Below are 57,671 nucleotides of genomic sequence, written 5' to 3' on the forward strand. Positions count from 1 at the left end.
CACCCTGGGCCTTCTGCGGGCGTGGCCGCTGGCGCGCTGCGCGGAGCTGGCCAACTGGTTCGGCGCGCAGGCAGTGACGCAGGTGGGCGTGCCCAAGCTGGATGTGACTCGGCTGCCCGTCGAACTGCGCTGATTTCCAGGAACTTTCAGCTCGCGCTGTTCGCAGGTTCGCGCCACCTGCTCGGGTTCAAATACTGCTCATGGATGTCTGGGGTTCGCACCGCGACCTGATGGATAGTGCGCCGCCCACGGAACCATCCGGAGCCAGACATGCACCACGGTCCACGAAGTGCCGTCACTCTCTCGATGCTGGTTGTCGTTGTGCTCACAGCTTGCGGCGAAGATGGGCGCGAACAGCCTCCCTCCGTCGAGGGAGAGCTGGCCCGCTCGGAGCAGCCATTGCTGACGCTCGTCGAGTGCCTTGTCGGCTCGGCGGCCATCAACTACTCACCGCCCCTCAAGAACGTGGAGCAGGACGTCACCGTCGTCACCACGACTGTCTACTCCAACTGCATCTCCTTGCTGGGAGGAGCGGTGACCTCCGGCACCAACACCATCCGCAGCTTCAGGCCCGGCTTCTCCTGCATGGACCTGTTGAGCATCGGTTCCTCGACCTCCGTCATCACCTGGAACACGGGAGAGACCTCGACGCTCATCCAGACGCGCGTGTCGTCGCAAATCAATGGCAACCTCGCCGTCCTGACGAACGTGGGAACGGTGGAATCGGGCAAGTTCGCGGGCGCCACCGTCACGAGGACCACGACCTACCTCTCCACGGACCTGGCCGCCTGTGACAGCCCCGAAGGACTGTCTCGGCTGAGCGGTCTGGCGACCCTCTCCCTCACCGGTCTGCTCTAGCCACGGCGGCCCACATGAAAAGCCCCTCCCTCCCAATGGGAGAGAGGGGCTGAAACAGCTCGACTCAATCCAACGTCAGGCCTGCGGCTCCTCGGAGCCACCACCCTCGTCGGCGGGAGGCGCCTCGGCGGACTCCTCCGTCGGGGCGTCGGGCTCGGACGCGGCGGGCTCGGCGGCCACGTCCGTGGCGCCAGCGACCTCGGCGGGAGGCGTCGTCTCCTCCTCGGACTCCTCGCCCTCGGGCAGCTTGGAGAGGGCCATCACCTTCTCCTGGTCGTTCTCCAGCGCAATCAGCCGCACGCCCTGCGTGTTGCGGCCGATGACGGAGATTTCCCGCACCTTCATGCGGATGAGCATGCCGCCGTTGGTGACGAGCATCACCTCGTCGGACTCCTTCACCTGGAGGAGGCCCACCACCTTGCCGTTCCGCTCGGTGGCCTTGATGTCGATGATGCCCTTGCCGCCACGGCCCTGCTGCCGGTACTCGGACTCCTCCGTCCGCTTGCCGTAGCCGTTCTCCGTCACGGTGAGGATGGCGGAGTCGTTCTCCACCACGTCCGCGCCCACCACCTCGTCGGTCTCATCGAGCGTGATTCCCTTCACGCCGAAGGCCTGGCGGCCCATGGAGCGGACCTCCGTCTCCGGGAAGCGGATGCTCATGCCCGACGCCGTCGACAACAGGATGTCCTTGGTGCCGTCGGTAATCATCACCGCCACCAGCTCGTCCCCCTCGTCGATGCCCAGCGCGATGATGCCGCTGGAGCGGACGTTGTCGAACGCGCTCAGGTCCGTGCGCTTCACCACGCCCTTCTTCGTGACGAAGAAGACGTACCGGTTCTCCGGGAAGTCGCGCGTCACCAGCACCTGCGCCAGCCGCTCGCCCTCGCCGAACTGCACCAGGTTCACCATCGCCTTGCCGCGAGAGGTGCGGCTGGCCTGCGGAATCTGGTGCACCTTGAGCGAGTACAGCTTGCCCTTGGTCGTAATCGGCATCAGGTACGCGTGGGTGCTGGCCACGAACAGCTTGCTGACGAAGTCGTCCTCCTTCGTCGCGGCGCCCGTCTTGCCACGCCCACCGCGCTTCTGCGCCCGGTACTCCGACAGCGGCGAGCGCTTCACGTAGCCCGTATGCGACAGCGTGACGACCATCGTCTCCTCGGCGATGAGGTCCTCGCTGGTCATGTCATCCACCGCGCCGATGATTTCGGTGCGGCGCTTGTCGCCGAAGCGCTCGCGAATCTCCAACAGCTCCGTCTTGATGACGGTGAGCAGGGAGAGCTCGTTGGCGAGGATGTCCTGCAGGCGCGCCACGTCGCGCACCAGGGCAATCAGCTCGCGGAACAGCTCCTCGCGCTGCAGGCCGGTGAGGCGCTGCAGGCGCATCTCCAGGATGTTCTGCGACTGCTCCTGGCTGAAGCCCGCGCCCTCGTACTTGTGCGCCAGGCCCTGGTAGGCGGGCTCCTCGTTGCGCGCGCGAGAGACGAGCAGCTCCATCTGCGCCTTCGCCTTCGCGTGGTCGATGCGCTGGAGGTTGGCGAAGCGCTCGTGCTCGTAGAGGTTGGGCGACAGGATGTTCATCAGGCCCCAGCGCGCTTCATCCGGGTCCCTGGACGCGCGGATGAGGCTCACCACGAGGTCGATGAGGTCCTGGGCCACCAGCAGGCCCTCGACGATGTGCATGCGCGCCATCGCCTTGCGCAGCTCGTAGCGGCTGCGGCGCGTCACCACGTCGCGGCGGTGCGCCACGAAGCGGTCCAGCATCTCCTTCAGGTTCAGCGTGCGCGGCTGCCCACCGTCGATGGCCAGCATCACCGCGCCGAACGTCGTCTCCAGCGCCGTGGAGGTGTACAGGTTGTTGAGCACCACCTGCGAAATCGCGTCGCGCTTCAGCTCGATGACGATGCGCATGCCCTGACGGTCGCTCTCGTCACGGATGTCGCTGATGCCCTCCAGCTTCTTCTCGCGCACCAGCTCGGCGATCTTCTCGATGAGCCGCGCCTTGTTCACCTGGTACGGAATCTCCGTGAAGATGATGGCCTCGCGGTCACCCTTCTTCGACGTCTCGATTTCCGACCGGGCGCGCACCGTGATTTGCCCGCGGCCCGTCTCGTAGGCGCGGTGGATGCCCTCGCGACCGGTGATGAACGCGCCGGTGGGGAAGTCCGGGCCGGTGATGAACTCCATCAAGTCCCGGACGGTGCACGTCGGGTGGTCGATGAGGTGCAACGTCCCGTTGATGACCTCCGTCATGTTGTGCGGCGGGATGTTGGTGGTCATGCCCACCGCGATGCCGCTGCTTCCATTGACGAGCAGGTTGGGGAAGCGCGCCGGCAACACGAGCGGCTCTTCCAACGAGTCGTCGTAGTTGGGGCCGAACGCGACGGTCTCCTTGTCGATGTCCGCCAGCAGCTCCTCGGCCAGGCGGTCCATGCGCGCTTCGGTGTAGCGCATGGCGGCCGGCATATCGCCGTCCACCGAGCCGAAGTTGCCCTGGCCGTCCACCAGCAGGTAGCGAAGGCTCCACGGCTGCGCCAGGCGCACCATGGCGTCGTAGACGGACGAGTCGCCGTGCGGGTGGTACTTACCGATGACGTCACCGACCACGCGCGCGCTCTTCTTGTAGGGGCGGTTGTGGTAGTTCGCCAGGTCGTTCATCGCGAACAACACGCGGCGATGCACGGGCTTGAGGCCGTCGCGAACGTCGGGCAGCGCGCGACCGATGATGACGGACATCGAGTAGTCGAGATACGAGCGGCGCATCTCGTCTTCGATGTTGACGGGAATGAGCTCGCCGGCGCCGTTGGGAGGCGGAGGCGAGGAGGGCGGTGCCGGCTTGTCGGTGGTGTCGTCGGCCATGGGCTCTGGGAGTGGTCGCGGAGGGACCCCGCGAGGGGCCGCCATCCAGTGTGGGAGCGTTCGTAACCCCTGGATTTCCCTACGTCAACAGGGGAAACGAAGGGGTGATGACTCGAGCGTCGAAGGGGTTCGAAAACAGGTCGATGGGGCGAAAAAAAGCGCCCCCTACTGAACGCTCGAACCGCCCTGTTTCAGCCCGCTTTTCGCGAGAAAATCAGGCCCTCTGGAGGCCTCAAGAGGGGCGTGGGGTCCCCGCGGGGCGCAGGGGGGCTGCCAGGCGCTCGGCCTCGGCGCCCAGGGGACCCTCGGCGTCCTTCGCCTTGGCCTTCTCGAAGGCGGCGAGCGCCCCCTCACGGTCTCCCTTCAGCTTGAGGGCCACGCCCACATTGAGGTGCGCCGCGGCGGAATCCCGGTCCATGGACACGGCCTCGCGGAACAGTGTCAGCGCCTGGTCCACGTCACCCGACAGCAGCGCCTCCTTGCCGGCCTGGACGCGCTTCTCCGCGTCGTTCACCAGCTCCACCTGGAAGACGCTGCGGCCCACCACGTTGGCGATGAGCACGCGCAGGATGCCGCCCCAGTAGAAGGTGAGGCCCTCCGCCGCGACGACGGCCGCCAGCGGGAGGTCGGGGAGCAACTGCTTGCCCCGGAACTTGAAGCGCACGCGGGTGTAGCGGCCCTTGTTGGCCCAGTGGACGACTTCGCCCTGGAGCTTGCGCAGCCCTTCCTCCATCCGCTTGGGGTCGATTTCGAAGGGCAGCACGCGGCCCATGCCCTCCTGGCCAGAAGGCAGGGCCTTGGGGGCGTCGATTCCGGGCTCGTCGGTGAAGACGGGCTCGGCCTCGAGGACGATGGGTGGCGCCTCCTTGGAGATGGGCGCCGGAGCGCGCGCGGCGGCGGGCTTCGCCTGCTTCGTCGCCCTGCCCTTCCTGGGAGCAGCGGCACGGGCGGCGGGCTTCTTCACCTTCACCTTCGTGGCGGACTTGCGGGAGGAGCTCTTGGCCATGGTCATCACCTTAAACGAGCCACGGCGCGGACGCTTGCGCACGCGGGTTTGTCTGGACTGCCAGAGAGCTTCTTCACGAGGGCTCGATAGGACTTCACACCGGGGCGGTCCTCGGCGCGGACGAGGTCGGGGATGATGGCCGCGCCTTCCCCCGAAAGGATTTCCGACGCATGAAGCGCGCCCGGCACGCCCTCCTCTCCGCCCTGCTCCTCTCCGCTCCCCTGGCGGGCGCGGCCGGGAATGACCCCGTCGTCACTGGCGACATCTGGCCGCGCATCCGCAAGGAGCGCATCCAGAAGCTGCTGCCCCAGGCCATGGCCCGCGCCAACGTGGACGCCTGGGTGGTGTTCTGCCGGGAGAACGACAATGACCCGCTGGCCATCCATGTCGGCGGGGAGAACGCGGGAGGCACCGCGGCCTTCCTGTTCCTGCGCCAGGGCGAAGCGGTGCGCGCGGTGGCGCTGTCTCCCGCGGGCGAGGCCACGGCGCTGCGCGAGGTGGGGCCACTGGACGAAGTGGTGCCCTTGGAGCGCGGCGTGGACCTCTACGCGCAGGTGGCCTTGAAGCTCGCCGCCGCGAAGCCCGCGCGCATCGCCATCAACGCCTCCACCGCCGTGACGGTGGCGGACGGGCTGTCCTCCTCGCAGCGCGCGGCATTGGAGAAGGCGCTGTCACCGGCGCTGCGCAAGAAGCTGGTGTCGTCCGAGGACGTCGTCTCCGAGTGGCTCTCCGTGAAGCTGCCCGAGGAGGTGGACATCCTGCGCAAGGCCGCCGCGCTCACCTCGCAGTTGGAAGTCGAGGCATACCGGACGGTGGTGCCGGGCAAGACGCGCGACGTGGACGTGGCGCGCTTCCTCAAGAAGCGCATGGCGGAGTTGGGCGTGGGGGACGCGTGGGCGCCGGACCAGAACCCCAACGTCAACAGCGGGCCCACGCGTGGCCACTCGCACGCCACCGAGCGCGTCATCCAGCCCGGTGACTTCATCCAGACGGACTTCGGCATCCGCGTGGGCGGCATGTGGGTGACGGACATCCAGCGCTTCGCCTACGTGCTGGCCCCGGGCGAGACACAACCGTCACAAGCCGCGCTGGAGAAGTGGGAGAAGGGCAAGAAGGGCAGCCGCATCGCCCTGGCGGCCCTCAAGCCCGGCGCCAGCGGGTGGGACGTGGACAAGGCCCAGCGCGACTGGATGCGCGAAGCCGGCTCCGAGCCCGTCATGTGGGGCACCGGCCATCCCGTCGGGTACTGGGCCCATGACGTGGGCCCGGCCCTCTCTGGCGGCGCGAAGCCCAAGCCCGACAAGGGCCAGGCCCTGCGCATCGTCCGTCCCGGGCAGGTGTTCGCCTTCGACGGCTTCTTCGCCTGGCAGGACGGCGCCCCGGATGCCCAGCGCATCGTCTCCGTGGAGGAGATGGCCGTCGTCACCGAGACGGGCGCCGAGTACCTGATTCCGCCTCAGGAGGACCTCGTGCTCATTCCCTCCACGCCCGTGCCGGGGCAATCGGGACCCATGGCTCCCAAGCCTCGCTGACGAGTTGCGTCGCGCGCCCTACCCTCCAGGCCGGCTCGGCTCATAGGATGAGCCGGGCTTACCGGGAGAGCGCGATGCAGACCGTGCTGGTCATCGATGATGATTTGTTCGTGCTCTCGCTGGTGTCAGACATCGTCCAGAGCGCGGGTTATCACGTGGTGACGGTGCAGTCGCCGGAGGCGGCCTTCCAGCAGGACCTGGGGACCATCTCCGCCATCCTCTGCGACTACAACATGCCGGGGATGAACGGCGCGGACGTGCTCATCGCCATGCGAGAGCTGAAGGAGTGCCACGCGCCCTTCATCTTCCTCACCGGACACGAGCAGCTCGACGACCTCATCCCCGTCGCCATCCGCTACGGGGCGGAGCTGCTGCCCAAACCCATCCATCCGGTGGAGTTGATTCGGCTGCTGATGAAACAGCTCGCCAACGTCGCGGCTTGAGGCACCCAGGCCCGAGGCGAGACATCGCCCCGGGCACTGTTTCAACGGGCCTGTGTCAGGCCAGCGCCTGGATGAGTCGCTCGGCCTGCTCGCGCCACTCGGGCGCCAGACGGGGCAGCGCCAGCAGCTCGCGAGCCAGTGCCTTCGCCTGGTCCTTCTGCCCCAGGCGCGCGTGCACCACCGCCAGGTTGAGCCGGGGCTCGGGACGCTCTGGCGCGCGGCGATGCGCCTCTTCCAGCACCTCCAGCGCCTGCTGTCCGGCGCCCGGGAGTTCATCCTCCGGGATGCGCATCAGGAGGTTGCCCAGGTTGTTTGCGGGGGCCCAGTCGTCCGGGGACAGCTTCACGGCCTCGCGCCACGCGGTCAGCGCGGCGGGGATGTCCACCGGCTCCGTGGCCTCCAGCGCCATGCCCTCCACCATGCGGCTCTGCGCGGTGGCCTGGCCTCGCGACGCCAGCTTGCGGCACAGCTCCAGCGCCTCCGGTAGCCGCCCCTGCGCAAGCCGCAGCCGCGCCAGGTTCCCCTGCGCCGCCGGGCTGTCCGGCTCCACGCGCGCCAGCGTCTCCGCGGCCTTCACCGCGCCCGGCAGGTTGCCCCGCGCCAGCAGCACGTTGCACAGGCCGTTGAGCAGGTACGGGTCGTCCGTGAGGACCTTCAGGCCCGTGGTGAGCAGCTCCTCGGCGGCTTCCAGCTCGCCACCCGCCTGGAGCGCCACCGCGAGCACCAGGTAGCTGGGCCCGTGCCTCGGGTTGAGGCGCAGGGACTCCTGGAGGTGGTGGAAGCCGTCCTTCAGCTTCTCCTGCGCGAAGAGCACGCGCCCCAGGTGGAAGTGGTGGATACCCGCGTCCGGCGCCAGCTTCACCGCGCGCTCCAGCGCCGACTGCGCCGCGGCGTTGTCGCCGGCCTCCGCCAGCAGGTAGCCCTGGCCGAACCACGCCTCGGCGCGATTGGGTTCTGCCTTCGCGACCTTCCGGTAGAGCGCCAGCGCGCCGGCCGCATCGCCGCGTCGGGTGAGGAGCGCGGCGCGGACGAGTTGCACGCCCGGCGCTTCCGCGCTCAAGCCCAGCAGCCACGACTCGGCCTGGGCCTCGTTGCCATCGAATGCCGCGAGCCGGGCGAGCGCGACCCGGGCCGCCGGGTCCGAGGCATCGCGCTTGAGCGCGGCTTCGGCCTCACGGCGTGCCTGGTCCAGCTCCCCGGCTGCGAGAAGTGCGTCGTACCTGGCGGTCTCCGCCATCAGCCAAACAGCCCCTTGAAGAAGTTGCCGACGGACTTCACCACATTCTTGACCACTTCGACGGGCTTCTCGATGACGCTCTTCACCGCGTCGGCGATCTTGCCGAAGTTGATGTCGACGTCGAAGCCCAGCTTGAAGCCGATGCCCAGGGCCGCGCCGAAGTCCACGCGGGCCTTGAAGCGGCCGTTGTCCCAGCTCGCCTCGGCACGGGCAGACACACCGACACCGGCCCACGCCTCCGCACGACCCGTGACGCCGCCGTAGTCGCCCAGCTTGACGTTGCCCGTCACACCGGCGCGGGCGCCGATGAAGGCGTCACCACCGACGCGGGCCGCGTACTTGCCATTGATGGGGTCCAGCGTCACTTCGCCGTGGAGACCGGCCTTGGCGCCCACCCAGGCCTTGCCCTGGAGCTCCGCCTGAATCGGGCCGACGCCCGCGCGCAGGGTGCCTTCCGCGTCAATCAGCGTGGCCTTCGCGTCCAGGTCGCCCCGGGCGAACAGCTTGCCGCCCTCGATGCCGACCTCGCCGGAGCCCTTCAGCTCCGCCTCGAGGACGCTCATCTTGCCGTAGCCCTGGGCCACGCTGTTGGCGTCGCCGAAGCCGCCCTCGAACTTCTTGACCGCCGCGCCCTTGGTGAACTGGCCGTCGATGCCGACCTTCGGAATCTGACCCAGCAGGCCCGCCATGGCGCCCGTCACGCGACCGGTGCCCTCGTGCTGGGACTCGGTGCTGTAGCTGGTGTTCCAGTTCTGCGTGGTGCTCTTCTCACGCTCGAAGTGGCTCTGGAGGCGGCCGTCCTTGAAGGAGGTCTGGACGCCCGTGTTGGTGTCCTTGACCACCTTCTCCGTGGTCGTGTTCTTCGCCACCGGGGTGTTCTGGGCGGTCTGCGAGGACGACCGGACCTGGGGCTGCTGACCGCGACGGATGGAGGAGCGATCGCTCATGAAAGACCTCGGAACGGGGACGACCGAAAGAGAATGTGAGGGGATTCTCGGACCCGACGCGGATCAGTTGCGTCCTGGACGGAGATTTTCCTACACCCGCGCCAGGAACCAGCGGGCAATGAGGGGAATGCAGGCCCCCACGGCCACCAGTCCCAGCCCCACGACGAGCCGGACGAAGCTGGGCGCATGCGCACCGGGCTCCAGCACCGCGTCCGTCGGGTCTTGTGGGTTGTAGGCGACCCGGACCGCCTGTCCCGGAGGATAGCGACGCAAGGTGGCCTGGGCGTCGTCGGGGTTGGTGCGCGCGGTGGGGTCCACGCGCAAGGTCGCGGTGCCGACGAGGACGCGGCCCACGGAGTACTCGTACTGGACGCGGGCCTCGTAGTGGACGCGGGGCTCCGTCTGCCCGGGCACCGGGAGGCGGTGCTCCACTTCCTCGGCGGCCAGGACGGTGCCGGGCACGGTGGGCCAGCGGCGGGAGCGCAGGGCTCGAAGGACGTCCTTGAGCCCGGCGAGGACGAAGACGACGCCCACCGCCGCGAGCAGCGCACAGATGATGGTGATGACGCCCCAGAGCACGCGCACGGCGAGGACACTACCAGAAGGCCGCGGGTGAGCAGGGGCCCCGCGGCCCGCGCCTCAGCCCATCACCGCGAAGAGCTGCCGGCACTGGGCCAGGAGCTGTCCGTCCTGGGTCCAGAGCTGCTGGAAGTCCTCCGAGTACCCGCCCCCCGCCTGGAGGGAGCGGCCGGTGCGCAGGAACTGGGCGTCCGGCTTCAGGCCCGCCTGGGGCAGCACCTGGAAGAAGTGCATGGTGAAGTCCACGGTGGCGGCCGGGCGGAACCCCTCCACGCGCGACAGCACCGCGGGCGGGTACGCGTCCATCAACCCCACACACAGGGGCGCGTCCAGCACCGTGGGCTCGCGCGGGCGCAGCCAGCCACCCGTCTCCGCGACGGCGGCCCCGGCGTACGGCGCCGAGCCGATGCAGAAGCGGAACTCGAAGAAGCGACAGAAGTCCGGCATGGGCACGTCGTCCGGCGTCATCGGCACCTCGTGCGGAGGCGGGACTTTCGGGGGCGTCATCTCCATGTATTCGATGGCGCCGCCCCGCGTCGCGCCGAACGTCGCGCTGCCCATGGCCACCACGCCCGCGTCATTCTCCACGCGCACGGTGGCCTGCGTGACGAGCTTTCCGGCCCGCTCGATTCGCGTCGTCACCCACGCGTCGCCCTCCACCGCCGGCGCGCAGAAGTGCATGGTGAAGGAGCGCACTGGCCGGGCCGCGTCCCCCACCGTGTGCTCCAACGCGCGCAGCGCCGTGCCCGCGACCAGCCCTCCGTACGCGCCCCGGCCCTGGTACCAGGGCGAGGTGAAGCGGATGCGGTAGCGGTTCGGCCCGACGGACTCGGGCGTGGAGGCGGCGAGGAAGGCGGCGGTCATGTCGCGACGCACCGTATCAAGCCACCACCCGCCGCGAAGGGACTGTCAGCGCGAGGCGCGACTCACCGCGACAAGCGCCAGTCGATGGGCGGCCGGCCCTTCGACTCCAGGGCCTTGTTCACCGCGCTGAAGGGCTTGCTGCCGAAGAAGCCGCTGCTGGCCGACAGCGGGGACGGGTGCGTGCCCTCGATGACGACGTGGCGACTGGCGTCGATGAGCTTCTTCTTCTTCTGCGCGTACTTGCCCCAGAGCAGGAAGACCACCGGCTCCGTCTTTTCGCTCACCGCGCGGATGACCGCGTCCGTGAAGTCCTCCCAGCCGTGGCCCGCGTGGCTGTTGGGCTTCGCCTGTTGCACCGTCAGCACCGCGTTGAGCAGCAGCACGCCCTGCTCCGCCCAGGCAATCAGCGAGCCGTCCTTGGGACGCGGCACCTTCACGTCCGCCTCCAGCTCCTTGAAGATGTTCACCAGCGAGGGCGGCGAGGGCACCCCGGGCTTCACCGAGAACGCCAGCCCATGCGCCTGCCCAGGCCCGTGGTACGGGTCCTGGCCCAGCAGCAGCACGCGCACGTCCGCATAGGGCGTCAGCCGGAAGGCGGAGAACAGGTCCTCCTCCGAGGGGAAGACGGTGGCCTCCTCGCGCTCCTTCGCCACGAAGCGCTCCAGCTCCTGGAACGAGGGCGAATCCAGAGAGGCCTTCAGCGCCTTCCTCCAGTCCTCCGGCAGCTTGTCCTTCAGCATGTGCGTTCCTCCCCGACCCGCGCGCGGCGGGGCATTGAAACATCCCCGTCCCACGGGGCCCATCCCTTTCGTGCCGGCGTCGGAGGGCCGACAGCTCCCCAGGGAGCAGGCGGGCGGGGACGGCGGGTTCTTGGGGGTTGGCACCAGCCGCGCTAGCCTGGGGGGCGCCATGACGATGTACACCGAGTCACTCCGCGCCTTCCTCAAGCCCGTCCTGCCCTATCTGGACGACGAGGCGGTGTCGGAGATCATGATCAACGGCCCCACCGACGTGTGGATTGAGAAGAAGGGCCGACTGACGCGCACGGATGCCTTCTTCACCGAGGAAGGTCTCATCGGCGCGGCGCGCAACATGGCCCAGTTCGTCGGCCGCATGCTCACCGAGGAGCGGCCCCGCCTGGACGCGCGCCTTCCGGATGGAAGCCGCATCCACGTGGTGATTCCGCCCATTGCCCGCAAGGGCACCACCATCTCCATCCGCAAGTTCTTCAAGGAAAAGCTCACCATCAATTCCTTGTTGAAGTTCGGCTCGCTGACGCCGCAGATGGCGCGGCTCATCGAGGCGGGCATCGCCACCAAGCTCAACATGCTGGTGGCCGGCGGCACGGGCTCCGGCAAGACGACGCTGCTCAACATCGTCTCCTCCCTCATCCCCGACGACGAGCGCATCCTCACCATCGAGGACTCGGCGGAGCTCCAGCTCAACCAGACGCACGTCGTCCCCTTCGAGAGCCGTCCGCCGGACAAGTTCGGCAAGGGCGGCGTGGACATGGGAGACCTGCTCCACTCGGCGCTGCGTCTGCGTCCCGACCGAATCGTCGTCGGCGAGGTGCGCGGCGGCGAGGCGTTCCACCTCATGCAGGCGATGAACACGGGCCACGGCGGCTCGCTGGCCACCACCCACGCCAACACGCCCACGGACACGCTGCGCCGCGTGGAGTCGCTGTGCCTCATGTCCGGCATCGAGCTGCCCATGGTCGCCGTCCGCGCCCAGGTGGCCAGCGCCATCAACTTCATCATCTGCTGCGAGCGCTTCCACGACGGCAGCCGCAAGACGAGCGCCCTGGCGGAGGTGCTGCCCCTCACGGAGAAGGGCGACTACCGCACCCAGGACATCTTCGTCTTCACGCCCGTCACCAAGGACGAGGAAGGCCACATCCTCGGCTACCACGCGCCCACGGGCATCATCCCCAACTTCGTCGCCAAGGCGAAGGCGTACGGCTTCAACGATTTGGACGAGTCCTTCTTCGACCCGATGACGTACGGAATCCCCCCTCCGCCCGTCTTCCACGCCGGTGAGTCGTACACCGTGCGCTGGGCCCCCTCGCTCAAGCACCGCGAGGAGGGACGTCCTGACCCCGAACACTTCAAGAAGGAGTGGTCCGACTTCGAGGAGAAGTTGAGGCAGGACGCCCGCGACGCCAAGGTCGCCAAGCCCGCGCCCGCCGCGCCCGCCGTGCAGGTGCAGGTGCCCGCGAGCCTCCCCGCGTCGATGTCCAAGCCCGCCACGCCCGCGCCCCGGCCCGCCACCGCCACGCCGCCCGCCGGCCACGCCGCCGCCACTCCAGCGGCTGGAACCCCCGCCGTCAGGCCCGCCGCCTCCGCGCCGCGTCCTCCGCCTCCGCCCGACATGGGAGATGACGACCGGACGCCGCCGCCCACCCGGAGCCCCTTCGCGTCGGAGGCCAAGGTGGAGGTGGACGAGGAGCTGCTCACCGACGCGGGCCGTCCTCCTCCGCCGCGCCGCCCCGGCACGCCGCCGCCCAGGCCTCCGCCGCCCTCCAGCAGCGCCCGCCCCGCGGTCCCCGCGCGCAGGCCGCCGCCGTCCATCCCCTCCCGCCCCGCCGACGAGGACGACGAGGACACCAAGGCACCCTCTTCCGAGCTGAAGACCTCGGAGAAGACCCAGATTCGTCCCGCCCCGCCCGAGCGGCCCCGTCGCTGAGGGCCGGAGGACGGTGTCTGGCCGCTCCCGCCGTCCTACCTGGACGGTGGGGTCAGCTCCCACCGCACGCACCGGGAGCGCGCGTGATGCCACCCGAGGCGAGCAGCCCCTGATTCCCGGCCTTGCGAGGAGGTCGTGTCGGGGGGAAAGTGATCCTGTGTTGATTACCCTCGTCGCCGTTCTCTCCGTGGTCGCCCAGGCACCCGCAGCGCTTCCGCCGCAGGGGCCCGTGAGTGTGCTGATCGCCCCACCGGACGCGACGGGAGCCCCTTCCCACATCGTCGAGTTCGCGCAGGAGCACCTGGCCGAGCAGCTCGAGTCGCGCGGGATGCGCGTCATCCGCATCGAGAATGTCACCCGCAAGCTCCCCGTCTCGCGACGCCGCACGCTGCTGCGCTGCAAGCGCACGGAGGCGCCGTGCCTGCAGTGGCTCGGCACGGTCAGCAAGGCGGAAGTCGTCCTCGTTGCGGAGCTGGTCCTGGGGACGAGCGGCTACCGCGCTGGCGTGCGCGCCTACGCCGCCAAGGACGGCGCGCTCATCTCCAAGAACCTCGTCGCCGACGTGCCCGAGGACAAGCTGCTGGATACGCTCACCCAGACCCTGGACGTGGTGGCGCCCGACACGCAGCGCGCGCTGCGCGGCCTGCCTCCCGCGCCGCCCATCGACGACGTGCCCCCACCCACGCGGCCCGCCCCCCGCCCCTCCGTGCAGGACGTGCCGCCGCCGACGGTGGTCGCCGCGCCACCGCTGGTGGAGACCGCGCCCGTCGTCGCCACGAAGTCCTCCGCGCGCCGCTGGGCATGGCTGCCCGCCGCGGGAGGCGTGGCGCTGGCGGGAGTGGGCACCGTCTTCTACCTGAAGGCCAAGGACCGCTACGACACGCTGGAGCAGGCGACGGTGGACGCGCCCGTGCGCGACTCGAAGGCACTGGTGTCCGAAGGGAAGCAGGCGCAGACGGTGAGCCGCGTGACGCTGGGCCTGGGCGCGGCGGGCCTCATCGCCGGCGCGGTGATGTTCCTGTGGCCCGATGACCCGCCCGCGCAGGCCACCCCCTCCGTCGCCGTGAGCTCCGGTGGCGCCATGGTGGGACTGTCCGGGACGTGGCCGTGACTTCGAGGATTCCCATGCGAAATACCTGGACGCTCGGAGCGATGGGCGCGGCGCTCGCGGCGGTGCTCGCCGCCGGTGGCTGCTACGACTTCGACGCCGCGCAGAAGCGCTGTCGCGAAGAAGGCCGCTGCGAGCAGCAAGTCATTCCGGATGCGGGCTGCATCCCCACGTCCACCTCGGAGGACTCGCCGGACGACGCGTTCGCGGACTCCGACTGTGACGGCGTGGACGGCCGCGCCAGCTCCGGCCTCTTCGTCGACCCCGAGAATGGCGACGACACGTCGGGCACGGGCACCCGCGATGCGCCGCTGCGCACCGTGGGCCAGGCGCTCGCGCGGCTGCGCCAGTGGGACGGGGGCGTGCCGACGCGGCTCTACCTCGCGGGCGGCACCTACGCCGAGGGCGAGCTGGTGCTGGACGTGCCCGTCTCCCTGCATGGCGGCTACTCCGGACGCGATGGCGGCTGGGGCCGCGCCAGTGGCCTGGTGGCCGTGCTGGACAACGGCGGCGCCACGGGGCTCACCGTGCAGGGCGTGACGGACGCGGGAATCGTGCTGGAGTACCTGCGCATCCGCTCCGCCGACGCCGTGGAGCCCGGGCAGGCCTCCGTGGCCCTGCGCGTCCTCGACAGCTCGGGCGTGCGACTGCGCCACACCGTGCTGGAGGCCGGACGCGGCGGGACGGGCGCGGAAGGCACTCCAGGTGATACGGGCACGCCGGGGCCCATCGGCATGGACGGGCAGCCCCCCGGGGGAGACCCGCCGGTGTTCCTGGGAGTGGGGGGCACGGGCGGCGTCAACACCGCGTGCCCCGGACCTGATGGACGCTCCGGAGGCCGAGGCGCGGATGGCGTGTCCCGAAGCGCGGGCATGGATGGAGGCGCGGGCCAGCCGGCCCCCACCTCCGGAGCCACGGTGCCAGGCGGCGCTGGAGGAAGGGCAGGGAGCAGGGTCGATTCGACCTGTCCACCCGGTGCTGCCTGCACGTGCACCGGAGAGAATGGCTCGCACGGTGACCCGGGAACCCAGGGCGACGCGGGCAGCGCGGGTTCGCCCGGCGGCGCGAGCCTGGGCACCTTCTCCGAGCAGACCCACACCTGGTCGCCTGGGGCCGAACAGCAGGGAGGCATGGGTGAGCCGGGCGAGCCCGGGAGTGGCGGTGGCGGTGGCGGCAGCGGCAGCAGTTGCGACCTCACGAGCAGGCCCTCGACGCCCGTGGCGGCCAGCGGCGGAGGTGGCGGTGGTGGCGCGGGCGGCTGTGGTGGACTCGCGGGACGGGGCGGCGGCGGTGGCGGGGCCTCCATCGGGCTGCTCGTGTTCGACTCCCAGCTGACCCTCGAAGCCAGCGCTCGCATCGAGACGCGTGGCGGCGGCGCGGGCGGCCAGGGAGGCGCGGGCGGAAGCGGTGGAGACGGCGGAGGCGGCGGAGACGGCGGCCCGGACAAGGACGCCCTCATCTCGGAGGAGGGTCCGCTCGTCACCACCACCAGCGGCAGGGGAGGCAATGGTGGCCTCGGTGGCGCGGGAGGCAATGGTGGCCCCGGCGGCGGTGGAGGAGGTGGCCCCTCGGTGGGCATCTGGTGCCAGCGCGCCCAGGTCCCCCTGGATGGCGGAGTCATCATCGCCCAGGGTCCGGGCGGCGCGGGGGGCGAGAGCGACGGCACCGCGGGAGGGGCGGGCGAGTCCCTGCCTGTGACGGGCTGCGCTCCTATCCAGTAGGGTCATCCGTCCGCTGTCTGACGCTGTCGGTCAAGCCGACAGCGTGGGGTGTGCGATGCCTGAACGCTCGCCCTGCACCCAGGTCCGAACCACATCGCGTCAATCACCCCGTCTTGGTACGCTGACTTTTCTTCCTGGCCCGAGATGGCTTCCGAGTTGAACTGCGAAACCTGTGGTTTTCCCGTCCCCGCCGACACCGGTGTGTGCCCGCGGGACGGCACCGTGGCACTCGCTTCGTTCCACGTCCCACCGCCGGTCCCGGTATCGCCGGTGGCCGACGAGCCGAAGGTCGTCGTGCAGAGCACCCTGGAGGCCCTGACGGACGTGCCGAAGGATCCGCTCATCGGCCTGAAGCTTGGCGAGTACGAGCTGCGCGCTCGCATCGGCGTGGGCGGCATGGGGCTGGTGTACGAAGGAATCCAACCGCTCATCGGCAAGCGCGTGGCGGTGAAGGTGCTCCGTCCGGAGCTGGCCCACTCGAACGAGCAGGTGGAGCGGCTCTTGGCCGAGGCCCGCGCGGTGAACGCCATCCGCCACCGCGGCATCATCGACATCTTCGGCTTCGGCCAGGTGCCCGACGGCCGGCAGTACATCGTCATGGAGTACCTGGACGGTCAGCCGCTCGACGCCGTGCTGTCGGAGAAGAACCGGCTGCCCGTGCTGGAGGCCCTGCCCATCCTCGACGAGGTGCTCGCCGCGCTGGCCTCCGCGCATGGCGCGGGCGTGGTGCACCGCGACCTCAAGCCAAGCAACATCTTCCTCGTGCGCCAGCCGGACGGCTCACGCTACGTGAAGGTGCTGGACTTCGGCCTCGCCAAGCGGGGCCAGGGGCCCACCGGCCGCACCGCGCAGACGCGCACGGACATGGTGGTGGGCACGCCCGAGTACATGGCGCCGGAGCAGGCGCGAGGCCAGGAGGTGGGTCCGATGACCGACCTCTACGCCCTGGGCGTCGTCACGTTCGAGATGGTGACGGGCCGGCTGCCCTTCGTGGGCAGCTCGCCGGTGGACCTGTTGATGAAGCACGTGGAGGCCCGTCCGCCGCGGCCCTCGGAGTTCGTCTCCGACCTGCCGCCCGCGCTGGACGCGTTCATCCTCCAGATGCTCACGAAGGACCCGGAGACGCGTCCCAACTCGGCGGACGCGCTGCGCCAGCAGCTCCACAAGCTGCGCCGCTCGCTGCGCTCCACCCGCTCCAACCCCAGCGCGCTCGCGCCCACCCACGAGAAGCCGCCTCCGGCGGATGACTCGGCGTCGCGGCGCCCCACCACGCCCGTCGCCGTGCCACCGCTGGAGCAGCAGGCCTCGCCCACCCCTTCGCCCATCCGCAAGTATGTGCCCGTGGCGGTGGCGCTCGGCGCGTCCGTGGCGTTGCTCGCCGGCGCCGCGGCCATCGTCTTCCAGGAGCCGGCCCGCGCCGTGTCCCTCACGCCCGCGCCTCGCGAGGAGCTCCCTCCGGCCCACGTCCGCGCCGCGCCTCCCGCGCCGCCCGACAGCGAGGCCCCGAGCAAGCCGGGCGGCAGCGGTCCGGCCGAAGCGGCTCCGGTGGCGGAGGACAAGGTGGAACCGGCGGCTCCCGGCATGGGCCGAGCGCTGGCCGCCACGGCTCCCTCGGCGAAGGCTCCCCCTCCTCCCCCCTCGGAGACGGCCTCACCGCTCCCGCGCGCGGGACGCCCCGCGGGCACCTCCAAGCCCTCGGCCAGCACGGACGCGATGTCGCGCGGCAGGCTCCTCAAGCGCATCAACTCGCTGGAGGAGTCCATGCCCGAGTTCATCAGTCAGGGCCGGGTGAAGAGCCCCGATATCGCGCTGAACATGCTGACGAAGTACCGGCGCGAGCTCGCCGAGAACGAGGACGGGGAGACCCGGCGCAAAATCCAGGAGGCCCTCGACTACATGGAGAACTCGTACATCAAGAAGCCCTGAAGGCAGGGCTCGTCGAAGAAGCACCCCGGTGGAAGCCTCGCTACTCCAGGCAGCCCAGCGGCTCCGTCGTCGCGTTGCGGGCCCGGTCCTCGCTCACCAGCTTCCAGCCCGCCAGGTCCGCCAGCAGCGTGTCGCGGTCCTGCCGCAGCACCGTGGGGTTCTTGCACTGGCGGATGTCCCAGTAGCGGTAGAAGGGCGGCAGCGCGAGTTGGAGCTCCGCCAGCTCCGAGAGCTGCAGCTCGTTGAGCTCCTTCTTGAAGAGGGTGAAGGCCACGTCCTCCACGCCCACGACGCCGCGCTCGAAGTAGACGATGGCCAGGTCGTAGGCGATGAGCTGGTCCTTCTGCATGAAGGCGTGCAGCCGGTGCGCGGCCACGGTGAGCTGCAGGTTGCCGGAGATGCCCAGGCCCTGGGCGATGCGCATGGCCAGCATGCGCTCACAGCCGCCCTCTCCCGGAGGCGCCGTCCCCACCGTCGCGCCCAGGAAGAGGCGCCACGCCCAATTCGCCCCGTCCTCGCGCGGCGTCTGGAAGTAGCGGGGGCACTCCATGTGCCGGATGTAGAGCGCCACCAGGTCCTTGGGCAGGCGCGAGAAGTCCGGACGGTTGAAGGTGATGGGGCGCGGGTTGCGCTCGAACTGCCCGGCCCGGAGGCTCATCCGCTCGCCTTCGATGCTGTGCTTGAGCAGCTTGTCGACGTCGAACTCGCTCTCCAACTGGGGCAGTTTGCTCGCCGTATAGAGATACGTCAGCGGAATGAGCACGCCGGCCAGGCCGAGCATGAACAGGACTATCCAGAGAAGACTCTTCACGGCCCCAGGTTACCAGGGGCAGCGCTCTCCCGGCACACGGGTTAAAACCGCACTCACCATGCCCGACTGGCATCCGGCCATCGTCACCTCCCGCTCCCCCGCAGCCGACGGGCTCACCGACCTCGTGCTCGACATCCACGGCACCCCGCTCGTGGGCACCCACTCCCACCCGGGGCAGTACGTCAGCCTCTGCCTGCCTGGGATGGAGCCGAGCCTGTTCGCCATCGCCTCCCCGCCCGAGCCCCAGGGCGGACGGTGGGAGTTCCTCATCAAGGACGGCAGCCCCCTGCCCGACGCCCTCGTCCGCCTGTCGCCGGGCGCCCACGTGCATGTGTCGGCGCCCAAGGGAAAGGGCTTCCCGCTGGAGCGCGCTCGAGGGCATGACCTGCTCCTCTTCGCCACCGGCACCGGCATCTCCGCCATCCGCCCCGTCATCGCCAGCGTGCGGCGCGAGCGGGAGGCCTTCGGCCGCGTGAAGCTCTACTTCGGCGCGCGCACCCCCGGTGCCTTCGCGTACCAGGGAGAGCTGCATTCCTGGGAGGAAGGCGGCATCCAGGTGGTGCGCACCGTCAGCCAGCCCGGGGCGAGCGGCTGGCAGGGCCTCACCGGCTACGTGCAGGCCCACCTCGGCGAGGACACCGTGCAGGACGCCATGGCCTTCGTCTGCGGACAGTCGAGCATGTCCCAGGGCGTCATGGACGCCTTGAAGGACAGGGGCATGCCCCGGGGCCACATCTTCTTCAACTACTGAGCGGCGGGCGCCCCGGGAGACACCACGGAGGCGCCCTCCGTGTAGCGCACGTCGAGCAGCACCGCGGACGGCTCGCTCTCCCCGGTGCGGCTGGCCACCTGCGGCGTCCACGCGGCCACCCCCACCAGGCGCCCGTCCGGGCTGAAGCGCACGCGGCGCACGGACCAGTCGAAGCCGTGACTCCCGCGCGCGGTGGACTCGCCCTCGGTGAAGAGGTGCACCTTCTTGTCCCAGCCTCCGGAGACGAGCGAGCGCCCGTCCGGGGAGATGGCCGCGGTGGACACCACGCCCCGGTGCACCGGCCACTTGTGCAGCACCTTGCCGGTGGCCGCGTCCACCAACGCGCCCGCGTTGAAGGGCCCTTGCGGCTCCTCCACGCCCTGCCGCTCGCGCTCGTACACGGCCCTGTCCCGCTCCGGCTTCTGCTCGGAGAGGCCCACGCCCAGCCGCTGCCCGCGCGCATCCACGGTGACGTCGCTGACGTACGCGGGGAAGGTGAAGTCCGAGCGCGCCGCCAGCACCAGCGTCTCCACGGGCGCCGCGTCCTCCGGCGTTGGCGACTTCAGCGTGAGAAGGGCCTCGTGGTTGACCTCGTCGAAGGACACGCCCACCCGCTCCGAGAAGGGCGCGCCCAGCACGCCCTGCACGCCCTGGGGCACGCACGCGTCACACACCGCCACGTCCACGCCGCGCACCACCAGCGACTTGAAGCGCAGGGACTGGCCGCGCGCCAGCCGCGCCTGGGTGATGCCCAGCGGGCCCGGCACGTCCACCGTCTCCTTCAAGAAGGCCACGTCGATGCCCGCCGCCGTGGCCGCCTCGCCGGTCACGACGATTGCGGGCACGCGCGCGTCCAGCGCGAAGCTGACGGGCGCCTTGCCATTCACCGAACCGCCCACCACCGCGGAGCCGCCCCGTCGCTCGAAGCGCGCGCGCGTCCCCTGTGAAGCCACCGACTCCAGGCCCGAGCGCCACGCGCGCACGTGCATGTCCCAGCCACCGGAGTACAGCGTCCCGTCCGGCGCGAAGGCCACCGCGCTCACCGGCCCCTCGTGCCCGCGCTCCTCGGAGGCATGGGCCAGGTCCGGCACGGACAGCACGGTGAGCAGGCCCTTCGCGCCGCCCGCCACCAGCCAGCGGCCGTCCGGGTGGAAGGCCACCACGGTGAGCGGCTCCTCGGTGACGCGCACGCCGCGAGCCTCACCCGTGGCCGCGTCGAACAGGCGCACCGCGCCGTCACGGCCCGCGGTGGCGACCAGGTTTCCGTCCGGCGAGAAGGCCACGCCCTCCACGTCGAACTCGTACGCATTGACGAGCGGATCGCCCAGCTTGCGGGGCGGCGTCTCCAGCGCCCAGAGGGACAGGAAGTAGGAGCGCGCGCCCAGCCGCGTGTACGCGACGCGGCGCTGACGGGGTGAGAAGTCCAGGCCCCAGATGAAGTCCGTCCGGTTGAGGATGGCGCCCTTCTCGAGCCCCGCCGTCGCTCCGGTGAGATACGCGCCCTGCGTCTGGCCCAGCCGCGCTTCCACCTCCGGAGCCAGCCCCGCCGCGTGGTGCGCGCACCCACCGCCCCCCGCCGCCAGCAATCCCGCCGCCAGCAGCCCCACCGTCCACCTCATGAACCCGAGCCTCCCGACGCCGCCTTCTCCCGCTCCTTGTCCACGTTGATTTCGGTGACACCCTTGTTGTCGATGGACAGGAGGAACAGCTGCTTCACCGCCTCGCGCTTCTCGTTGAACGAAGTGCGGCCGGTGGCGCCGTCGAAGTCCTTCAGGCCGGACAGCGCGTCACGCATCTGTGCGCGCGTGCGAGGCCCGCCCTCCTTCTTCTCCACCAGTTGCCGCAGCATGCGCCCGGAGTCGTAGCCAATCGCCTCCAGGAGCCCCGGGTCCTTGCCCGTCTCCTGCTTGTAGGCCTCGCGGTACTTGCGCACGAAGGTGCGCGTCGCGGGCCGCTGCGAGTCCACGAAGAAGCCGTCCACGTACACCGAGCAGGTGACGAACTTGCCGCCGCGCTCAATCAGCTCCGGCAGGCCCGAGCGCCCCTTGGGGCTGCTCCACTGGTTGGCGCCGAAGAGCGTCACCGTCTTCAGCTCCTTCTTGCCCGTCGTCTTGCGGATGCGCTCCAAGTCCCTCGGCTCGCACGCGTTGGTGACGATGTCCTCCACCGCCAGCGCCGGGGCGACCAGGCTCACCCGCCGCCAGTCGTCCGGCATGAAGATGGCCTCGAAGTCGATGATGGGCTCCACGCCGCTCTTCACCTTCTCCAGCGCCTTGCGGCGACGGAAGGCGTCCAGGTGCTCCCCCTGCAAGTCGCGCACGCCCTCGACGTAGTCGCCGCGGTCCTCCAGGTAGTAGCGGCCCACCAGCTTCTTGGCCTCGGTGGTGAAGGTCGTCTGGTCATGCGAGTAGCGCTCCGCGCCCCGGACGACACCACCGCGCTCCAGCACCTGGTCCCAGAACGCGTCCGCCAGCTCCACGCCGTAAGGGATGTTCGGGTACAGGAGGGCGAACTTCTTGTAGCCCTTCACGTTGATGGCGTAGTCCGCGATGGCGTCCGCCTGCGCGGCGTTCGTCAGCATGTTGCGGAACACGTAGGGGCCCAGGTCCGTGACGCCCTCCTGGCGCGTCATGGTGAGCAGCGGAAGCTGGAGCTCCTCGGCCACCAGCGCCGCGCGCTTGGAGTCGTCACCGAGCAGCGGCCCCAGCACTGCAATCGCGCCGTCGTCGAAGGCGAGCTGCTCCATCGCCTGGCCCGTCTTGTTGACGTCGGCCTGCGTGTCCTTCACCACCAGCTCGATGTCGCTGCCCTCCAGGCCCAACTGGATGCCGCGCAGCACCGCCTCGCCGATGGGCTGGTAGCGGCCCGTCATGGGCAGGAGCACGCCCACCGTCTTCGGCTTCGCCTCCACGCGCCGCGTGGCCCGCGCGAGCAGCTCCCGGGCCTGGGGCGCGAAGGGGCTCTGCGGCGCCTCCGCGAGGAAGCGGTTGAGCGTCTCCTCCAGCCGCGTCCACTCGCGCAGGTGGTAGTAGACGCGCGCCAGCTTGAAGGTGAGCACGGGCCACGCCGGGTTGGTCGAAGGCAGTCCCTCCGCCACGCGGGCGATGTCCACGAAGTCCGCGCGGCCCTCCACCAGCGCCTCCACCCGGGCCACCGCGGCGTCGCGCTCCTGCTGCGTCTTCGCCTGTCCCGCCTGCTCCACCGCCATCGTCAGCGACTGGCCGTACAGCCCCGCGCCCTCGGCCGCCCGGGCCGCGTCGCGCAACAGCTGCTCACGCTCGGCGCCCTCGGCGCGCTCGGCGAGGCTGGACAGCGTCTGGTACGCGTCCCGGTAGGCGCCCACCTCCATGGCGGACAGCGCCAGCTTGCGCTTGGCGTCCTCGGCCTGGTTGTAGAGGGGGTTCTCGAAGAGCAGCTCGTTGAAGGACTTGCGCGCGTTGACGTAGTCCTTCGACTCGAAGAAGAGGACGCCGGCCTGGTAGAGCGCGTCCTGGCCCGCCGTCGTCGCGGGGTACGCCTTGCGCACCGACAGGTAGGCCTCCGCGGCCTTCTTCTTGTCGGGCGCGGCCTGGGCCGTCTGCCTCGCCTGGGCGAGCGCCGCGTCCGCCGTCGCGTCCTTCTTCGCTTCGACGGTGGGCCGCTTGGGGAAGGGGTCTCCCGTGGGGACTTCCTCCCCCGTGTCTCCACCGGCGGGTGGGGTGCGTGAGGGTCGAGGACAGGCCGTCAGCAGCAGGGCCAGCGCGACGAGGAGCGAGCGGCGCAAGGTGGGCAGGACTTCCATGGCAGTGGGGTGCATAGCAGCGGCGATGCGCCTCCGTCGACAACGGAGCGGGGAGAAGATTCCTCGTGGAACCCCTCCCGCTGTGCACCCCTCGTGCCCGACCGTCCTCGCCCCTGGGACGTTGACTTCCTCACGTTGGCGCGGCGCCAGGGCCACGCCCATGCGGCCCCCAAGCCACGACAAGACACGGCCGCTCTGCCCTGCTCATGGGGCGAGCGGCCGGCCCTGACTCATGCGTGCCGCACGGCGTTGATCAGCCGAACAGCTCCTTCACCTTGGCGAAGAAGCTCTTGGACTGCGGATGGGACTCCTCGCCGGACAGCTCCGCGAGCTTCTCCAACAGCTCGCGCTGCTTGGAGGACAGCTCCGTGGGCGTCTCCACGACGACGCGCACGTGTTGGTCTCCCCGCTGCTGGCTGTGCAGGTGGGGGATGCCCTTGCTCTTGAGCCTGAACACCTTCCCGGACTGGGTGCCGGCGGGGATGGTCATCTTCACCTTCCCGTCGAGCGTGGGGACGTCGATCTTCGCGCCCAGCGCCGCGTGGGTGAAGGAGATGGGCACCTCGCAGAAGACCTCGTACTCCTCGCGCTGGAAGAGCGGGTGCTCCTTGACGATGACGGTGACGTAGAGGTCTCCCGGAGGACCGCCCCGGTCTCCCGGCTCGCCCATGCCCGTCAGCCGCACCCGCGTTCCGTTGTCCACGCCCGCGGGGATGGCGACCTCGATGACCTCTTCCGAGGGCGTCTTCCCGGAGCCCTTGCAGCGCGCGCAGGGGTCCGGCACCACCGCGCCCGTGCCGCCGCAGTCCCCGCAGGGACGCGACACCGCGAAGAAACCCTGGGTGTAGCGCAGCTCACCGCTGCCGCCGCACGTGCCGCACGCACGCGGGCCCGCGCCGCTCTTGCTGCCGGAGCCCGTGCACGTCTCACACTTCTTCGGCCGGGGAATCGTCACCTTGGGACGGCTGCCGAACGCGGCCTCCTCGAAGGTGATCTCCAGGTTGTAGCGCAGGTCCGCGCCACGCGAACTGGTGCGGCGCCCACCTCCCCGGCCACCGCCGAAGATGTCGCCGAAAATCTCGCCGAAGATGTCGTTGATGTTGACGCCCTGGAACCCGCCGCCGGCGCCACCGAAGCCCTCGAACGGGTTGCCCGAGTGTCCGAAGCGGTCGTACTTCGCCCGCCGCTCGGGGTCGCTCAGCACCTCGTAGGCCTCCGAGGCTTCCTTGAACTTCTCCTCGGCCTCGTTGTTCCCCGGGTTGCGATCCGGGTGGTACTGGAGCGCCACCTTGCGGAACGCGCTCTTCAACTCCTGCGCGGAGACGGTCTTCTGGACGCCCAGGATCTCGTAGTAGTCGCGTTTCTGACTCGCCGCCGCTGCTGGCATTCGCTTCAACCCCTGGAATTTGCTGGACTTTTTAACGCCGCGTAAAACTCTGAGTCACTATAACGCAGCGAAACGCGCCAGCAATCCGAGGGGCAAAACCAAGGCCGCCCGGAGGCCATGGAGGCCACCGGGCGGCGGAAGAAGGCGGATCAGGTGAGGGCGGGTGGGCTAGACGGTCCACACGCGGTTGGCGGTGAGCTCCATCCGGGCCAACCTGCGTTTGAGCGCAGGGTCCACCGCTCCGGTGGAGGCCCACTTGGGCACCACGAAGTGCAGCTCCGCGTTGTAGAGCTTGGCGGCGCTGGCGAGCAGACTCCACCGGTTCTCCGCGGTCGGCTCGTCCACCATGGCTGGAGTGACAATCTCCAGGATGATGGGCGTGCGCGCCGAGTCGGACTGGCGGCAGGTGAAGTCGGGACGTGCGTCCTCGATGGTCCCCGACAGGATGGGAGGCGGCATGAATCCGGGGAGACGGGCTTTGATGTCCGTGTATCCGATGGTGCGGAAGTACTCGGCCATGAGCCACAGGAGCCGGCGACGCTCCTCGTCTTCAACCACCGGCTCGCAGCCCGGATTGAAAAGGACCTCTTTTTCGTTATTGGTGTCCATGGCTCCCCTGAACCTGTCCGCAGGGACGAAGGGGGGCAACGGAACGGGCCTGCCTGCCGGTGACGGTTGGTGGGAAAGCAGCCGACGAAGCTCGACGTCTGGCATGCCTCTAGACTTGGACCTCTGACGACTCAGTGACAGAGTCCGCCGCCAAACAGTGGCTCCCCGTCCCTCCCCTCACGTCTACCGCCGGCTCCTCGGCTACCTGCGCCCCTACCGCCGACTGCTCGCGGCGGGTGTCTGCGCGTCACTCGTCGCCGCCGCGGCGACCTCCGCGTATGCGTGGGTCGTCGGGCCGCTCTTGCGCGCGGTGCTCACGGACCAGCCCGTCACCGTGGCCGGGGTGTCGCTGCCTGGCGAGGTGTTGTTGCGGCGATTGCCTCTGGTGGTGGTGGCGCTCGCGCTGGTGAAGGCCCTCGCCCAGTTCCTCCAGGGTGGCCTTATGCAGCGGCTGGGCCAGCGTGTCATGGCGGACCTGCGCGGTTTTCTCTACGGGCGACTGCTCGGCCAGCCGCCCGCGTTCTTCGAGCGGAGACACTCTGGCGAGCTCTTGTCGCGCTTCACGTCCGATGTGCCGCTCGTCGAGTTCTCGATAACGCAGGCGTTGTCATCGTACGTGAAGGATGGGCTGCAGGCGGTGGCGCTGCTGGCGACGTGCTTCCTCATCGACGCGAAGCTTTTCCTCTTCACGTTCATCGTGGTGCCGGTGACCGTGCTGCCCATCAATCGCTTCGCCCGCTCGCTGAAGAAGGTCGCCGCCCGCTCGCTGCAGAGCCTGGGCGCGCTGACGTCGCTGACGGCCGAGCAGCTCCAGAACCTGCCGGTGGTGCAGGCCTACGGCGGGCAGGCGCGCGCGCTCGAGTCCTTCGACGTCGAGGCGGACAAGTATCTGGGCGAGATGCGCCGCTCGCTGTTCCTGCGTGGCGCGGTGAGCCCCACGGTGGAGTTGCTCGGCATCGCCGGCGTGGCCATGGCGGTGGCGTGGGGCGCGCGCGCTGTGTCGGCGGACCCGGACCTCGCGGGACGGCTGTTGTCTTTTCTCGCAGCCGCGTTGCTGTTGTATCAGCCTGTCAAATCGCTGAGCGGCACGCTGTCCCAGGTGCTCACGGGCCTGGCGGCGGCGGAGCGGCTGTTCGCACTCGCCGACGAGCCGGCGCCGCCGGACACGGGGGATGCGGCGGGACCGCTGTCGCGGGCGTTGGTGCTGGAGGGCGTGAAGGCCACGTACCAGGACGGGCGCGAGGCGCTGCGGGGCGTGGACCTGGTGGTGCCCGCGGGCAAGCGCGTGGCGCTGGTGGGGCCGTCCGGCGCGGGGAAGACGACGCTGTTCTCCGTGCTGCTGGGCTTCCTGCCGTCGTCGGGAGGGCGGGTGCTGTGGGACGGCGCTCCGCTGGAGTCGCTCAAGCCGTCGAGCGTGCGCGGCCAGGTGGCGTGGGTGCCGCAGGAGCCGGTGCTGTTCTCCGGGACGGTGCGGCACAACCTGCGGCTGGGCCGGCCGGAGGCGACGGACGCGGAGCTGTGGGAGGCCCTCACGCTGGCGCACGCGGAGGACTTCGTGCGCGCGCTGCCGGGAGGACTCGATGAGTCCGTGGGCGAGCGCGGGAGCCGGTTGTCGGGTGGGCAGCGGCAGCGGCTGGCGCTGGCGCGCGCGTTCCTGTGCAAGCCATCGGTGCTGCTGCTGGACGAGCCCACGAGCGCGCTGGATGCGGCGAGCGAGGCGGCGGTGGGCGCGGGGCTGGAGACGCTGATGCGCGGGCGCACGGTGCTGGTGATTGCGCATCGCCTGTCCACCGTGCGCGACGCGGATGTGATTGCCGTGGTGGAGGAGGGCCGCGTGGTGGAGTCCGGCACCCACGCGGAGCTGCTCGCGCTGCGGGGCCGCTACATGCGCCTTTTGGGTGAAGGCGCCGTCGCGGCGTAGTGGCGCTGGAGTCGAGGCGAGCCCATGCTCCGTCCGAGTGGAGGCGCCGTCGCGGCGTAGTGGCGCTGGAGTCGAGGCGAGCCCATGCTCCGTCCGAGTGGAGGCGCCGTCATCTCGCGACGGTCGAGGTCGAGCCGCCCCGTACGAGCAGCCCGACACGGAAGCATGCCGAGTGTCGCCCTCCCGGCCCCGGCGTCATGAGCACCATCCGCGCCCCGCGAAGCTGAACGGGAGACACCCACCCACCCGAGCCGCTTGCCTGCACCCGTGGGCTCTGCCAGCGTTCCCACCGTCTGATGCGTCACCGGGAGCCCCTGTCCCTCAACGCGTTGCTGCTCGCGCCCGCACTGGCCCTCGCGGCCGTGGCGTGTGTCGCCGTGTCCGCGCGGCACCTGGCGCTCGCCGCTGCGGCCACCGTCACCCTCGTCCTGGTCCCCATCGTCTTCCGATTGTGGACACGCACCTGGTACCGGGGCCTCGTCCTGCGCGGCGCCGGCGTCTTCCTCATCGGCATGCACGTGCCGCTCCTGCTCGGCGGCGCCCTCGCCTACGGCCGCATCGGCTGCGCCGAGGGCGACTGCCCCGGGCTCTACCTGCTGGGTGTGCTCGTGTCCCCCATCGTCGGAGCCCTCTCCAGCGTCGTGTACTGGCTGGTCGGTCGTCCCCCAGTCTGAATTCCAAGAATTACCTGGAGAGACTACTCTCTCCTGGAATGCTTGTTACCCTGCGACTCCGTTTCGCGCCCGGGCTCTCCGTGGCTTCGTCCGTGCCTGTCACGGTGTTCTTGTGGTGCTTCACGCTCGCACCCCTGCTGCACGGTCCACAGGCCCTCGCGGGCACGGTGGATGCCGCGGGTCCGTTCGCCGCCGTGGTGGCGTTGGCCCTACTCGTGGAGTTGCCCCTGCTGTCGCTCGCCCTGGCCAGCATCGGACTGGGGCGCCGTGTGCCGCTCGCCGTCATGCTGGGCATGGCCACCCTGCCGTGGATGGTCGGCCTCTTGGGCACTGAAGTCCTGGTGGGCCGGGCGATGTCCGGTCTGACTCGACTGTCCACCCACGACACCGCGCTGGACGTCGCGATGAGCACCGGCCACGCCATGGCGCCACGCCTCCTGGGGGCATGGACGAGCGCCGCGCTGCTATTGGGGCTGTCGGTGGGGCTCGCGCTGGCGTGCTTCGGCCCGTCGTGCGCGGAAGACGCGGGGGGACGCAGGAGGAGACGGGGGCTGCTGCTCGCCAGCGCGGTGACGGCGGCGCTGGCCTCGGTGGCGGCGGCGGGTGCGCTGGAGGCGCGACACTTCCTGGAGATGCTCACCGGCATGGGCCAGGTGCCCGAGTCGATGCGCGAGGAGTGGGTGGCGACAGGCATGGAAGCCGCCGCGCGGCTGCGCGAGGTGCGCTGGCTGTGCACGTCCCTGCTGGCCGTGCTGGGCATCATGCTGCTGGCGCGAGGCGCCACCCGCCGTGAGCCCTCCCGTCCCACGCCTCGCTGGGCGCCCCGGCTGGTGCCCGCGGCCGCCGTGACGGCGCTGCTGGTGATGGACGTGCACCCCGTGCGCTCCGTGGCCGAGAGCGCGCACATCACCCTCCCCCGGAACCGGGCCGCGGTGCCCACCACGCTGGACATGCTGCGGCTCCTGGGGCTCGACGTCGCTCCGGCTCAGAGCAGCCAGATGAGCAACAGGAGACCCACCACCACGCCCACGCCCAACACGGCGAGCATCATCAGGCCCTCGGAGCCGCGAGCCTCCGGCGGCACCACCTCCTGAGGGTGGGGCGCGCCGTAGACGTACAGCGGCGGCTCCACGGGCGCCGGAGTGGACATGGGCGCGGTCTCCAGCAGCGGCAGCGTGGTCTCCAGCGACGGCAGCGTGGGCTCCGACGGGCGCGGTGCGTCTCGAGCGATGATGCCCGCGCCGGCCATCTCCAGGCCCTCGCGGGCCAGCGCCAGCACCCGCTGCATGTGCAGGATGTAGCGGTCCTGTCCGGTGTACGTCCCCATGGCCTGCGCGGCGCGCACCAGCCGGTGGGGAACGAGCTGCGGATCCGCCTTCACCTCCGCCGCCGCGGGCCTGGCGCGCGCGCCTTCGGAATCCACGCGGCCGGTGCGCACGCCCTCGCCGCTGGCCCACATGTAGTGGTCCTCCAGCAGCGTCAGCTCCTGCCGCCGCACCCGGCCGTCGGAGTCCACCTGCGACATCAGCTCCGCGCCGTCCATGCCCATGTGCCAGACGGTGCGCAGGCCATTCTCACCCGGAGGGCCCTCCACCGCGTGGACGCGGGAGAGCGCTTGCACCGCGGTCTTCAACGTCTCGGGTGAGGACTCGGCCATCAGGAATCGGAGACTAGGGGCGCGGCGTCTGAAACGGAAGGCGGCCGTGCCCCCGCCCGCTCGCCCCCACCCGCTCCCGCGTCCGCGTCCGCCTGCCCAGCTTGAGGAGGAAGACGGGGGCGCGTGCGCCAGCGGACATCTGGCGCGGGTGCGCCTGCCGCGCGGAGCCCCACCATGGCCATCATCATTCCCGACGAGCCCCTGGACACCCCTTTCACGCTCCCCGGCAACCGCGCCGAGGTGACGGGTGAGCCGGACGAACACTTCCTCACCGCGCAGGTGAGCTGGGACGGCGAACGCCAGCACGGCGGCGGCCATGTCCCCGAGGACTTCGAATGGACCTCCAATCCCAAGGAGCGCCAGGACGCGCTGATGGGCGAGTGGCCCGAGGAGCACTGATGCCGCGTGCGCTCGGCTGTCCGCCGGGGTAAGCGTCCCCGCCGCCATGAGCCGCTCCAAGGACAGAGGTGCAGACTTCACGCGCGAGTTCGAGGGCGCGCCGACACTCGACGGACTGCTGGAGGTGTCCGGCAGCCCTTGCGACACCGCGGAGGTGCTCGCCCGCATGCAGGCGGCCCACGCCAAGGGGCGCCCGCACAGCGACGTCATCCCGGGGCTGTTCGAGGAGGAGCCGCGCTTCCCCTCGCCGGACGTCGCCCGGCTGCTGTACCAGAACCTCCTGGGCCTCTGGGATTTGGTGGAGGAGGGGCGCGCGGTGCGCCTGGAGGATGGCCCTCGCCCGCCCCGGCCGAAGAAGGTCAAGGCCAGCCTGCCGCCGGCCTTCCACCCGGACGAGCCCACGGGCGAATTCGTGGAGGCGGCCTGGCGTTACCTGGAGGACGACGAGAAGGCGCGCACGCGGCTGATGCACTCCTTCGAAAACCGGCAGGATGCCTTGCTGGGCGCGCTTGACGCCGCGGGGCTCACGGACGAAGGATACGGGGTCGCCCGCCACCTGCTCTTCGAGCTGTACGCCATGCTGGAGCTGGGGTGGTCGCCGGGAGTCGCTTCGGTGCGCTCGGCGGCGCTGGTGGCGGACACGACGGCTCCACCGGTGCCCCAGTCCCTGCGGACGTATGCGGACGAGGCGCTCTTCGAGGCGGAGCAGGACGAGGAGCAGCCCCTGACCGCACAGGAGCTGGAGGCGGTGCGCACCCTCGTCCGCAGTGGACTCGCGGCGCTCTGGGGCGCACGCAAGGGGAGATGAAGGATGGCAAAGGACAGGGACGACAACGGCGGCGGCTTCTCCGGGAAGCGCGACAAGACGTGGCGAGAAATCGACGCGGGGCGCGCCAAGGGCAGCAAGTACCACTCCCGCCAGGATGACCCCGCGCAGCAGAAGATTGAGCGCAGCGCGAGCTACCAGAAGTACAAGACCGCCGCGGACGCGCTCTTCACCGGCGGCGAGCTTCCCGAGGGACTGGCGAAGACGTTCGACCCGGAGGGAAAGCGCAAGGCCCAGAAGCAGGCCATGCAGAAAGTCACCGAGTCCGAGACGCGCGCCGACTGGGTGAAGGCCGTGGTGGACTACCTGGAGAAGTACCCGGAGCTGCCCGAGGACGCGTACTTCCTGGACAGCCTGCTGGACCATCCGCGCGAGCGCATCGTCGACAAGGCGTTGGCCCGGCTGGAGGGGCTGGCCGAAGAGGGCAAGCTGCCGAAGAAGGTGCCGCAGAGCCTGGACCAGCGGCTGAAGTCGGTGGAGCTGACCAGCATGGACCCCGAGATGCAGGGCCGCGCCAAGGCGCTGCGCGAGAAGCTGCGCGCCTGAGACAGGGTGACTCGGGTGGGTGCTGGACGCCGCGCGGCCGCGAGCGACAAACCTGACACGAGGCTGACAGGAACAGGGGCCATGCTGACTTCGCTCGGACACTTCGCGCCGGGCGGGAGACACGTCATGGCCCATCGAGTGAACTGGTTCGAGATTCCCGTCGTCGACCTGGCGCGCGCCACGCGCTTCTACGAGGCGGTGCTGTCCACCACGCTGAAGGTGGAGGACTTCCACGGCACCCGGCTCGCCGTCTTCACCCGGAAGCAGGAGGGGGATGTGACGGGGGCGCTCGTCCACTCGGCGCACCTGCGGCCCTCGCTGGAGGGGAGCCGGGTGTACCTGGACGCGGGCACGGATTTGGATGGCGCCATCCGCCGCGTCGCTCAGGCCGGGGGCACGGTGCTGGTGGAGAAGACGTCCATTGGGGTGCTGGGCTCGTTCGCCGTGGTGCGGGACACCGAGGGGAACGCGGTGGCGCTTCACGCGCACGTGACGGCACATTGACGGCGGGGTGAGCGCCGTGGCGCGAGTCAGGGCGCGACGCGGCTTTCCGGTGCGCGGACGCGGCCCCGGTGCACGAGGACGACGGAGCGCAGTCCGCCTTCGGCGGGCTCATGCATGACGCGCAGCTCCTCGCCGGAGCGCGTGTACACCGTCGTGTCGCCGTCCTCGCGGCGCCATCCGTCGCGACGCAAGGCCTGGGCGTAGAAGGAGTCCACCTCTCCCGCGGACATGGGCACGAGGAAGGACATCGTCCTCGAGCTCTCTTCATTCACGCGCAGGACTTGTTGAGCGCCTGGGGGCAGCGTCGCGATATCGCCGACGGCGCCCGGCTCACGGCGGAGCGTGTGGTTGGCCTCGCCCAGGTAGACGAGGGTGATTCCGCCCTCCTGTGGTTGGAGGATGACGGTGAAGGTGATGCCCCGGTACATGTCGACGGCGGTGAGCATGGCCGCGCCGCTCGCGAGTTGGGGCTGTTCATCGCCCGGTGGAACGTGCAGGCCTCCAGCACGGAAGGCATCCGCGAAGCGTTGGACCAGGTCTTCGGCGCGCTCCTTCACCACCACCGCGCGAAGGACCACGGGTACGCCGCCGGCCTCCACCACTTCGTTGGCGTCGATCTGCTCCAGTACGCGCATCGAGGGCCAGGCGAAGCGCGGCGCACCGGGTGGCGACTCCGCGCCCGTGGGCGTCGGCGTGGCGCTCGAAGGCGCGGGCTTCGCGGTCGCCGCGGGCTTACCGCGCGTGGGCACCGAGCCGGACTTCGCGGTGGGACTCACGCCCGCTTCGACCTTCGGGCTCGACTTCGCAGCGCTCGCGCCGCCCTCGGGCACCCCAGCGGACACAGGGGCCGCGCTCAACAGCCACAGCGCGACGAACACGGACCTCACCGCACCCGCACTCCACCGAGCCACCGGTTCTGCCGGGGCGTGTTGTACGGGCGACCCAGGTTCGGCGCGCTGAAGGGCGTCGTCTCCCAGACCGACTGGCCGCCCGCGTGCGTCCCGCCGATGTTCTCCTGGTAGCGGTCCTCCTCGCCCCGGAAGCTCATGAAGAACTGGTCCTCGTTCACCGACTCCGAGCCCACCAGCCCCGCGAGCGCCGAGCCCGCGCCACCGCCTCCGCCGTTCGTCCGGTACACGCGCTCCGCCCAGAGGTAGTAGTCCCGGTTGCCGCAGACCGCCCCGCTGTTCACGCTCAACGGGCAGGCCCGTCCCTCCTCCACCGTCGACAGGCCCCAGTCATCCAGCAGCATCCCGAACCGCCCCTGGCACTGCCCCCCCGACGCACGCCCCGCCGCGCACACCCGGAAGGTCGCCGCCGCGCGCCGCTGTGACGCCTGGAAGAAGCTCGGCTCCATGAAGCGACCGATGCGCTCGGCGCGCAGCTGCGTGGAGGCCGTGCACCGCATGCCCTCCGTCAGCACCCGCATGGACGCCAACGGCCCCTGCGCATCCGCCGGCCTCAGCGTGGGCACCCCGGCGGGCAGCTCCGCCTCGCAGTCCACCTGGATGGGCTGCGCGCGCGCAATCGCCAACTGGAGCGGCACCCCACCCGAGCCATCCATCCGGCTGCGGCCGTCGTAATCCACGTAGCGGCCATTCGCCTCCGCCAGCGCTCCCGTCACGGCCGAGGCCCGCTGCCACTCCTGCTGCTCCGGGTCATGCATCACACGGCCCGTCGCGTTCCACATCGCGAAGTTCGCGGCCTCCTGCACCTTCAACGTCAGCGCCCCCACCTCCGCGAAGTAGATGCCGAACATGAGGATGGTGATGAACACCATCAACCCCAACGACGTTTCGACGAGGGACTGTCCTCGTGCCGCTCGCGAGCGCATGTCAGTACCCCCCTCCCCGCCGACTGCCACCGCGATAGCCCGCCTGCTCCAGCTCCCGCAGCGCCCGGCCGTGCTCGGAGAAGCCCGCCGCCTCCAGGCTCGCCGCGGGCCGGTCATCCGTGGAGCCCTCCGGACTCACCAGCGTGGCGCGCCAGAAGGGGTTCAGGAAGTTGGGCGGCTCACGCCAGCCTCCGCCCTGCCCCGCCGCGCGAGGCCGGTGGTAGTAGACGATGCCCGCCGACAGCGCGACCTGGTTGCGCTGCACGCTCTCACGCCCCGTGGGACGCGAGCGCCCCAGCGGAATCGCGAGGTCGAACTCCGTGGTGTTCTCCGCGGAGAAGGGGAAGCGGAAGAAGAGGTTCCACGGGTCCGGGCTCCTCCGCCGCGCATCGCTGCCGTAGTCGCGGTGCAGCACCGAGTACAGCTTCGGCTGGCCATAGTGGTTGTTCGGCCCCTGCTGCAGCAGGTCCACGTTGTAGCTCATCGCGAACGGCCAGATGCCCGGGCACGACACGCACATCCCCAGCGTGTGCCGCTCGAACAGCGGCTCGCCCGCCTCCGGCGCCTGTCCCGGCGGAAGGCGCAGGCCGTACACGTGCTGGTCCTCGGGCGTCTGCCGCTCGTCGGACATCACCCACGCATCCGTCACCGGCACCGGGAGGGGAGGCGGGTTGCTCGCGCACCGCGTGGGCATGATGGCCGTCGCATGGTCGTGCGCGGAGGAGTTGCGGCCCGACACCGTGGTGTACGTCGAGGCATCCATCTCCGCGGCCGCGCCGTAGCGCCGGAAGCCCGCGGACCGGGCGGCCCCGCCCGTGCCGAACCCCGCGCTGCCCGTGGCCCGGTTGTGCACCCACGTCCACCCCATGCTGCCCATGGTGGCGTTGAGGTGCGCGGACGTGGTGCCACCCACCGCGCACACCGCGCCGGCGCTACAGCCGCCACCACCCCGTCGCACCGCGTTCATCAGGTCCCCGTGGTTGGGCACCTCGTCGTCGCCGTTGAGCTCCTTGAAGCTCTTGCCCGCGCCATCCGGCGTGGCCTCCAGCTCCGGGTTGGCCCCCCGGGCGATGCGCAGCGCCAGCCGCTGGTCGGCGATGTGCTCGCGCAGCAGGTGGCTGTAGATGTTCAGCCCCGCCCGGTAGAGGTTGCCCGCGCTGCCCTGGAGCACCTGCACCTGCGTGGCGGCGGCCTTGTCCATCACCTCCCACAACACCGGCGTGAAGGCCGGCGTGCAGACGAGATGCGCCGCGTACACCTGGCTGCTGCGGCTGATGAGCGCCTGCGTGCCGGCCATGGCCACCATGTGGGCCACCTGCGCGCGGTTCATCACCGAAATCGCGTTGAACGTCCGCGCCGTCGCCACCGCCTGGCTGTACGCCGCCGCGTCCGCGGCCATCTGGATTTCGACGCGCTCCTTGGCCCGCATGCCGAAGCCCAGCGTCATCAACACCATCAACGCGAGCAGCAGCAGCGTCAGCGCGAAGAGGACGAGGGCCTGGCCTCGCGAGGACTTCAGAAGCCGGTGACGGGACATTCGGCGCCTCGCGAGAAGTTGTCGGCCATCACCGGCGTCATCATCCGCATCGCCGCGTGGACCTGGATGGGAAAGACGAAGTGGCCCCGGTTGCTCCACGTCACCATGCGCTCGTCCAGCGCGCCCCCCGGCCAGTCATTCGGCCCGAGCGGCGGCGCCTCGTCGTTCCACCAGTCCGAGCGCTTCTGCGCCGGCATCAGCGGATTGGTGGCCGTGTAGTTTCGCAACCCGAAGTGGGCCAGGAACATCCGGCTCATCACCCAGTTCGCGAAGGGGATGCGCATGTAGTACCAGGCCACCATGCGGATCTCCAACGTGCGGTTGTCGAGCGCCGCGTCGTTGTCCGTGGGCTGGTCGAAGAGCAAATCCTCGTCCCCCGCCAGCGCGTTCACCCACGCCACGTCCGGCGAGTCGCGGACAATCTCCACCATGGGCCCGTTGAAGAGGTTCCCGTAGGAGCTCATCACCCGGTACTCGTTGTCCCGCCGCATCCGGAACGCGTCCGCCAACCGCTGGGGAGTGTCCGTGCGGACGACGGACGGCAGCATCGTCACCATCGCCGCGTGCATCATCGGCAGGCAGTCAGCGTGGTTGAGGCTGCCCGCCCGCACCGCCCGGTACACCGCCACCTGCGCCAGGATTCGCGCCTGCAACATCATGAAGAGCTGCAGCGTCCCCAACACCAGGAACACCACCAGCGGGAGCGTCAAAGCCGCTTCCACCGCCGCCTGTCCGGACTGCTTGGATGTGGGTAACGTGGCGGGGGGAACCATACATCAATCAATTCCCTGAATCTTGTTGATTGAGGAATCGGTCAAGTGGACCGTAGCCAAAGTCAGTACCCAGTCCCACCGTATGCGACACAGTGGGACTGCCTGTCCCAAAACGGATGACACCCCGCGTCACGACCTCTCTTCCGCCGAGAAGCGCTCTCAGCGGTTGATGACGAACCCGCAGGCGGAGTCGAGCGTCACCTTGGCCCCGTCCAGGGCCTGGAGCAAGCGCACGTAGTGTGCGTGTTCGGCGCCCAGCTGGTCCGCGAGGGCCTCGTCGGACAGGCCCTGGTGGTCCAGGGACAGGCGCAGGCGCTCCAGGGCGGCGTCCCGCTCGGCTTCAATGGCCTCGCGGGCGGAGGTGGTGAGCTTCTTCAGCGCGACCTCCGCGGCGCGCTGGCCCACCGGCACCCCCGCGTCCACGAAGGCGTCGAAGCCCGGGAAGGCGCGCCCCACCTCGTCGCCCTTGAGCGACTTGCCGTCGGCCTCCAGCGCGGGGAGCAGGGAGTCGTCCGCCTTGGGGCCACCCGCACCGCCCTCCACCACGGCCACGTGCAGCAGCGTGCGCTCCAGGAAGCGCGCCAATTGGCGGCTGGGCACGCGCGCGCCCAGGGAGGTGTCCTCCGGCTCCGGGAGCTGCACGTGGTAGAGCAGCTCCAGCCCTCGCGCCTTCAGCGGCCCGCGCTTCTCGATGAAGCGGAAGGCGCTGCGGCCATAGGGTCCGTCGCGCAGGAAGCCGAAGAGGGCCTCCACCAGCGGGTGGCCGGTGGCGAAGTACTCCAGCTCCTCCGCCTCCACCGCCGTGTCGCGCCAGAAGGTGCCCAGCCGCGTGTGGTCCTCCATCACGTCCAGCCCCGGCAGCCCGTCCACCTTCAGCGCGTGGCCGAACTGGAAGGCCACCTGGAAGGCCTCCACCTGCTCGTCGATGTCCACGCCGATGCCCACCCGGCGCGCCAGCTCGGCGACCGTCTCCTCCAGCCGCTCGTCCAGGTCGCGCGCGACGCTCCACAGGCCGTCCTCCACGCCGGGCGCCTCGCCATCCTCGTCCTCGTCGGGCTCCAGGCCCATCCGCTCCTGCGCGCGCTTCACCAGGCGCTCCACCGCGGGCCGGTCGAAGCTGCGCACGTCCAAAAGCGGGTCATACGCGCGCTTCACCTGCTCGCGCGCCGCCTCGACCTTCGCCTTCAGCTCGGCGGCATAGGAAACACGGGCCTCGCGCGGCAGCAGCGCCAGCTCCGCGAGCCGGTCCTCCACCTCCTCCAGCACCGCGTCCAGGCCGCCCACCGTCTCGCCGAAGACGCCCACGGCATCCGCCAGCAGCGTCAGCACGTCCGACGCCAGCGTGCCCACCGGGTCGAAGACGTGGATCTCCACCGGGTGCGTCTGGCCGATGCGGTCCAACCGGCCGATGCGCTGCTCCACCGTGGACGGGCTCCAGGGCAAATCGTAGTGGACCAGGTGGTGCGCGAACTGGAAGTTGCGGCCCTCGCCGCCCACCTCCGTGCACAGCAGTACCTTCGGACCCTCGGGCCCCCGGAAGCGCGCCACCTGCCTGTCGCGCTCCACCAGCGGCAAGTCACCGTGGTAGCCCAGCGCCTCCACGCCCTCGCGCCCCAGCTCCGCCTGGAGCATCTCCAGCGTGTCCCGGCTCTCCGTGAAGACGAGCACCTTCGCCGCTGGCTCCGCCTTCCACACGTTGCGCAGCACGCCCAGGAAGGCGCCGAACTTCGCGTCGCGCGCGGGCAGCTTCAACTCCTCTGACTGCGCCTTCAGCACCGGGTTGGAGCGCACCGCGCCCGCGAAGGCCGCCGGACTCGACTCCAACCGCCGCAGCACGTTGCCCAGCGGCGCGCCCCGCAGCGTCCCCGCCGCCAGCGTCGCCAGCGCCGCGTCGCGAATCTTGAGCTCCTCCGCGGGCAACGTCACCGGATGGCGGTGCAGCTTGCGCTTCGAGAAACCACCCACCACCGCACGCCGGTTACGCACCAGCCTGTCGCTCAAGCTGTATGTCTCCGCCAGGTGCTGGAGCAGGGCCTCCGGCTCCTTGAGCGTCTTGAGCCGCGCATCCTCGGGGAAGCGCTTCGCCAGCGCCTTCACCGCCGCGTCGGGCTTGCCCTTGCCGCCCTCCATCAGCGCGCGCACCGCGGCGGACAGCTCCTCCTGGCGCGACAGGCGCTCCTCGAAGCCCGCCACGCTGGGCGCGGTGGCCGCGTCAATCAGCGTGAGCAGCCCGTGGTACTCCGCCGGGTCCAACTGCATGGGCGTGGCGGTGAGCAGCAGCAGACCCCAGGAGTTCTTCGCCAGGACGTCGGCCGCCTCGAAGGCCCGCTCACCCTTGAGGTGGTGCGCCTCGTCGATGATGACCAAATCCCAGAACGCGTCCTCGGCGCCGAGCTCCTGGCGGTGCTCCTCGCTGCGGGAGAGCAGCTCCAGGCTCGTCACCACCAGGGGGAAGCGCGCCCAGGGGGAGACGTCCGGCGCCTCCTTGAGCGACTGCGCGTAGCGGTCCGAGTCCATCAGCGTGAAGAGCTGGTTGAACTTGTGGAACAGCTCCACCAGCCACTGCACGGTGAGGTGGCTGGGCGCCACCACCAGACACCGACGCACGAGCCCCGACAGGCGCAGCGCGCTGAACACCATGCCCGCTTCAATCGTCTTGCCCAGGCCCACCTCGTCGGCGAGCACGAAGCGCGGACGGCGCGCGGACAGCACGCGCTGCACCACACCCACCTGGTGCGGCTTCACCATGATGCGGCTGGCCAGCAGCGCGCCCAGCGCGTCACAGCGGCGCTCGTCATCCAGGACCAGCGCCTGCTTGCGCAGCGTGAAGGCGCGGGCCTCACCCACCCGGCCCTCGCGCAGCGTGGACAAGAGGTCGGAGCGAGGGGGCAGCGCACGCACCTCCGACTCCGGCAGCTCGTCCTCCTCGCCCGTGTCCGCGTAGCGCAGCACGTAGCGGCGCAGGCCGCGCGCGCCCGGCTCCTCGGCCACCACCAGGGCCAGCCGCCCCTTGTACGTCACCACCGGCTCACCCGGTGGCAGCGGATACGACACCAGGGCACCGCCCTTGGTGGACACCAGAATCGGGGCGTCCTCCCGCGCGGGGAAGACGACGAGCGCCTTGGCGCCTTCCTCGTGGAGCGACAACAGGTGTCCCACACCCCATTCGGGCTGCGGGAGGTAGCGGACCTTCAGGCCTTCGACGAGGGACATAGGCGGTGCGGGACGACCCGAGCAAAGAGGGGGTCCGCCTCATAACTCCCAGCCCCGGCGATGGCCATGGTTGATGGGGCACCCCGCCCGTCACGCAACACCCCCACTTGCCGCTCCCGGCTCCCCCGGGCCCGCGAAACCCGGCGCGGCGTGGTCCAACTTCCACCCTGGGAGAGTCACGAAGCCCCCTGGGGTGACTCCGACTTTGTCCAACCGGGCAATGTTCCCGTCCCCTCGTATCAGGGATGCTGGCGGTCGCCTTCCTGATGCGGGTTCCCGCTAGGGACGGGGGGGAGTGCCACATGATGCGACGTTGGACGTTCGCTCAGCGAGTCGGGGCGGGTGTGTCCGCCTGCATGCTCGCCGGTCTGCTGCTCCTCGCGACACTCCTGTCCGCGGCGCACGGACTGCTCAACCACACCGAGGCCGCGCGCGTCGCGCTGCAACAGACGCTGCTCGCCGGCTGCGTGGGCCTGGCCGGCGTGGGCGCGCTGGGCTTCGTGCTGCACCACGCGCTGGCCCCGCTGCACGCCCGGCACGAGCACAGCGAGCAGCGCCTGCGCCTCTTGATGGAGGCCGTGACGGACTACGCGCTATGCTTCCTGGACCGGCACGGCCGCGTCACCGCGTGGAACGCCGGCGCGGAGCGCCTCACCGGCTGGGCCGCGACGGACGTCACCGGCAGCGCGCTGGAGTGCCTGCACCCCGAGGACGCCGTCGCCGCGGGCGTGCCCCGGGCCCACCTGGAGCGCGCCGCGCGCGAGGGGCGCCTGTTGTCCGAGGGCTGGCGCGTGCGCCGCGACGGCACGCGCTTCTGGGCGGAGACGCTGCTCACCGCGCTGTGGGACTCGCGCGGCAGGCTGCGCGGCTTCGCCGAGGTGACGCGCGACATCACCGAGCGCCGCCGCATGGAGCGCGCCCAGGCCCTCTTCGCCGAGGCCGGCCGCGTCCTCCAGCCGCTCTCTGGAGCCCGCGAAGTCGGCGAGGCCCTCACGCGCCTGTGCGTGCCGGAGGTCGCCGACGCGTGCATCCTCTTCCTGCCTTCCGAGGACGGCCAGGTGCGTCCCCAGGCCGTCGCCTGCGCGGACGCTCAAGCCGCGAGCCGCCTGTGGGAGCCGCTCTTGCGCAGCCCGCACGGCGACGAGGTGGGCCCCAGCCACGTGGTGTGCACGGGCCGCGTGGAGCTCCTGCCGGAGTTGAATCCAGAGCGGCTGCCCCTGGCGCTGGAGGGCACCGCGCATGGCGAGCTCCTGCGCGTGCTGGGCGTGACGTCCGCGCTCACGGTTCCGCTGGCGGTGGGCTCGCGCGTGCTGGGCGCGCTGTGCCTGCTGTCCACCGGCGCGCGGCGATACGGACAGGTGGACCGGGCCTTCATGGAGGAGCTGGCCGCGCGCGCCGCCCTCGCCCTGGACAACGCGCGCCTGCTCGCCGAGGCGCAAGGAGCGCTGGAGCTCATCGGTGTCGCCGCGCACGATTTGGGCAACCCCTTGAGCTCGCTCCAACTGAGGCTGCGGCGGCTGCGCCTCCTGGACGTCACCGCGCACGAGCCCCGCATGCGCGAGGGCCTGGCGGGCGTGGAGGGCGAGGCGCGCCGCATGGGCCGGCTGCTGCACAACCTGCTCGACTTGTCGCGCCTGTCCGCCGGCCACATGACGTTGGACCGTGAGGACGTGGACCTGGCCGCGCTGGTGCGGGAAGTGGCCGAACGCCACGCCGAGCAGGCCACCGCCGCCGGCTGCGCCCTCACCGTGCGCGTCGAGGAGGACGGCGACACCACCGGCAAGTGGGACCGGCTGCGCCTGGACCGCGTGGTGACGAACCTCCTGAGCAACGCGCTCAAGTTCGGCCACGGCCAGCCCGTCCACCTGAGCGTCCACGGCGATGCCTCTCACGTGCGCGTCACCGTGAAGGACGCGGGCCTGGGCATCGCCCCGGGCGACCAGCAGCGCCTCTTCCGCCGCTTCGAGCGCCTCCACGGCGACGGCGGCCCTCATCACCCCGGCACCGGCCTGGGCCTCTACATCGCCCACCAGCTCGTCGAGGCCCACGGAGGCTCCATCCACCTCCAGAGCCGAATCGGGGAAGGCGCGGAATTCACTATTGAACTTCCCAGGACCCTCCAGGGCAGGTCCTGCCTCGCCTTACAAGTCAGTGTCTAACCCCCTGTAATTGCTCCAGTGATTTGGGAAAATTCCGACAGTTGACACCTCCAGGGGTTTGAGGACAGCGGATTATTTTCCTAGAAGTTGAAGACATCTGTTCACTCCAGATATTCTTCGTACGGCTAAAAAAGGCTCGAACCGGGGAAACCCGGAAACGGGAGAGTTCCGGCCCACATCGTCCCCCCGACGACGGGCTACAGGATCCGCTGGCCGGGGCGCCAATGGTGGTGCCCGAAACCACACGTACGAGGAGATTCACCCATGGGTGGACTTGGAGCACCCTGGTCCCAGCGCGAGGCGTGTGTATCCCGCTCGCTCGGTTACCCCACGGCCAGCCGGAGGTTGCTGGTGGCCGCGGTGACGGGGTTGCTGGTGGCCTGCGGAGGACCGGAGTCGGGCTCGTCGGAAGAAGCTTTCGCGGTGGACTCGCTGGAGTCGGAGGTCCAGGCGCTGTCGGGGCTGGACGACTCGCGCCGCCCGCGCCCCCCCGAGCCGGTGGGCCTGGCGCTCGAGGTGGACAATGGCGTGGGCAAGCTCGTGCGCGTGCGCGCGGGCGGCACCTTCTTCATCAGCCAGATTGATATCCGCGCCGCGGTCATGACCTTCGTCGACCACAAGGACTTGAAGACGCTGCGCACCACCAGCGACTTCGCCGGGCTGGGCTGGACGGGCGTGCGCGCGGTCGACGAGGAGCCGGTGCTGCTGGGCAACCCCGGCGCGTACACCCGCCGCCGCTTCTACCGGGGCGCCGCGTGGATGGACGTGCCCAGCTTCTTCACCGTGGAGCCGGTGGACTCGCGCGGCCGCCTCACCGGCCTGCCCGTGCTCCTGAACATCGGCGCCGAGCACCAGCGCCGCGACCGCAGCGACGACTTCTTCATCCGCCGCCTGCGCGCCATCCACACCACGAGGGACTGCAAGACGCCCACCGACTGCACGGGCGCCAAGGACTTCGAGGAGGAGGCGCTGGTCGAGGTCCGCAACGCGTATGACCACGCCAAGGAACGCGCCATCACCATGGCCTCCGGCACCACCGCGCTGCGTCTGCGCTGGAGCCTGCGTCCCTTCGCCCCCTACTCCATCCCCGTGGAGCAGGTGAAGAACCCGGACTACGCGTACGGCTTCGGCATTGACGTGGCGGCCCTCACCCCGCCGCGCCGCGACGGCACCTACGCGCCCGGGTCCGAAATCACCTTCCAGGTCACCCTGCGGGACGGGGAAGGAAAACGGCTGCACCCCTCGGGCAGTCTGCCGGCCTACAATGAGGTCGCCCCCATCGGCGGAAACGCGGCGGGCATTCAGTACTATCGGGCCTTCTTCGATGCGACGACGACGTACTACCGCCGCAAGCACCGGGAGCGGATGCTGATGACGCAAATCATCGGGCCCGCACAGAACATCCAGCCCATCCGCTCCATCATCGACATCGACGCGTTCCTGGACCCGGAGGTCGATGAGCAGGTGGTGGCCACCGAGGCGCGCGACGGCGTGTACTCGCAGTTCGCGATTCTGCCCTTCGCCAACATCGTCTTCCGCGGCGCGTTCTTCCCCGGAGAGGGCCTCTGGGACCGTCCCAACACGGACACCTGGCAGTACACGATTCCCGCCAACGCCACGCCGGGCACCTATCTGGTGACGGTGAAGGGCCGCCGCGTGTACCTGGGCCAGGACGTGCCGGGCTCGCGCACCATCGAAATCCAGGTGGGTTCCAAGAAGCGCACCGAGGCGAAGCTGACGACGGGGCCGTGCAACAGTTGCCACAGCGAGGGCGGAGAGCTGTCCGAAGTCCTCCACGCCAACGACAACCGCGCCGCCTGCAACGGGTGCCATGCGCCGCTGGGCTTCGAATTGGAAGGCCCCATCTTCGTGCGCACGCACTTCATCCACTCGCGCTCCAACCGCTTTGATGCGCCGCTGGAGAAGTGCTCCTCCTGTCACCTGACGAAGGAGAGCATCCAGCGCACCAGCAAGGCCGCGTGCCTGTCGTGCCACAAGAGCTACCCGGACAACCACGTGGCGAAGTTCGGGCCCATCGAGAGCATGTACGTCGGGGGAGGCAGAGAGTCCTTCCAGCAGTGCACCGGCGCCTGTCATACCCAGCATCCGCGCGCCGGCCTCTAGCCGCCGCCAGCCCCCCGGAGGTCCTTCATGGCACAAGTGAAGATGCAGACGGCTCGCACCACGTTGAAGGAGCCTGATGCAGCCGCGGAGGACCTTCTCAGCCAACTGGGCGCCATCAAGCCGGTGCTGGTGACGATGTTCGCCTCGCGCAACAGGGACCAGCACGCCCTGAACCGCGCGGTGCGAGAGCGGCTGCCCCCGGGCACCCGGCTGGTGGGCGCCACGACGGCGGGCGAGCTGGACAACACCGGCATCCACGAGGGCAGCGTGGTGCTGTCCGCGCTCTCGGGAGACCTGGAGGTCGGCCTGGGCCTGGGCACCGGGCTCTCCGTGGACGCCATCTCCGCGGGACAGGCGGCCATCAAGCGCGCCTGCGAGGATTTGGGCGTGCGGCAGCAGGACCTGGACCCGCGCCGGTTTGTCGGCCTCGTCATCGACGACGGCTTCCGCTACAAAAAAGAAGAGCTGCTCCTGGGCATCCTGGAGCGCAGCCAGACGCTGGTGCTCGTGGGCGGCGGCGCCAGCGACGACAGCCGGGACCCGGCCAGGCAGTCCGCGCTGGTGCACGTGGACGGAGAGGTCGCCACCGACGCGGTGCTGGTGGCCCTGTTCCGCACCAGCGCGCCGTGGGGTGCGCTGCGCTCGCACTGGTACGTGCCCACCGGAGAGAAGCTCACCATCACCAAGGTGGACGAGAGTCACACCCGCGCGCTCGAAATCGACGGCCGCCCGGCCGCGAAGCGCTACGCCGAAATCCTGGGCGTGGAGGACGTGCGTGACTTGGAGTTCGGCACGCCCCAGGGCTTCGCGGTGCGCCCCACGGCGCTGCGCGTGGGCCGCGAGTACTTCATCCGCGCGGCGTGGAGGCCCCAGGAGGACGGCTCCATCCTCTTCGCCAACCTGCTGGAGGAGGGCACCGAGCTGGAGCTGATGAGGCTGGGTGACATGGCGGGGATGACGAGGCAGTTCTTCACCGAAGAGGTGCCCCGCCGGGTACAGAACCCCCAGGCCGCTCTCCTGTTCCACTGCGGCGGGCGCATGTGGTACGCGCATGCGACCAACACGGTTTCCCAGCTCGCGGAGACTTTGAAGGCCGCACCCACCGCCGCTGGGATGAACGTGCACTTCGAAATCTACTCGGGGTTCCACATCAACACCACGTTGACCACGCTGGTGTTTGGGGCGAACTGAGCCATGGCCACCTCCCTCACCTCCTCCGTGCCGACGGCGGCCACCGCCACCCTCCTGCTCGTGGCGAGCGAGCGCGAGTGCCAGCGCGTGGAAGAGGCGCTCGCCCAGGCGGGCGTCGTCGCCCAGGCGGAGCGGGCCACCAGCGTGGAGGCCCTGACGGCCGCGCTGGCGCGTCCCTGGTCGCTCGTCGTGTGTGGCTCGGAAGTGCCGGGCCTGGGCTTCACGGAGGCGCAGGCGCTGTGGCGCAAGCACTCGCGCGAGCTGCCCTTCGTCGTGCTGTCGCGCGACTGGAGCGACGACACGCTGGAGGCCAGCACCCGGGCGGGCGCTCGCGACTACGTCACCGAGGACCGCTTCAACCGGATGGCGCCCGTGCTGCGCCGCGAGCTGCCCCTGGCCGGAGACAGGCTCCGCCACGACGCCACCGCGGAGGAGCTGCACCGCACCAACTGGATTCTGGGCAACATCATCGACGCTCTGCCCTTCGTCCTCTTCGTGAAGGACGCGGCGACGCGCCGGCTGGTCGTGGCCAACAAGACCTTCGCTGACGCGTTCGGCGTCACCAAGGAGTGGCTGCTCGGCAAGCTGGACCACGACTACTTCCCGCGGGAGCAGGCGGACTCGTTCGTCGCCATCGACTCCGACATCCTCTCCTCCAAGAAGATGCGCTCCTTCGAGGAGGTGGCGCGCGCGGGCGGCGTGGACCGCATCTTCGCCACGCGCAAGCTGCCGCTCCTGGATGGCGGCGGCGAGGCCCGCTACGTGCTGGGCGTCACCGAGGACATCACCGAGCGCAAGCAGAACGAGGAGATGCTGCGCGCGTCCAAGGCGGAGCTGGAGGCGGCCAACAAGCAGCTCGCCGCCAGCCTGGAGGAAATCAAGCGCACGCGCGCTGTCTCCGCCCGCTCGCTGGCGTCCTACCAGCAGCGCGCGCTGCAGATGGAGATCATCCGCCAGCAGAACGAGGACCTGGACCGGCTGGCCCAGGAGCTGGCGCTGGCCAAGCGCAACGAGGAGGAGCGCGCCCGCGAGGCCGAGGCCGCGGTCCGCCTCAAGAGCGAGTTCCTGGCCAACTTCAGCCATGAAATCCGCACGCCGCTCAACGGCATCATCGGCTACTGCGACCTCTTGATGCGCGAGGAGGGCTCGCGCCTGACGGCCCATGGCCGCCGCGACCTCAACGTCGTCAAGACGAACGCGAAGACGTTGCTCGCGCTCATCAACGACATCCTGGACCTGTCCAAGATTGAAGCGGGCAAGGTGGATGTCGTCACCGAGCCGGTGGACGTGCAGGAGCTGGCCGACGAGTGCATGGCCACGGTGAAGGAGTACCTCAAGGGCAAGGACGTGGCCCTGACGACGCACATCGACGGCCAGGCGAGCATGCTGCGCACCGATGCGCTGAAGCTGCGGCAGATCATGCTCAACCTCCTGAGCAACGCCGCCAAGTTCACCGACACGGGCGAAGTGGCGCTGAGCATGGTGCCCTCCGGCGACGAGGTGGTGATGACGGTGGAGGACACCGGCGTCGGCATCCCCTCGGACCAGCTCCCCTTCATCTTCGAGAAGTTCCGCCAGGTGGACGGCTCCACCACGCGCAAGGTGGGAGGCACGGGCCTGGGGCTGGCGATTGTGCGCGAGCTGTCGCGCGTGCTCGGCGGCAACGTCAGCGTCGTGTCCACGCTGGGCCGGGGCACCACCTTCACCGTGCGCCTGCCCAACAACATGGCGGACCGGTCGGAGGACGCGCCGCAGGTGGCGGTCCACGAGCGCGGCGTGCCGGTGGCGGAGGTCGCCCAGCACGTGAGCTCGCTGGCGCAGCCCGGCAGCACGGTGCTGGTGGTGGATGATGATCCGCTCATCCAGCAGCTCGTCACCGGCCAGTTGGAGCCCGCGGGCTTCAAGGTGGTGGTGGCCGAGGACGGCATCGCCGCCCTCAAGCGCGCCCGGGAGCTCCGGCCGCAGGCCATCCTGCTGGACATCCACCTGCCCAAGCTGGACGGCTGGTCCGTGCTCAGCCAGCTCAAGGGCGATGAGTCGCTGGCCAGCATCCCCGTCATCCTCATCTCGGTGGAGGAGCAGCGCGCGCGGGGCTTCTCGCTGGGCGCGTGCGAGTACCTCGTCAAACCGGTGGAGCCCGAGCGCCTGGTCGAAGTGGTGCAGCGCTGCCTGGGCCAGCCGTCCGGCGGCGCGTCCGCGGGCGACGTGCTGGTGGTGGACGACGACTCCGCCACGCGCGAGCTGGTCAGCCGCAACCTGCGCCGCGCCGGCTTCTCCACCGCCGAGGCGAGAAACGGCGAGGACGCGCTGCTCAAGGCCCGCGTCTCACCGCCGTCGCTCGTCGTGCTCGACTTGATGATGCCCAACCTGGACGGCTTCGAGGTGCTGCGCCGGCTGCGCGCGGAGAAGCTCCAGGTGCCCGTCGTCGTGCTCACCGGCAAGTCGCTCACCCACGAGGAGGAGTCGCTCCTGCGCGACGGCTTCGCCGGCTTCGTGAAGAAGGGCGGCCACGCGCTGGAGGACGTCATCGCCCAGGCCAAGGGCCTGCTGTTGTCCCAGCGCGCCGCCAGCGCCGGCAGGCTGCCGCGCATCCTGTATGTGGAGGACAGTGCCCAGAATCGGGACATCGTCCGGCGCTACCTGGGTGGACTGTTCGAAGTCATCGAGGCGGAGGACGGAGAGCACGGACTGGAGCGCGCGACGCGCGACAATCCGGACCTCATCCTGATGGACCTCTCCCTGCCGCGGTTGGATGGTTGGGAGGCAACACGTCGCTTGCGTGCGGTACCCTCCGTGGCCAACGTGCCGGTCATCGCGGTGACGGCTCATGCGGGGCGGGAATATCAGGACAAGGCACACGCGGCGGGCTGCACCGCGTACCTCACCAAGCCCCTTGATCGTGACCTGTTGCTCGAGATGATCCGCAAGCATCTAGGGAGAAGCCATGGTTGAAGAAAAAGCACGCGTCCTGGTGGTGGACGATGACCCGGACCTGCTCGACCTCGTCCAGCGCTCGCTGAGCTCCTACGGCTTCGAGGTGCTGACCCACACCTCGGCGCTGGGTGTGTCGAACCTCGTGAGCGCGTCCGAGCCGGACTTCGTCCTCATCGACGTCAACTTCCCCGCCCTCAAGGGCGACAAGGTCGTCAACCTCGCGCGCCAGTACGCCTCCGCGAAGACGAAGTTCATCCTCTACTCGGCCTCGGACGAGTCGAAGCTGCGCTCGCTCGCGCTGGCCTCCGGCGCGGACGGCTACATCTCCAAGAGTGTCCAGGGCGAGGAGCTGGCCAACCGGCTGCGCACCTTCCGCCTCAAGCCGCGCCCGCCCTCGGGCACCTGAGCCGTTGTCCTTCCGTGCTCCGGGCCACCCAACGGCCCGGGGCGCGGCACCCGAAGTACCCACCGTCGTAGCGAGCCACGTCCGCTGTCCCAAGTCGGGCACGTCTCCTTCGCACTCCCAACCCTGAATGCCCACCTCTCCCTTCGGAGGGCACCATGCACACGCCACATGGTTACAGTTATGCGGAAAAGTTGCGGCAGGAACTGGATGAGCCTCTCTTCAACCCGATGTTGAAGAAATGGGTAGGCCGAGGAGAGCTCGACTACGAGGTCTACCTCAAGACGCCGCAGCTCCTGGCGTTGCAGGCCACCGAGGAGCAGCGCGTCTCGCATGACGAGCTGATGTTCCAGGTGGTGCACCAGGCGCAGGAGCTGTGGCTGAAGCTGGCCTCGCGCGAGGCGGTGGAAGTCGTGGCGGAGTTGGACCGCGACGCGCTGTGGGCGGCGTCCGCGCGGCTGGAGCGGGTGTCGCGCATCGTCCTGGGCCTGAAGTCGGAGCTGGCGGTGCTGGAGACGATGACGCCGGACACCTATCAGGTCATCCGTCGCAGCCTGGGCAATGGCAGCGGGCAGGAGTCCCCCGGCTACAACATGCTGCGCAAGGCGGCGGAGGGACTGGAGCAGGCCCTGGAGCGACTCCTCGCGCGCCGAGCGCGGACGTTGTTGGACGTGTACCGAGGCGGTCCTGACGACCTGAAGCGGTTGTGCGAGCAGTTCGTGGACGTGGACGAGGCCTTCCAGGGCTGGTTGCACGCGCACTTCCAGCTGGTGCGGCGCACCATCGGCGTGGACCGCTCCGTGAAGGCGCTGGACGGGCTGCCCACGCAGGTGCTGGCGGGGCGGATGACGCTTCCCCTGTTCCGCCAGCTCTGGGACGTGCGCGTGGAGCTGACGGCGGGGTGGCGGCGCGAGGGCGGCCATGCGCCAGGCGCCCGCCGCGAGGGCTGCATGGAGGGAGCGATGGGCGCCTACGCCACCGCGCCGATGGCGGCGGCCGGGTGCCCGGTGCACCCGGGAGGCTTCCCTCCCCGGGGCGAATCGTGACGTCGGGGCCGCGCCCGCTGGCCGAGTCACCTCGCGCGCTGTTGCACCTGCTCTACAACGGCGCCAGGGCGGTGGACGTGGTGGAGGCGTCGCTCCAACTGGGGCTGCTCGAGTCGCTGGAAGGCCCCACTCCCGTGTCGCTGGCGGAGCTGTCGGCGAAGCACGGCCTGGTGCCAGGACGGCTCTACAAGCTGCTGGACTGCCTGGAGAGCCTGGGCCTGGTGAGCCGCGCGCAGGACACGGACGCGCTCGCGTCCGCGCGCTACCACGCGGTGCCGGGGCTGCGCGAGGCGGCCATCGCCGTGGCGGGCCGGGAGAAGGACCGCGAGAAGTTCCCCTGGCGCGCGCTGCACGGGCGGCTGGGCGACGTCGTGCGCGGACAGCACTCCATCTCCCCGGACGACTTCGACTGGCCGCTGCGCACCCAGGAGCAGTTGGAGGGCTTCGAGACGAGCATGGCCGTGGGCCTGCCGCCCATCCTGGAGTCGCTGCGCCTGCACTCAGCGCGGCTGTGGAAGGGCGACGCGCGCGTGCTGGACGTGGGAGGCGGCGACGGCAGCCTCGCGGCGCTGCTCACGCGCGAGCACCCCACCCTGCGCACGGACGTCTACAACCTGCCGGCGACGGGCGCGCTGGTGGAGCGCACGCGCGAGCGCTTCGGCCTGACGCCGTCCCAGTTGGGCTTCGTGGGCGGCGACTTCCTCACCGAGCCCCTGCCCCAGGGCTACGACGTGCTGACGTTCGTCCGCGTGCTGCACGACTGGTCCGCGCAGACGGCGCAGTCGCTGCTGAAGGCCGCGTGGGCGGCGCTCCCGTCCGGTGGCCGCGTGGTCATCTGCGAGGAGTTCCGCACGCCCGAGCGTCTGGCCGCGCAGTTCTTCTGGACGTACTTCCTCATCGGCGTGGACTCGTGCGTCAGCCGGCTGCGCGAGGTGGAGCTGTACCTCCAGATGCTCCAGGACGCGGGCTTCCACGAGCTGGAGGTGCTGCGCGGCGGGCCCTTCGAGCTGGTGACGGCCGTGAAGCGCTGAAGACAGCACGGGCCAGGGCAGGCACTGCGTCTCCTCTGCCCTGGCCCGATGGGGACCTTCCTCACGACGACCCGTGCGCTGGGGGGAGGGGAGGAGCGCCAGGGTCCACGCACCCTGACATGCCCGCGCTCGCGCGCCCATTGCCTGCAAGTGCCGGCCCCGGGGACTCAGACTCCTGCTGGCCGGTGAACACCCAGCTGGCACCCGAGCACCGCCAGCTGCGTGCGGTTCTCCGAGCCCAGCTTCTTGTAGATGCTGGTGATGTGCGCCTTCACCGTGCGCTCGGTGATGCTCAGGCACGCGGCGATTTTCAGGTTGTCCGCGCCCGCGGCCACGTAGCCCAGCACCTCCCGCTCGCGCGGCGTCAGGAGCCCCAGCTCCACGCCGCCCATGGGGACCTCCTCCTGCTGCACGAAGCCCGGGACGGAGGGTACCCAGGAAAGCCCCGTGGGCATCAGCCGCTCTCCGCGCGCGACGCGAGTCACCGCTTCGACGACCTCCGCGCAGCCCACGTTGTGTTTCCACAGGTAGCCCGCGGCGCCCGCCTGGAGGCACTGCTCCACCACCTCGGGCTCATGGTGGCTCGACAACACCAGCGCCTTCACCGACGGATAGAAGTCGTGCAGACACTGCAGCGCCGTCATCCCCGTGGCCGTTCCGTCCTGGTCCGGGGGTTCCAACCGCAAGTCCAGCACGGCCACGTGCGGCATCTGCTCCCGCACTCTCGCCAGGAAAGGCGGTGTCTGTGCGCAGCGCGCCACCACGTCCATTCCAGCGCTCTCCAGCACCAACACCAGACTCTCCCTGAAGACCTGCTGGTCTTCCAAGAGGGCCACTCGGATTCGCTCATTGGAAATGTCTGTTGTCATCACCACTCCAGATGCCACCAGCGCTCTTGGGATTCAGCACGGCGAGCGCCACTCCAGCTGCCTTGTTCATCAGAGGATGTTCAAAGAGTGTGCAGGGAACGTTCAGGGTGAGCAGTGCCATCGTTCCGGGGGACCTCCATTCACAGGACGGAGCTGGGGGTGTTTCTTCACCCATATTCCAGACATCCAGACTCCGGGCACCGGGGATTGGACACACAGTCCACACAAGACATACCCGTGCGGGCAAGACGTCCGCGCTGGTGGGTCCCCCTCTCTTGTCGCCGCCATCGGCCTGGGTTACAGCTCAAGGCATGTCACCCGCGTCTTCACCTGGGAATGAGCTCAAGGCCATCCTCGAAAAGGTAAGAAAGACACACGGCCCTGACTTCGAGCACGAGCCGCTGGCCCCCGCCAGACATTCCTGGGCCCTGGAAGGCATCGCGGGCGCGCTCGCGGTGCTGCGGGGTGACGTGGTGCAGTGGGTCAACCTGCGCTGGCAATCCCTGACGTTGGCGCGGGGCCCGTGGCGTCGGCTGACGGACAGCGGGCAGGAGGAGGGGCCCTCGCTGCTCACGTTGCGCAGCGTCGTCGCCGCGGAGGCCCGTGCGCTCGAGGGGGCTTCGGAGGACGCGGCCCGCACCACGCGCTACAGCTACGCGGGAGGTCACCAGCAGATGGAGGTGTGCGTCTGCCGCGTCAGCCCCGACGTGCCGGTGGTGCTGGTGCTCGCCCAGGATGTGACCGAGCAGGTTCGCGTGGAGGAGACGCTGGAGCGCGAGCGCCGCGCGCTGGCCGAGCGGGAGCACCTGCGCATGCTGAGCGAGCAGGCCTCCGGCATCGCACATGACCTGAGCAGTCTGCTGGTGGCGATGAAGCTGCGGCTGGAGATGCTCCAGATGAGCGACGCGAAGCAGCAGCGGGCCCCCGCCGCGGCGCCGCCCGCGCACGTGGACACCCTGCTGCGCATCGTCGCGGACGCCACCACCCGGCTGTCGCGCCTGCGGGACTTCGCGCGCCAGCGGCCGGAGTCGCCGGTGGAGCCCGTGCAGTTGGCGGACGTGGTGCGCGACTCGGTGGAGATCGCCCGCGACGAGCTGGAGTCCCGGGCCTCGAGGCAGGGGCTGACGCTGCTCCTGGACGTGGACGTGCCCCGGCTGCCGCTGGTGGAGAGCTCCGCGGCCGACTTGCGCTGCGTCGTCCTCAACCTGCTGCGCAACGCGCGCGACGCCATGCCCCAGGGCGGCACCCTGCGCGTGCGCGGACGCCCGGCGCTGGGCCACGCCATCATCACCGTGGAGGACGAGGGCACCGGCATCCCCGAGGAGCACCTGCTCTCCATCTTCCAGCCCTTCTTCACCACCAAGGGCCAGCACGGCACCGGGCTGGGGCTGTCCATGGCCCATGACGTGGTGACGCGCGCGCATGGCACCCTCACCGCCGCCAACCGCCCGGAGGGAGGCGCCATCTTCACCATCACCCTGCCCTCCCTGCAGCGAAAGGCCCCCGCCCGGGAGCGCCCCGCCTCCTGGCGCTCCGGCTGACCGTCCCCGAGTCCGGAGGCCCCGGGCGGGTGGAGTCCCACCCGGACCACCCGTCACGTCCTGCCGCCGTCACGAGAAAGTCGGGCCCCCCGAGGAAGGGGGATGGCGACAGGGACGCGCGCCTAGGTGATAATCCGTAGGCCACCCGGCCTGGTGGCGATATCCGGTGGGCGGCGGCACCCAATCCGCGCTCTCAAGGGGGAGGCGTCATGTCGGAGAAGAAGATCCGCGTGCTGGTGGTGGATGATGACCAGGAGCAGCTCGACCTGGCGGAGCGCTCGCTGTCCGCGTATGGCTTCGATGTTCGCACGCACCGCTCGTCGCTGGGCGTCTCCAACCTGGTGCGCACGACGCTGCCGGACCTGGTGCTGCTGGACGTCAACATCCCCGCGCTCACCGGGGACAAGGTGCTGACGCTGGCGCGGGGACAGGCCCCGGCCGGCACGCGCTTCGTGCTCTTCTCCGCCTCCGACGAGTCCAAGCTGCGCGCGCTGGCCCTGGCCTCGGGCGCGGACGGCTACATCACCAAGAGCACCCAGGGCGAGGAGCTGGCCAAGAAGCTCCACGCCATCCACGCCAAGGGCCGCACCGGAGCGTCCGCGCCGGCCCCGTAGGGCCCGCCCCGCTTCAGCTCAACAGCTCCGCCATCTCCAGGAAGACGCCGCGGAAGTCACCCCGCGCGCCGATGAGCCGCAGGTTCTGCGCCAGCCCACCCGTGGAGCGGAAGAACATCACCGCTTCCGCCGGCGGCTTGATTTTGAGGAAGCGCGCCGCGTTGCGGGTGAAGTGGTTGCGCATGTCGCGGGTGATTTCGCAGGACATGTAGTCGTACGGCGTCAGCCGCATGGGCCTGCCGGCGATGTGCAGCACCTCGCGGATCAACTCCGCGGCCTCCTCGCCGGGCAGCTCCACCGTGAAGCCCACCTCCTGGCTCAGCCGGAGGATATCCATGGGCTCCAGCCGCATGGACTGCAGGAACATGCGCCGGTTGGCGTCCACGAAGCGCGGGCTGAAGCGCTTGATGGAGCCGAAGTCCAACAGCCCCAGCCGCCCGTCCGGCATCACCATGAAGTTGCCCGGGTGCGGGTCCGCGTGGATTTCGCCCGAGCCGAAGAAGGGCCCGTACGTCGCGCGGATGAGCTGCCGCGACACGCGGAAGCGCTCGTCGTTGGAGTCCACCGTCGTCACCCAATCCTTCAGGGTGGGCCCCTCCAGCAGCTCCAGCGTCAGCACGCGCTCGGCGCTGTGGCTGGCGATGACCTTCGGGACGTACAGGTCCTTCAGGTCCGCCACCCCGCGCGCGAAGCCCTCCGCCAGCGAGGCCTCTCGGCGGTAGTCCAGCTCCAGCAGCAGCTCGTCGCGGAACTCGTTGAAGTAGGCGGAGCCGTCCATCAGCCGCGACGCCATCGAGACTGTCTTCACGACGAGGCCCAGGTTCTCCATGTCGTGGGTGAGCGACTCGGCGATGCCCGGGTACTGGACCTTCACGGCGACGACGCGGCCGTCCTCCAGCACCGCGCGGTGCACCTGGCCCAGCGACGCGGCGGCCAGCGGCTCCTTGCTGAACTCGCGGAAGGCGTCCTCGGGAGAAGCCCCCAGCTCCTGGCGCACCACGCGCGTCACCATGTCGTAGGACATGGCGGGGGCCTGGTTCTGCAGCCGCGCCAGCACCTGCCGCACCTCCGGGGTGAGCAGGTCCGGGTCCATGGAGATGGCCTGGCCCAGCTTCATGGCCGCGCCCTTGAGCTCCCCCAGGGTGGCGACGAGCTTCTCCGCGGAGCTCTTGCTGAGCAGCTCCGGCGTGCCGCCAGCCAGGCGCTTCGCGCTGCTCTTGAGCACGTCGGTGCCCACCTGCATGGAGAGGCCCGCCAGCTTGCGCAGCCGGGTGAAGCGCCCTTGAGGAGGAAGCGAGTCGTCGGAGTCAGAGGCCATGGGTACCCCTGGATTAACGAGGAGGCACCCCCAGGACGCAAGACACCGCCCTGCTTCCTTCAACGCCCGTCCGCCCGCCTAACGCGGTGTGGGCGTGTTGCGCAGCCGGGCCCGCATGGCGCGCCAGCGCTTGAGGCCCTCCAAATCCAGCGGATCCATCCTCACGGCCTGCTCGTAGGCGGCGAGCGCCTCCTGGAGCCTGCCCACCGAGGAGAGCGCGTCACCGGACAGCCGCTGCACCGCCGCGCGGCCGTCCCGGCCGGGGAACTCGGTGAGGAAGCGGCGGCGGCAGTGCTCCAGCGCGGTGGCGGTGAGGCCCGCGGCGAGGCAGCGCTCCACACCCTCCACGTTGCCCAGCCTCGCGTCGTATTCAGCCCGTCGCTCCACATGACCCAGCACGTGGAGCGCGGTGGCCACCCGCTCGCCCACCCGCTCCAACTGGGCGCGCTGGCCCAGGGACAGGTTGCGGCTCTTGAGCGGCTCCAGCGCGGTGCGCGCGCGGCTCGCTCCCGCGCGCAGCGTCTCCGGGGTGGCGTCGCGAGGCACCTCGAGCACCGCGTAGTGGTCGCCCGCCAGGCGGGCCCGGAAGCCCTGGAGCACCCGCTCCGCCACCGCGTCCTCCTGCATGGGGGACGGCGGAGGCGTGGGCGGCTCCAGCCGGACGCCGGACTTCACCCGCGCCAGCGCTTCATGGAAGGCCGGCGAGTTGTCGCGAAGCTGCACGCCGAAGCCCGGCGTCATCCGCCACGCCCGGGCCTGCTCCTCCGTCACGTGACGCACCACCTGGCCGGTGCAGGCCAGCTCACCGCCGGGCAGCCTCAAGAGGAGGCCCACGTCGGACAGGAGCGGCGGCGGGGCCGCGCTGGTGTGGAGGAAGATGCCGGCGCGGCCCACCCACTCGCAGCGCAGCTCCTGCGAGTGCGGCGTGCCCGCCATGCGCACCCGCGCGGTGAAGCCGGGAACGGGGGGCTCGGGCTCCGGCGCGAGCGCGGTGGCCAGCGCCGCGCGCAGGTCCGCGGCCTGGGCGAAGCGGTCCGCCGGACGCTTGGCCAGCGCGCGCAGGAGCACGCGGGACAGCGCGGGCGGCACACCGGGCTGCACCTCGTGCGGCGGCACCGGCTGCTTCTGGAGGTGACCGATGAGCACCTCCGCCGCCGTGCGCCCCGCGAAGGGCACGCGCCCGGTGAGCAGGAAGTAGCCCAGCACGCCCACCGCGTAGATGTCCGTGCGCGCGTCCACCACGTCGTCGCCGCACTGCTCGGGCGCCATGAACTCCGGCGTCCCCAGGAGCACTCCCACTTCCGTGGTGTGCAGTCCCGCGGGACGCGACAAGAGCTTGGCGATGCCGAAGTCCAACAGCTTCACGCGCTGGCGGCCCAACAGCCCCGGCACCAGGAAGACGTTGGCCGGCTTCAAGTCGCGGTGGACGATGCCGTGCGCGTGCGCGGCGCCCAGCGCGTCACACACCTGCGAGAGCAGATTGACCACCAGCGCCGGAGCGAGCGGCCCCTGCGCGAAGGCCGCCAGGCTCTGCCCCTCCAGGTACTCCATGACGAGGTAGGGGCGCCCTTCGCGCACGTCCAGGTCGTAGAGCGCGACGACATTCTCGTGCTGCACCACCGTCAGCGTGCGCGCCTCCGACAGGAAGCGGGCGACGAGGTCCGGGTCCTGCGCCAGGTGCGAGTGCAGCACCTTGATGGCGACGCGCTTCTGGATGAGGGCGTGCTCGGCCAGCATCACCGTGCCCATGCCGCCCCGGCCCAGCTCCTTCAAGAGCTTGAAGTGCCCCAGTTGCTGCCCCACCAGCGAATTGGCGGGCGTGGCGGGCACCGGCGTGGGCTCCACCAACATCGGCGGCGGAGTCCCCGCGTACAGCATCGTGTTGCCCTCCGCGGGCGTGGGCCGATGAGGACGCACCCAGGTCGGGCAGTCACTCGGGTCGGAGTGCGAAGGCACGCAGGAGCAGGTGGCGTTCTGGAGGAACACGGGAGCGGGATGAGGACGGCGGGGACAGGGGTCTATTGCGGCGGGTATCTGCGAGCCATGTGCCACCCGGGATTCAACCGCGCTGGCACTGGATCTTCATGCGGAAGGCCTTGAAGGACTTTGGGTTCCGGACAGTGGCGGGAGAACACCTCCCGTCTGGCTGAAATTGTCCCCTTCTCTCTCCGCAGAAACTACAGCCATTCGGTTGAAAACATTACCGCCAGCCTCGCTTTCGGCGGGCTTGTTACAGGGAATCCATTTCTCTCTGTAGCACTGTCGTGTTTTCAGGAAGACGTTCCTCGCCTTTCCGGAGTCAGCCCCCCGCCCTTCGAAGAGACGCATGGGGTCGGGTTCCTTGAGTCGAAAGATGTGACGAGGGTGCACGGGCCGCTGGAAGGCCCCGCGCTACAGGTCGCTCCGCGCGGGAACCTTTCTCGAGAAGGGGGTGTCTGGCGCGCCGCTGGGGCCGTCCTCGAGAGGTGGAAGTGGAACACGCGCGCGTCTGGGAGCTGACAGTCTGGATGGGTTGTGTCGTCGCGGTGGCACTGAGTCCGGGACTCACGGGGCGGGCGTTCGCCCAGGAGCCACCGGCCTCGCGCGTGAAGCCCGACACGGCCCTGGAGAACGCCGCCGTCCTGGGGCGCGTCTGGGGCACGGTGAAGTACGTGCACCCCGCGCTCGCCTTCCGCGCGATGGACTGGGACGCGGCCCTGGTGGAGTCACTCCCGGGCGCGCTCGCGGCGAACACCCCGGAGGCGCTGGCCGCGTCGGTGGGCACGTTGTTGCGCCGGCTGGAGGACCCGCTCACCCGCGTCGAACCCGAGCCCTCCGCGCCGCCCGCGTCCCATGAGCCGTCAGGCCCGCTCACCCGCTGGTCCGGTGACGTGCTGGTGCTGGATTTGGACCGGCGCTTCACGAACTTCAACGCGCTGTATCCCGCGATGACGGCGGTGGGGCCGGAGCTCGCCCGCGCGCGCCGCGTCGTCGTGGACCTGCGCGCCAGCGGTCCCGACGAGGCCCTCTGGATGGAGCTGGCGCTGGGCTTCCTGGAGCGCTCGCTCCCCTCGGAAGTGGTGACGGCTCCGGCGGAGCGCTTCCGCGTGTACTCGGGCTTTCCCGTGCAGGTGGGGCCGAGCTCCGGGGACTACAGCGCCTCGGTGGAGACGCGGCTGGCGCGGACCTTCACGCCCGCGCCCCAGACGCCGAAGCGCTCGCGGGTCCTCCTCGTCAACGGCCGCACGCCCCTGTCTCCCCTGCTGCTCGCCCTGCTCTCCTCGCCTCGCACGCGGCTCGTCACCCAAGGCGCGCTGGATGAGGCCTCCGCCGTGAAGACTCGCGCCCTGTCTCTTCCCGGAGGCCAGCGCGCGGTGGTGCGCGCCTCGGAGCTGGTGTTCCCCTCCGGCTCATCGGGGCTGCGCGCGGACGTCACCGTGCCCGCCAACGCGGACGAGGGCGACACCGGCCCCGCGT

The 57,671-nt window shown here is 70.2% G+C and carries 48 protein-coding genes (2 of these 48 only partly in view); 26 read left to right on the forward strand and 22 right to left on the reverse strand.

Going from position 1 to position 57,671, the window contains the following annotated elements:
- Both G4D83_RS04655 and G4D83_RS04660 read left to right on the forward strand, forming a co-directional pair.
- Positions 1-133, forward strand: partial view of a PfkB family carbohydrate kinase gene (locus G4D83_RS04655; RefSeq protein ID WP_163863216.1) — the end only. Its footprint begins 704 nt before the window's first position; the window shows 133 of its 837 coding nt (coding positions 705-837); its start codon lies off the left edge, out of view; the stop codon is at positions 131-133.
- A 173-nt stretch (positions 134-306) separates the two neighbouring features.
- Positions 307-858, forward strand: coding sequence for a hypothetical protein (locus tag G4D83_RS04660; protein WP_163863217.1), 552 nt, complete (start codon positions 307-309; stop codon positions 856-858).
- Between the two features lie 75 nt (positions 859-933).
- Here the strand turns inward: G4D83_RS04660 and gyrA are convergent, their stop codons facing one another.
- Together gyrA and G4D83_RS04670 are read right to left on the reverse strand one after the other, a co-directional pair.
- Complete coding sequence (gene gyrA, locus G4D83_RS04665) at positions 934-3,714, reverse strand: DNA gyrase subunit A (RefSeq protein ID WP_176437494.1); 2,781 nt, start codon at positions 3,712-3,714, stop codon at positions 934-936.
- Between the two features lie 232 nt (positions 3,715-3,946).
- Positions 3,947-4,720, reverse strand: a complete 774-nt coding sequence (locus G4D83_RS04670; protein ID WP_163863221.1) for a tetratricopeptide repeat protein — start codon at positions 4,718-4,720, stop codon at positions 3,947-3,949.
- 170 nt (positions 4,721-4,890) lie between these two features.
- Here G4D83_RS04670 and G4D83_RS04675 point away from each other — a divergent pair, with 170 nt between their 5' ends.
- Positions 4,891-6,252: a M24 family peptidase gene (locus tag G4D83_RS04675; RefSeq protein ID WP_163863222.1), complete on the forward strand. Its 1,362-nt coding sequence runs from the start codon at positions 4,891-4,893 to the stop codon at positions 6,250-6,252.
- Positions 6,253-6,326: 74 nt separating this feature from the next.
- The gene (locus tag G4D83_RS04680; RefSeq protein ID WP_163863224.1) at positions 6,327-6,695 is read left to right on the forward strand and encodes a response regulator; all 369 of its coding nucleotides are present in this window, start codon (positions 6,327-6,329) and stop codon (positions 6,693-6,695) included.
- Between the two features lie 55 nt (positions 6,696-6,750).
- Here the strand turns inward: G4D83_RS04680 and G4D83_RS04685 are convergent, their stop codons facing one another.
- The 5 genes from G4D83_RS04685 to ung form a co-directional block, all read right to left on the reverse strand.
- Positions 6,751-7,932: a tetratricopeptide repeat protein gene (locus G4D83_RS04685; protein ID WP_163863226.1), complete on the reverse strand. Its 1,182-nt coding sequence runs from the start codon at positions 7,930-7,932 to the stop codon at positions 6,751-6,753.
- Positions 7,932-8,879, reverse strand: coding sequence for a hypothetical protein (locus G4D83_RS04690; RefSeq protein WP_163863228.1), 948 nt, complete (start codon positions 8,877-8,879; stop codon positions 7,932-7,934). The genes G4D83_RS04685 and G4D83_RS04690 overlap by 1 nt, the downstream gene beginning before the upstream one ends.
- Before the next feature lie 90 nt (positions 8,880-8,969).
- Positions 8,970-9,464: a DUF3592 domain-containing protein gene (locus G4D83_RS04695; protein ID WP_163863230.1), complete on the reverse strand. Its 495-nt coding sequence runs from the start codon at positions 9,462-9,464 to the stop codon at positions 8,970-8,972.
- Positions 9,465-9,518: 54 nt separating this feature from the next.
- A complete protein-coding gene (locus G4D83_RS04700) occupies positions 9,519-10,334 on the reverse strand; it encodes an acyl-CoA thioesterase (RefSeq protein WP_240356152.1) in 816 nt (271 codons plus the stop codon).
- Between the two features lie 50 nt (positions 10,335-10,384).
- Positions 10,385-11,062, reverse strand: a complete 678-nt coding sequence (gene ung / locus G4D83_RS04705) for a uracil-DNA glycosylase (RefSeq protein ID WP_163863234.1) — start codon at positions 11,060-11,062, stop codon at positions 10,385-10,387.
- 169 nt (positions 11,063-11,231) lie between these two features.
- On the opposite strand from ung, the gene G4D83_RS04710 reads away from it, so the two are divergent.
- From G4D83_RS04710 to G4D83_RS04725, 4 genes are all read left to right on the forward strand, one after another.
- A complete protein-coding gene (locus G4D83_RS04710; RefSeq protein WP_163863236.1) occupies positions 11,232-13,007 on the forward strand; it encodes a TadA family conjugal transfer-associated ATPase in 1,776 nt (591 codons plus the stop codon).
- A 229-nt stretch (positions 13,008-13,236) separates the two neighbouring features.
- On the forward strand, positions 13,237-14,118 hold the full coding sequence (locus tag G4D83_RS04715; protein WP_205522568.1) for a hypothetical protein: 882 nt from the start codon (positions 13,237-13,239) through the stop codon (positions 14,116-14,118).
- A 14-nt stretch (positions 14,119-14,132) separates the two neighbouring features.
- Complete coding sequence (locus G4D83_RS46755) at positions 14,133-15,836, forward strand: hypothetical protein (RefSeq protein WP_163863238.1); 1,704 nt, start codon at positions 14,133-14,135, stop codon at positions 15,834-15,836.
- Between the two features lie 144 nt (positions 15,837-15,980).
- Entirely contained in the window at positions 15,981-17,762 is a 1,782-nt protein-coding gene (locus G4D83_RS04725) for a serine/threonine-protein kinase (protein WP_163863240.1), read from the forward strand.
- Between the two features lie 40 nt (positions 17,763-17,802).
- Here G4D83_RS04725 and G4D83_RS04730 read toward each other — a convergent pair whose 3' ends face one another.
- Positions 17,803-18,573, reverse strand: a complete 771-nt coding sequence (locus G4D83_RS04730) for a transglycosylase domain-containing protein (RefSeq protein WP_163863242.1) — start codon at positions 18,571-18,573, stop codon at positions 17,803-17,805.
- 58 nt (positions 18,574-18,631) lie between these two features.
- On the opposite strand from G4D83_RS04730, the gene G4D83_RS04735 reads away from it, so the two are divergent.
- Entirely contained in the window at positions 18,632-19,324 is a 693-nt protein-coding gene (locus G4D83_RS04735) for a ferredoxin reductase domain-containing protein (protein ID WP_163863244.1), read from the forward strand.
- On the opposite strand, the gene G4D83_RS04740 is transcribed toward G4D83_RS04735, so the two are convergent.
- The 4 genes from G4D83_RS04740 to G4D83_RS04755 all read right to left on the reverse strand — a co-directional run bounded on the left by G4D83_RS04740 (position 19,318) and on the right by G4D83_RS04755 (position 25,101).
- Complete coding sequence (locus G4D83_RS04740) at positions 19,318-20,943, reverse strand: WD40 repeat domain-containing protein (protein WP_163863247.1); 1,626 nt, start codon at positions 20,941-20,943, stop codon at positions 19,318-19,320. The genes G4D83_RS04735 and G4D83_RS04740 overlap by 7 nt on opposite strands.
- Positions 20,940-23,105 carry an ABC transporter substrate-binding protein gene (locus G4D83_RS04745; RefSeq protein ID WP_205522569.1) on the reverse strand — a complete coding sequence of 722 codons (2,166 nt, stop codon included), beginning with the start codon at positions 23,103-23,105 and terminating at the stop codon, positions 20,940-20,942. Before G4D83_RS04745 ends, G4D83_RS04740 begins: the two co-directional genes overlap by 4 nt.
- A 253-nt stretch (positions 23,106-23,358) precedes the next feature.
- Entirely contained in the window at positions 23,359-24,492 is a 1,134-nt protein-coding gene (gene dnaJ, locus G4D83_RS04750; RefSeq protein ID WP_163863251.1) for a molecular chaperone DnaJ, read from the reverse strand.
- Positions 24,493-24,660: 168 nt separating this feature from the next.
- Entirely contained in the window at positions 24,661-25,101 is a 441-nt protein-coding gene (locus G4D83_RS04755) for a hypothetical protein (RefSeq protein WP_163863253.1), read from the reverse strand.
- 157 nt (positions 25,102-25,258) lie between these two features.
- Between G4D83_RS04755 and G4D83_RS04760 the strand changes: the two genes are divergently transcribed.
- From G4D83_RS04760 to G4D83_RS04770, 3 genes are all read left to right on the forward strand, one after another.
- Positions 25,259-27,022, forward strand: coding sequence for an ABC transporter ATP-binding protein (locus tag G4D83_RS04760; protein ID WP_163863255.1), 1,764 nt, complete (start codon positions 25,259-25,261; stop codon positions 27,020-27,022).
- A gap of 296 nt (positions 27,023-27,318) precedes the next feature.
- Positions 27,319-27,696, forward strand: coding sequence for a hypothetical protein (locus G4D83_RS04765; protein WP_163863257.1), 378 nt, complete (start codon positions 27,319-27,321; stop codon positions 27,694-27,696).
- 92 nt (positions 27,697-27,788) lie between these two features.
- Positions 27,789-28,790 (forward strand): hypothetical protein, encoded by a 1,002-nt coding sequence (locus tag G4D83_RS04770; RefSeq protein ID WP_240356153.1) that lies wholly within the window; start codon positions 27,789-27,791, stop codon positions 28,788-28,790.
- On the opposite strand, the gene G4D83_RS04775 is transcribed toward G4D83_RS04770, so the two are convergent.
- Positions 28,682-29,353: a hypothetical protein gene (locus G4D83_RS04775; protein ID WP_163863261.1), complete on the reverse strand. Its 672-nt coding sequence runs from the start codon at positions 29,351-29,353 to the stop codon at positions 28,682-28,684. The genes G4D83_RS04770 and G4D83_RS04775 overlap by 109 nt on opposite strands.
- Before the next feature lie 174 nt (positions 29,354-29,527).
- Here G4D83_RS04775 and G4D83_RS04780 point away from each other — a divergent pair, with 174 nt between their 5' ends.
- The 4 genes from G4D83_RS04780 (at position 29,528) to G4D83_RS04795 (ending at position 31,628) form a co-directional block, all read left to right on the forward strand.
- Positions 29,528-29,752, forward strand: coding sequence for a hypothetical protein (locus tag G4D83_RS04780; protein WP_163863263.1), 225 nt, complete (start codon positions 29,528-29,530; stop codon positions 29,750-29,752).
- A gap of 46 nt (positions 29,753-29,798) precedes the next feature.
- Positions 29,799-30,560, forward strand: coding sequence for a hypothetical protein (locus tag G4D83_RS04785; protein WP_163863265.1), 762 nt, complete (start codon positions 29,799-29,801; stop codon positions 30,558-30,560).
- A 3-nt stretch (positions 30,561-30,563) separates the two neighbouring features.
- Positions 30,564-31,124, forward strand: coding sequence for a hypothetical protein (locus G4D83_RS04790; protein ID WP_163863268.1), 561 nt, complete (start codon positions 30,564-30,566; stop codon positions 31,122-31,124).
- Between the two features lie 126 nt (positions 31,125-31,250).
- A complete protein-coding gene (locus G4D83_RS04795; RefSeq protein WP_163863269.1) occupies positions 31,251-31,628 on the forward strand; it encodes a VOC family protein in 378 nt (125 codons plus the stop codon).
- Positions 31,629-31,654: 26 nt separating this feature from the next.
- Here G4D83_RS04795 and G4D83_RS04800 read toward each other — a convergent pair whose 3' ends face one another.
- The 5 genes from G4D83_RS04800 to G4D83_RS04820 form a co-directional block, all read right to left on the reverse strand.
- Positions 31,655-32,515 (reverse strand): hypothetical protein, encoded by an 861-nt coding sequence (locus tag G4D83_RS04800; RefSeq protein ID WP_240356154.1) that lies wholly within the window; start codon positions 32,513-32,515, stop codon positions 31,655-31,657.
- A complete protein-coding gene (locus tag G4D83_RS04805; protein ID WP_163863271.1) occupies positions 32,512-33,462 on the reverse strand; it encodes a hypothetical protein in 951 nt (316 codons plus the stop codon). Before G4D83_RS04805 ends, G4D83_RS04800 begins: the two co-directional genes overlap by 4 nt.
- A 1-nt stretch (position 33,463) precedes the next feature.
- On the reverse strand, positions 33,464-34,999 hold the full coding sequence (locus G4D83_RS04810) for a pilus assembly protein (RefSeq protein ID WP_163863273.1): 1,536 nt from the start codon (positions 34,997-34,999) through the stop codon (positions 33,464-33,466).
- Entirely contained in the window at positions 34,978-35,772 is a 795-nt protein-coding gene (locus G4D83_RS04815) for a TadE family protein (protein ID WP_163863275.1), read from the reverse strand. The genes G4D83_RS04810 and G4D83_RS04815 overlap by 22 nt, the downstream gene beginning before the upstream one ends.
- A gap of 159 nt (positions 35,773-35,931) precedes the next feature.
- Entirely contained in the window at positions 35,932-38,985 is a 3,054-nt protein-coding gene (locus tag G4D83_RS04820; RefSeq protein ID WP_163863277.1) for a helicase-related protein, read from the reverse strand.
- 302 nt (positions 38,986-39,287) lie between these two features.
- On the opposite strand from G4D83_RS04820, the gene G4D83_RS04825 reads away from it, so the two are divergent.
- From G4D83_RS04825 to G4D83_RS04855, 7 genes are all read left to right on the forward strand, one after another.
- Positions 39,288-41,144: a sensor histidine kinase gene (locus G4D83_RS04825; protein WP_163863279.1), complete on the forward strand. Its 1,857-nt coding sequence runs from the start codon at positions 39,288-39,290 to the stop codon at positions 41,142-41,144.
- Between the two features lie 264 nt (positions 41,145-41,408).
- Complete coding sequence (locus tag G4D83_RS04830) at positions 41,409-43,268, forward strand: cytochrome C (protein WP_163863281.1); 1,860 nt, start codon at positions 41,409-41,411, stop codon at positions 43,266-43,268.
- 27 nt (positions 43,269-43,295) lie between these two features.
- The gene (locus tag G4D83_RS04835) at positions 43,296-44,459 is read left to right on the forward strand and encodes an FIST signal transduction protein (RefSeq protein WP_163863283.1); all 1,164 of its coding nucleotides are present in this window, start codon (positions 43,296-43,298) and stop codon (positions 44,457-44,459) included.
- Between the two features lie 3 nt (positions 44,460-44,462).
- Positions 44,463-47,411, forward strand: coding sequence for a response regulator (locus G4D83_RS04840; protein WP_163863286.1), 2,949 nt, complete (start codon positions 44,463-44,465; stop codon positions 47,409-47,411).
- A complete protein-coding gene (locus G4D83_RS04845) occupies positions 47,404-47,799 on the forward strand; it encodes a response regulator (RefSeq protein WP_163863288.1) in 396 nt (131 codons plus the stop codon). The genes G4D83_RS04840 and G4D83_RS04845 overlap by 8 nt, the downstream gene beginning before the upstream one ends.
- Before the next feature lie 155 nt (positions 47,800-47,954).
- The gene (locus G4D83_RS04850; RefSeq protein ID WP_163863290.1) at positions 47,955-48,842 is read left to right on the forward strand and encodes a tryptophan 2,3-dioxygenase family protein; all 888 of its coding nucleotides are present in this window, start codon (positions 47,955-47,957) and stop codon (positions 48,840-48,842) included.
- Positions 48,839-49,873 carry a methyltransferase gene (locus G4D83_RS04855; protein ID WP_240356155.1) on the forward strand — a complete coding sequence of 345 codons (1,035 nt, stop codon included), beginning with the start codon at positions 48,839-48,841 and terminating at the stop codon, positions 49,871-49,873. Before G4D83_RS04850 ends, G4D83_RS04855 begins: the two co-directional genes overlap by 4 nt.
- A 167-nt stretch (positions 49,874-50,040) precedes the next feature.
- Here the strand turns inward: G4D83_RS04855 and G4D83_RS04860 are convergent, their stop codons facing one another.
- On the reverse strand, positions 50,041-50,730 hold the full coding sequence (locus G4D83_RS04860; RefSeq protein WP_163863832.1) for a response regulator transcription factor: 690 nt from the start codon (positions 50,728-50,730) through the stop codon (positions 50,041-50,043).
- The gene (locus G4D83_RS04865) at positions 50,720-50,863 is read right to left on the reverse strand and encodes a hypothetical protein (RefSeq protein ID WP_163863292.1); all 144 of its coding nucleotides are present in this window, start codon (positions 50,861-50,863) and stop codon (positions 50,720-50,722) included. The genes G4D83_RS04860 and G4D83_RS04865 overlap by 11 nt, the downstream gene beginning before the upstream one ends.
- 190 nt (positions 50,864-51,053) lie before the next feature.
- Between G4D83_RS04865 and G4D83_RS04870 the strand changes: the two genes are divergently transcribed.
- Positions 51,054-52,283 (forward strand): sensor histidine kinase, encoded by a 1,230-nt coding sequence (locus G4D83_RS04870; protein ID WP_163863293.1) that lies wholly within the window; start codon positions 51,054-51,056, stop codon positions 52,281-52,283.
- A gap of 209 nt (positions 52,284-52,492) precedes the next feature.
- Positions 52,493-52,897: a response regulator gene (locus G4D83_RS04875; RefSeq protein ID WP_163863295.1), complete on the forward strand. Its 405-nt coding sequence runs from the start codon at positions 52,493-52,495 to the stop codon at positions 52,895-52,897.
- Positions 52,898-52,910: 13 nt separating this feature from the next.
- On the opposite strand, the gene G4D83_RS04880 is transcribed toward G4D83_RS04875, so the two are convergent.
- Together G4D83_RS04880 and G4D83_RS04885 are read right to left on the reverse strand one after the other, a co-directional pair.
- The gene (locus G4D83_RS04880; RefSeq protein WP_163863297.1) at positions 52,911-54,215 is read right to left on the reverse strand and encodes an ABC1 kinase family protein; all 1,305 of its coding nucleotides are present in this window, start codon (positions 54,213-54,215) and stop codon (positions 52,911-52,913) included.
- 78 nt (positions 54,216-54,293) lie between these two features.
- Positions 54,294-56,171, reverse strand: a complete 1,878-nt coding sequence (locus G4D83_RS04885) for a serine/threonine-protein kinase (protein ID WP_240356157.1) — start codon at positions 56,169-56,171, stop codon at positions 54,294-54,296.
- A 515-nt stretch (positions 56,172-56,686) separates the two neighbouring features.
- Between G4D83_RS04885 and G4D83_RS04890 the strand changes: the two genes are divergently transcribed.
- Positions 56,687-57,671, forward strand: the 5' end (the start) of a protein-coding gene (locus G4D83_RS04890) for a S41 family peptidase (protein ID WP_163863301.1). The gene runs 1,304 nt beyond the window's last position; 985 of the gene's 2,289 nt are visible here — the first part of the coding sequence; the start codon lies at positions 56,687-56,689; the stop codon falls past the right edge of the window.

This window comes from Myxococcus eversor, assembly GCF_010894455.1.
GTDB classification, from domain to species: Bacteria; Myxococcota; Myxococcia; order Myxococcales; family Myxococcaceae; genus Myxococcus; species Myxococcus eversor.

Coding starts and splice junctions, on each gene's coding strand:
- G4D83_RS04660 (WP_163863217.1), top strand. CDS start 307: ATGCTGGTTGTCGTTGTGCTCACAGCTTGCGGCGAAGATGGGCGCGAA.
- gyrA (WP_176437494.1), bottom strand. CDS start 3,714: ATGGCCGACGACACCACCGACAAGCCGGCACCGCCCTCCTCGCCTCCG.
- G4D83_RS04670 (WP_163863221.1), bottom strand. CDS start 4,720: ATGGCCAAGAGCTCCTCCCGCAAGTCCGCCACGAAGGTGAAGGTGAAG.
- G4D83_RS04675 (WP_163863222.1), top strand. CDS start 4,891: ATGAAGCGCGCCCGGCACGCCCTCCTCTCCGCCCTGCTCCTCTCCGCT.
- G4D83_RS04680 (WP_163863224.1), top strand. CDS start 6,327: ATGCAGACCGTGCTGGTCATCGATGATGATTTGTTCGTGCTCTCGCTG.
- G4D83_RS04685 (WP_163863226.1), bottom strand. CDS start 7,932: ATGGCGGAGACCGCCAGGTACGACGCACTTCTCGCAGCCGGGGAGCTG.
- G4D83_RS04690 (WP_163863228.1), bottom strand. CDS start 8,879: ATGAGCGATCGCTCCTCCATCCGTCGCGGTCAGCAGCCCCAGGTCCGG.
- ung (WP_163863234.1), bottom strand. CDS start 11,062: ATGCTGAAGGACAAGCTGCCGGAGGACTGGAGGAAGGCGCTGAAGGCC.
- G4D83_RS04710 (WP_163863236.1), top strand. CDS start 11,232: ATGACGATGTACACCGAGTCACTCCGCGCCTTCCTCAAGCCCGTCCTG.
- G4D83_RS46755 (WP_163863238.1), top strand. CDS start 14,133: ATGCGAAATACCTGGACGCTCGGAGCGATGGGCGCGGCGCTCGCGGCG.
- G4D83_RS04725 (WP_163863240.1), top strand. CDS start 15,981: ATGGCTTCCGAGTTGAACTGCGAAACCTGTGGTTTTCCCGTCCCCGCC.
- G4D83_RS04735 (WP_163863244.1), top strand. CDS start 18,632: ATGCCCGACTGGCATCCGGCCATCGTCACCTCCCGCTCCCCCGCAGCC.
- G4D83_RS04740 (WP_163863247.1), bottom strand. CDS start 20,943: ATGAGGTGGACGGTGGGGCTGCTGGCGGCGGGATTGCTGGCGGCGGGG.
- G4D83_RS04745 (WP_205522569.1), bottom strand. CDS start 23,105: ATGGAAGTCCTGCCCACCTTGCGCCGCTCGCTCCTCGTCGCGCTGGCC.
- dnaJ (WP_163863251.1), bottom strand. CDS start 24,492: ATGCCAGCAGCGGCGGCGAGTCAGAAACGCGACTACTACGAGATCCTG.
- G4D83_RS04755 (WP_163863253.1), bottom strand. CDS start 25,101: ATGGACACCAATAACGAAAAAGAGGTCCTTTTCAATCCGGGCTGCGAG.
- G4D83_RS04765 (WP_163863257.1), top strand. CDS start 27,319: ATGCGTCACCGGGAGCCCCTGTCCCTCAACGCGTTGCTGCTCGCGCCC.
- G4D83_RS04775 (WP_163863261.1), bottom strand. CDS start 29,353: ATGGCCGAGTCCTCACCCGAGACGTTGAAGACCGCGGTGCAAGCGCTC.
- G4D83_RS04780 (WP_163863263.1), top strand. CDS start 29,528: ATGGCCATCATCATTCCCGACGAGCCCCTGGACACCCCTTTCACGCTC.
- G4D83_RS04785 (WP_163863265.1), top strand. CDS start 29,799: ATGAGCCGCTCCAAGGACAGAGGTGCAGACTTCACGCGCGAGTTCGAG.
- G4D83_RS04790 (WP_163863268.1), top strand. CDS start 30,564: ATGGCAAAGGACAGGGACGACAACGGCGGCGGCTTCTCCGGGAAGCGC.
- G4D83_RS04795 (WP_163863269.1), top strand. CDS start 31,251: ATGGCCCATCGAGTGAACTGGTTCGAGATTCCCGTCGTCGACCTGGCG.
- G4D83_RS04805 (WP_163863271.1), bottom strand. CDS start 33,462: ATGCGCTCGCGAGCGGCACGAGGACAGTCCCTCGTCGAAACGTCGTTG.
- G4D83_RS04810 (WP_163863273.1), bottom strand. CDS start 34,999: ATGTCCCGTCACCGGCTTCTGAAGTCCTCGCGAGGCCAGGCCCTCGTC.
- G4D83_RS04815 (WP_163863275.1), bottom strand. CDS start 35,772: ATGGTTCCCCCCGCCACGTTACCCACATCCAAGCAGTCCGGACAGGCG.
- G4D83_RS04820 (WP_163863277.1), bottom strand. CDS start 38,985: ATGTCCCTCGTCGAAGGCCTGAAGGTCCGCTACCTCCCGCAGCCCGAA.
- G4D83_RS04825 (WP_163863279.1), top strand. CDS start 39,288: ATGATGCGACGTTGGACGTTCGCTCAGCGAGTCGGGGCGGGTGTGTCC.
- G4D83_RS04830 (WP_163863281.1), top strand. CDS start 41,409: ATGGGTGGACTTGGAGCACCCTGGTCCCAGCGCGAGGCGTGTGTATCC.
- G4D83_RS04835 (WP_163863283.1), top strand. CDS start 43,296: ATGGCACAAGTGAAGATGCAGACGGCTCGCACCACGTTGAAGGAGCCT.
- G4D83_RS04840 (WP_163863286.1), top strand. CDS start 44,463: ATGGCCACCTCCCTCACCTCCTCCGTGCCGACGGCGGCCACCGCCACC.
- G4D83_RS04845 (WP_163863288.1), top strand. CDS start 47,404: ATGGTTGAAGAAAAAGCACGCGTCCTGGTGGTGGACGATGACCCGGAC.
- G4D83_RS04850 (WP_163863290.1), top strand. CDS start 47,955: ATGCACACGCCACATGGTTACAGTTATGCGGAAAAGTTGCGGCAGGAA.
- G4D83_RS04865 (WP_163863292.1), bottom strand. CDS start 50,863: ATGGCACTGCTCACCCTGAACGTTCCCTGCACACTCTTTGAACATCCT.
- G4D83_RS04870 (WP_163863293.1), top strand. CDS start 51,054: ATGTCACCCGCGTCTTCACCTGGGAATGAGCTCAAGGCCATCCTCGAA.
- G4D83_RS04875 (WP_163863295.1), top strand. CDS start 52,493: ATGTCGGAGAAGAAGATCCGCGTGCTGGTGGTGGATGATGACCAGGAG.
- G4D83_RS04880 (WP_163863297.1), bottom strand. CDS start 54,215: ATGGCCTCTGACTCCGACGACTCGCTTCCTCCTCAAGGGCGCTTCACC.